This is a genomic window from Alistipes timonensis JC136 (genome assembly GCF_900107675.1).
Classification (GTDB): domain Bacteria; phylum Bacteroidota; class Bacteroidia; order Bacteroidales; family Rikenellaceae; genus Alistipes; species Alistipes timonensis.
The window spans coordinates 1-57,671 of record NZ_FNRI01000008.1; the positions used below are offsets into that span (position 1 = coordinate 1).

The 57,671-nt window shown below is 60.3% G+C and carries 49 protein-coding genes and 2 tRNA genes (1 of these 51 running past the window's edge); 15 read left to right on the forward strand and 36 right to left on the reverse strand.

Going from position 1 to position 57,671, the window contains the following annotated elements; all coding sequences use genetic code 11:
* Positions 1-99: 99 nt before the first annotated feature.
* The 3 genes from BLU78_RS10890 to BLU78_RS10900 form a co-directional block, all read right to left on the reverse strand.
* A complete protein-coding gene (locus tag BLU78_RS10890) occupies positions 100-1,317 on the reverse strand; it encodes a site-specific integrase (protein ID WP_010264658.1) in 1,218 nt (405 codons plus the stop codon).
* Between the two features lie 117 nt (positions 1,318-1,434).
* Positions 1,435-1,509, reverse strand: a tRNA-Val gene (locus BLU78_RS10895).
* 121 nt (positions 1,510-1,630) lie between these two features.
* Positions 1,631-1,704, reverse strand: a tRNA-Asn gene (locus BLU78_RS10900).
* A gap of 124 nt (positions 1,705-1,828) precedes the next feature.
* On the opposite strand from BLU78_RS10900, the gene BLU78_RS10905 reads away from it, so the two are divergent.
* From BLU78_RS10905 to BLU78_RS10925, 5 genes are all read left to right on the forward strand, one after another.
* Positions 1,829-2,908, forward strand: coding sequence for a DUF1573 domain-containing protein (locus BLU78_RS10905; RefSeq protein WP_010264661.1), 1,080 nt, complete (start codon positions 1,829-1,831; stop codon positions 2,906-2,908).
* A gap of 24 nt (positions 2,909-2,932) precedes the next feature.
* Positions 2,933-3,817 carry a sulfide/dihydroorotate dehydrogenase-like FAD/NAD-binding protein gene (locus BLU78_RS10910; RefSeq protein ID WP_010264663.1) on the forward strand — a complete coding sequence of 295 codons (885 nt, stop codon included), beginning with the start codon at positions 2,933-2,935 and terminating at the stop codon, positions 3,815-3,817.
* Between the two features lie 3 nt (positions 3,818-3,820).
* Complete coding sequence (gene gltA, locus BLU78_RS10915; RefSeq protein WP_010264665.1) at positions 3,821-5,206, forward strand: NADPH-dependent glutamate synthase; 1,386 nt, start codon at positions 3,821-3,823, stop codon at positions 5,204-5,206.
* Between the two features lie 12 nt (positions 5,207-5,218).
* Positions 5,219-5,788 (forward strand): lipocalin-like domain-containing protein, encoded by a 570-nt coding sequence (locus BLU78_RS10920; RefSeq protein WP_010264667.1) that lies wholly within the window; start codon positions 5,219-5,221, stop codon positions 5,786-5,788.
* Between the two features lie 163 nt (positions 5,789-5,951).
* Positions 5,952-6,794 (forward strand): phosphodiester glycosidase family protein, encoded by an 843-nt coding sequence (locus tag BLU78_RS10925; protein ID WP_010264669.1) that lies wholly within the window; start codon positions 5,952-5,954, stop codon positions 6,792-6,794.
* 78 nt (positions 6,795-6,872) lie between these two features.
* Here BLU78_RS10925 and BLU78_RS10930 read toward each other — a convergent pair whose 3' ends face one another.
* The 10 genes from BLU78_RS10930 to BLU78_RS10975 form a co-directional block, all read right to left on the reverse strand.
* Positions 6,873-7,802 (reverse strand): sugar phosphate isomerase/epimerase family protein, encoded by a 930-nt coding sequence (locus tag BLU78_RS10930; RefSeq protein ID WP_143029393.1) that lies wholly within the window; start codon positions 7,800-7,802, stop codon positions 6,873-6,875.
* Between the two features lie 56 nt (positions 7,803-7,858).
* Positions 7,859-9,622 carry a right-handed parallel beta-helix repeat-containing protein gene (locus BLU78_RS10935; protein WP_010264673.1) on the reverse strand — a complete coding sequence of 588 codons (1,764 nt, stop codon included), beginning with the start codon at positions 9,620-9,622 and terminating at the stop codon, positions 7,859-7,861.
* Between the two features lie 12 nt (positions 9,623-9,634).
* Positions 9,635-10,594, reverse strand: coding sequence for a phosphodiester glycosidase family protein (locus BLU78_RS10940; RefSeq protein WP_010264677.1), 960 nt, complete (start codon positions 10,592-10,594; stop codon positions 9,635-9,637).
* Positions 10,595-10,620: 26 nt separating this feature from the next.
* Positions 10,621-11,904, reverse strand: coding sequence for a RagB/SusD family nutrient uptake outer membrane protein (locus BLU78_RS10945; RefSeq protein ID WP_010264680.1), 1,284 nt, complete (start codon positions 11,902-11,904; stop codon positions 10,621-10,623).
* Between the two features lie 12 nt (positions 11,905-11,916).
* Complete coding sequence (locus BLU78_RS10950) at positions 11,917-15,249, reverse strand: SusC/RagA family TonB-linked outer membrane protein (RefSeq protein WP_010264683.1); 3,333 nt, start codon at positions 15,247-15,249, stop codon at positions 11,917-11,919.
* Positions 15,250-15,324: 75 nt separating this feature from the next.
* The gene (locus BLU78_RS10955) at positions 15,325-16,347 is read right to left on the reverse strand and encodes a FecR family protein (protein ID WP_074712093.1); all 1,023 of its coding nucleotides are present in this window, start codon (positions 16,345-16,347) and stop codon (positions 15,325-15,327) included.
* A 13-nt stretch (positions 16,348-16,360) separates the two neighbouring features.
* Positions 16,361-16,933: an RNA polymerase sigma-70 factor gene (locus tag BLU78_RS10960; RefSeq protein ID WP_010264689.1), complete on the reverse strand. Its 573-nt coding sequence runs from the start codon at positions 16,931-16,933 to the stop codon at positions 16,361-16,363.
* A 5-nt stretch (positions 16,934-16,938) separates the two neighbouring features.
* Complete coding sequence (locus BLU78_RS10965) at positions 16,939-18,600, reverse strand: DUF4886 domain-containing protein (protein ID WP_010264691.1); 1,662 nt, start codon at positions 18,598-18,600, stop codon at positions 16,939-16,941.
* Between the two features lie 213 nt (positions 18,601-18,813).
* Positions 18,814-19,857, reverse strand: coding sequence for a glycosyltransferase family 9 protein (locus BLU78_RS10970; protein ID WP_026020788.1), 1,044 nt, complete (start codon positions 19,855-19,857; stop codon positions 18,814-18,816).
* A complete protein-coding gene (locus tag BLU78_RS10975) occupies positions 19,841-20,446 on the reverse strand; it encodes a DUF4254 domain-containing protein (RefSeq protein WP_010264696.1) in 606 nt (201 codons plus the stop codon). The genes BLU78_RS10970 and BLU78_RS10975 overlap by 17 nt, the downstream gene beginning before the upstream one ends.
* 75 nt (positions 20,447-20,521) lie before the next feature.
* Here BLU78_RS10975 and BLU78_RS10980 point away from each other — a divergent pair, with 75 nt between their 5' ends.
* The 4 genes from BLU78_RS10980 to BLU78_RS10995 all read left to right on the forward strand — a co-directional run bounded on the left by BLU78_RS10980 (position 20,522) and on the right by BLU78_RS10995 (position 24,985).
* A complete protein-coding gene (locus tag BLU78_RS10980) occupies positions 20,522-21,526 on the forward strand; it encodes a glucosaminidase domain-containing protein (RefSeq protein WP_010264699.1) in 1,005 nt (334 codons plus the stop codon).
* 18 nt (positions 21,527-21,544) lie between these two features.
* Entirely contained in the window at positions 21,545-22,231 is a 687-nt protein-coding gene (locus BLU78_RS10985) for a hypothetical protein (RefSeq protein ID WP_010264700.1), read from the forward strand.
* Positions 22,232-22,481: 250 nt separating this feature from the next.
* Entirely contained in the window at positions 22,482-24,518 is a 2,037-nt protein-coding gene (locus BLU78_RS10990) for a S9 family peptidase (protein ID WP_390620282.1), read from the forward strand.
* Positions 24,515-24,985: a methylated-DNA--[protein]-cysteine S-methyltransferase gene (locus tag BLU78_RS10995; RefSeq protein WP_010264706.1), complete on the forward strand. Its 471-nt coding sequence runs from the start codon at positions 24,515-24,517 to the stop codon at positions 24,983-24,985. Before BLU78_RS10990 ends, BLU78_RS10995 begins: the two co-directional genes overlap by 4 nt.
* Here the strand turns inward: BLU78_RS10995 and BLU78_RS11000 are convergent, their stop codons facing one another.
* The 14 genes from BLU78_RS11000 to BLU78_RS11065 all read right to left on the reverse strand — a co-directional run bounded on the left by BLU78_RS11000 (position 24,986) and on the right by BLU78_RS11065 (position 37,962).
* The gene (locus BLU78_RS11000) at positions 24,986-26,533 is read right to left on the reverse strand and encodes a glycosyltransferase family protein (protein ID WP_010264709.1); all 1,548 of its coding nucleotides are present in this window, start codon (positions 26,531-26,533) and stop codon (positions 24,986-24,988) included.
* Between the two features lie 146 nt (positions 26,534-26,679).
* Positions 26,680-28,107, reverse strand: a complete 1,428-nt coding sequence (locus BLU78_RS11005) for an NADH-quinone oxidoreductase subunit N (protein WP_010264712.1) — start codon at positions 28,105-28,107, stop codon at positions 26,680-26,682.
* Between the two features lie 6 nt (positions 28,108-28,113).
* The gene (locus BLU78_RS11010) at positions 28,114-29,598 is read right to left on the reverse strand and encodes a complex I subunit 4 family protein (protein WP_010264714.1); all 1,485 of its coding nucleotides are present in this window, start codon (positions 29,596-29,598) and stop codon (positions 28,114-28,116) included.
* 13 nt (positions 29,599-29,611) lie between these two features.
* The gene (gene nuoL / locus BLU78_RS11015) at positions 29,612-31,504 is read right to left on the reverse strand and encodes an NADH-quinone oxidoreductase subunit L (protein ID WP_010264715.1); all 1,893 of its coding nucleotides are present in this window, start codon (positions 31,502-31,504) and stop codon (positions 29,612-29,614) included.
* Between the two features lie 13 nt (positions 31,505-31,517).
* The gene (gene nuoK / locus BLU78_RS11020; protein ID WP_010264718.1) at positions 31,518-31,826 is read right to left on the reverse strand and encodes an NADH-quinone oxidoreductase subunit NuoK; all 309 of its coding nucleotides are present in this window, start codon (positions 31,824-31,826) and stop codon (positions 31,518-31,520) included.
* Positions 31,827-31,838: 12 nt separating this feature from the next.
* Positions 31,839-32,348, reverse strand: a complete 510-nt coding sequence (locus tag BLU78_RS11025) for an NADH-quinone oxidoreductase subunit J family protein (protein ID WP_010264721.1) — start codon at positions 32,346-32,348, stop codon at positions 31,839-31,841.
* A gap of 3 nt (positions 32,349-32,351) precedes the next feature.
* Positions 32,352-32,792 (reverse strand): 4Fe-4S binding protein, encoded by a 441-nt coding sequence (locus tag BLU78_RS11030; RefSeq protein WP_010264723.1) that lies wholly within the window; start codon positions 32,790-32,792, stop codon positions 32,352-32,354.
* A gap of 2 nt (positions 32,793-32,794) precedes the next feature.
* A complete protein-coding gene (gene nuoH, locus BLU78_RS11035) occupies positions 32,795-33,871 on the reverse strand; it encodes an NADH-quinone oxidoreductase subunit NuoH (protein WP_026020789.1) in 1,077 nt (358 codons plus the stop codon).
* Positions 33,872-33,883: 12 nt separating this feature from the next.
* Entirely contained in the window at positions 33,884-35,431 is a 1,548-nt protein-coding gene (locus tag BLU78_RS11040) for an NADH-quinone oxidoreductase subunit D-related protein (protein WP_026020790.1), read from the reverse strand.
* Between the two features lie 64 nt (positions 35,432-35,495).
* On the reverse strand, positions 35,496-36,152 hold the full coding sequence (locus BLU78_RS11045) for an NADH-quinone oxidoreductase subunit B (protein WP_026020791.1): 657 nt from the start codon (positions 36,150-36,152) through the stop codon (positions 35,496-35,498).
* Complete coding sequence (locus BLU78_RS11050) at positions 36,143-36,493, reverse strand: NADH-quinone oxidoreductase subunit A (protein ID WP_010264732.1); 351 nt, start codon at positions 36,491-36,493, stop codon at positions 36,143-36,145. Before BLU78_RS11050 ends, BLU78_RS11045 begins: the two co-directional genes overlap by 10 nt.
* A 98-nt stretch (positions 36,494-36,591) precedes the next feature.
* The gene (locus BLU78_RS11055; RefSeq protein WP_229096456.1) at positions 36,592-36,951 is read right to left on the reverse strand and encodes a hypothetical protein; all 360 of its coding nucleotides are present in this window, start codon (positions 36,949-36,951) and stop codon (positions 36,592-36,594) included.
* A gap of 181 nt (positions 36,952-37,132) precedes the next feature.
* Entirely contained in the window at positions 37,133-37,744 is a 612-nt protein-coding gene (locus BLU78_RS11060) for a superoxide dismutase (protein ID WP_010264735.1), read from the reverse strand.
* 35 nt (positions 37,745-37,779) lie between these two features.
* On the reverse strand, positions 37,780-37,962 hold the full coding sequence (locus tag BLU78_RS11065) for a rubredoxin (RefSeq protein WP_010264738.1): 183 nt from the start codon (positions 37,960-37,962) through the stop codon (positions 37,780-37,782).
* 125 nt (positions 37,963-38,087) lie between these two features.
* On the opposite strand from BLU78_RS11065, the gene BLU78_RS11070 reads away from it, so the two are divergent.
* Positions 38,088-39,467, forward strand: a complete 1,380-nt coding sequence (locus tag BLU78_RS11070) for a tryptophanase TnaA (protein WP_010264740.1) — start codon at positions 38,088-38,090, stop codon at positions 39,465-39,467.
* A gap of 6 nt (positions 39,468-39,473) precedes the next feature.
* The gene (locus BLU78_RS11075) at positions 39,474-40,901 is read left to right on the forward strand and encodes a sialate O-acetylesterase (protein ID WP_010264742.1); all 1,428 of its coding nucleotides are present in this window, start codon (positions 39,474-39,476) and stop codon (positions 40,899-40,901) included.
* 40 nt (positions 40,902-40,941) lie between these two features.
* Here BLU78_RS11075 and BLU78_RS11080 read toward each other — a convergent pair whose 3' ends face one another.
* The 7 genes from BLU78_RS11080 to BLU78_RS11110 all read right to left on the reverse strand — a co-directional run bounded on the left by BLU78_RS11080 (position 40,942) and on the right by BLU78_RS11110 (position 50,775).
* On the reverse strand, positions 40,942-42,150 hold the full coding sequence (locus BLU78_RS11080) for a site-specific integrase (RefSeq protein ID WP_010264745.1): 1,209 nt from the start codon (positions 42,148-42,150) through the stop codon (positions 40,942-40,944).
* Between the two features lie 121 nt (positions 42,151-42,271).
* Positions 42,272-42,754, reverse strand: coding sequence for a hypothetical protein (locus tag BLU78_RS11085; protein WP_010264747.1), 483 nt, complete (start codon positions 42,752-42,754; stop codon positions 42,272-42,274).
* Between the two features lie 49 nt (positions 42,755-42,803).
* The gene (locus tag BLU78_RS11090; protein WP_026020792.1) at positions 42,804-43,796 is read right to left on the reverse strand and encodes an aspartate-semialdehyde dehydrogenase; all 993 of its coding nucleotides are present in this window, start codon (positions 43,794-43,796) and stop codon (positions 42,804-42,806) included.
* Positions 43,797-43,927: 131 nt separating this feature from the next.
* Complete coding sequence (locus tag BLU78_RS11095; protein ID WP_010264753.1) at positions 43,928-46,330, reverse strand: transglycosylase domain-containing protein; 2,403 nt, start codon at positions 46,328-46,330, stop codon at positions 43,928-43,930.
* Between the two features lie 109 nt (positions 46,331-46,439).
* Positions 46,440-49,370 carry a DUF2268 domain-containing putative Zn-dependent protease gene (locus BLU78_RS11100; protein WP_010264757.1) on the reverse strand — a complete coding sequence of 977 codons (2,931 nt, stop codon included), beginning with the start codon at positions 49,368-49,370 and terminating at the stop codon, positions 46,440-46,442.
* Position 49,371: 1 nt separating this feature from the next.
* A complete protein-coding gene (locus BLU78_RS11105) occupies positions 49,372-49,719 on the reverse strand; it encodes a translation initiation factor (protein WP_010264760.1) in 348 nt (115 codons plus the stop codon).
* A gap of 126 nt (positions 49,720-49,845) precedes the next feature.
* Entirely contained in the window at positions 49,846-50,775 is a 930-nt protein-coding gene (locus BLU78_RS11110) for a hypothetical protein (RefSeq protein ID WP_143029394.1), read from the reverse strand.
* 216 nt (positions 50,776-50,991) lie between these two features.
* Between BLU78_RS11110 and BLU78_RS11115 the strand changes: the two genes are divergently transcribed.
* Complete coding sequence (locus BLU78_RS11115; RefSeq protein ID WP_010264767.1) at positions 50,992-52,089, forward strand: DUF4435 domain-containing protein; 1,098 nt, start codon at positions 50,992-50,994, stop codon at positions 52,087-52,089.
* Between the two features lie 75 nt (positions 52,090-52,164).
* Here the strand turns inward: BLU78_RS11115 and BLU78_RS11120 are convergent, their stop codons facing one another.
* Both BLU78_RS11120 and BLU78_RS11125 read right to left on the reverse strand, forming a co-directional pair.
* Positions 52,165-53,421 (reverse strand): aspartate kinase, encoded by a 1,257-nt coding sequence (locus BLU78_RS11120; protein WP_010264771.1) that lies wholly within the window; start codon positions 53,419-53,421, stop codon positions 52,165-52,167.
* Positions 53,422-53,686: 265 nt separating this feature from the next.
* Positions 53,687-55,822 (reverse strand): prolyl oligopeptidase family serine peptidase, encoded by a 2,136-nt coding sequence (locus BLU78_RS11125; protein ID WP_010264775.1) that lies wholly within the window; start codon positions 55,820-55,822, stop codon positions 53,687-53,689.
* Positions 55,823-55,907: 85 nt separating this feature from the next.
* Here BLU78_RS11125 and BLU78_RS11130 point away from each other — a divergent pair, with 85 nt between their 5' ends.
* From BLU78_RS11130 to gcvH, 3 genes are all read left to right on the forward strand, one after another.
* Positions 55,908-56,735, forward strand: coding sequence for a 2,3,4,5-tetrahydropyridine-2,6-dicarboxylate N-succinyltransferase (locus BLU78_RS11130; protein WP_010264780.1), 828 nt, complete (start codon positions 55,908-55,910; stop codon positions 56,733-56,735).
* Between the two features lie 2 nt (positions 56,736-56,737).
* The gene (locus BLU78_RS11135) at positions 56,738-57,457 is read left to right on the forward strand and encodes a biotin--[acetyl-CoA-carboxylase] ligase (protein ID WP_010264783.1); all 720 of its coding nucleotides are present in this window, start codon (positions 56,738-56,740) and stop codon (positions 57,455-57,457) included.
* An 84-nt stretch (positions 57,458-57,541) separates the two neighbouring features.
* Positions 57,542-57,671, forward strand: the start of a protein-coding gene (gcvH, locus tag BLU78_RS11140; RefSeq protein WP_010264785.1) for a glycine cleavage system protein GcvH. The gene runs 248 nt beyond the window's last position; 130 of the gene's 378 nt are visible here — the first part of the coding sequence; its start codon is at positions 57,542-57,544; the stop codon falls past the right edge of the window.

Sequence of the window (57,671 nt, forward strand, 5' to 3'; positions counted from 1 at the left end):
ATTATGGATATGCTGACACAGTATCTCGGTTAAGAATTACTTTGCACTTATAAGGTTTGTAGAGGTCAGGAGTCAATAGGCTCCCGACCTCTTTTACCTTTACAATAGATGTTGCATTGCCGCGTCTATTTGGCTGTTCTCGAAACTATCCAAATAGATTTGGGTGGTTGATAAATCGGAATGGCCGAGCGATTCGGAAATCAATGCCACGCTAACTCCCGACCTTTTCAACACGGTTGCAAACGTGTGCCTCGCTACATAGGTAGTCAGATGTTCGATGCCAACCCGCTGCCCGATTTTACGCAACCAGCGATTCGTGTTCGTCAGCACCTTATGCGTTCGGTCATATCTCTGCTGCTCCGTTCTATGCACACGACGGTCGAGTATCGGAAAAATATAATCTTCATCCGTCTGTCCTTGTTGCTGGTATTTGGCAATGATATTCCGCATTTCTTCCGTCAGCAAAAAATTGATAGGCTTGCCCGTTTTCTTCCGAACGTATTGCACCCGTCCGTCCCGTACATTTCCGTATTTCAGCAGGGCGATGTCTGCAAAGTTAATCCCTGCTCCGAAATAGCTGAACACGAAAATATCCCGTGCCAATCGTTCGGAGGGATAGCCTTGTGATAAGTCGAGTGCAATAACCTTGCGCACGTCCTCTTTCGTAATGGCCCGTTTCTTCGTCCGCGTATCGAATTTGCTGACTTTATAGGCATCGAACGGGTAATAATCCCGTTTCACCAACTGCAATTCTACCGCCTTGTTGAACACGCTACGCAACGTTCGAAAGAGTTGGCTAATGGTCGTATCACCGCAACCGCTCGTCCGTAACCAATTCTCGTAACGACGCAACCACACGGCGTCAATGTCGCTGAACGGGATTTGCAACCGCTGCCCCGTGAATTTCAGCAACGATGTACGGGAGTATTTGTAAACGCCTGCATTGCCGAGTTTACCACCGCGTTTCATGTCGTCAATCAGTTTATCGTACAATTCGACCACCGTAGCGCAACGGACTTGGTTATGAAAATGGGACACGAGCGTTTCCACCGTGTATTCACGTTGCTGGGAGGTCATTTCGACAATCAAATCGTTGTATTCCGCTGTTTTTGCGGCTATCAGCCGTTCGATTTGCTCCTTATTGGGACAATTTCGTTTGGGCTTGCCTTTCTCGAAATCCCAAAACTTTTCGTGCAGGGAAAGGCCCAGCGAAACGTATTTGCGTTTGCGGTCTTTCGTAACTCGGAGCATTAAAGGAAGCGTTCCGTCTTTGAGAGGTTTGTACTTGTAACAAATGACCTCGATGTTTGCTTTCATGCGTCATTTTGGTTGACACATTGGTTAACACAAACAGGCAAAAAACGTGTAAACCGACCACGGAGGCACATAAAAGAAAAACGACCTACATTGCTGCAAGTCGTTGATTTTCAGTTGTGGGAGCTGAGGGATTCGAACCCCCGACCCTCTGCTTGTAAGGCAGACGCTCTGAACCAACTGAGCTAAGCTCCCCTAAAAATGGCTTGGGACTGCAAAGGCAACCTTCCGATTACCCATTCCGGACCATCCTTTTACGGACAACCCCTTGCAGGCGTTTTCTTGAAAGAACCTTTACGCAACCCTCGCGCATCTGCGCCTGAACAAGGACTTGAACCTAGGACCCCATGATTAACAGTCATGTGCTCTAACCAACTGAGCTATTCAGGCAGTTGAAACGAGTTGTTCCATCGTTTCGGAGTGCAAATATAGGTCAAAAATTCATTCCTGCAAAATTATTGCACGAAATTTTCGCAAAAAAAGTATCTTTGCATGTCCCACAACAACTGAACCGATGTCAGCAAAACGAATCATACTCCTCATTATCGCGGCGTTCGCCGCTTTTTCCGCCTCCGCACAGGCCCGTCTGGTTTTCGAACCCGACACCTGGGATTTCGGCACCATCCGCGAGAGCGACGGCCGCGTCAGCCACACCTTCACGGGCGTCAACCGCGGCGACAAGCCGCTGGTGATCCTCGACGTGGTGACCTCCTGCGGCTGCACGGTGCCCGAATTCTCGCGCCAGCCCGTCACCCCGGGCGGCAAGACGCAGATCACCGTCACGTATGATCCCATGAACCGCCCCGGCACCTTCACCAAGGAGTTGTGGGTCTACTCCAACGAGCGGAAGAAAGTCGCCTCGATCACCGTACAGGGCAATGTCACGCCGCGCGAAAAGAGCCTCGAAGAACTTTACCCGGTCGACGCCGGCGGGGGCCTGCGGCTGTCCACGACCCTCAGCGCCTTCTCCTATATATATCAGGGCCGGCAGGTGCAGGGATCGATCGGCTATGCCAACGCCTCGGACCGCACGGTCCGGCTCTCGCTGCGCCCGCAGGACGAGAGCGGCCTGCTTCAGGTAGACGCTCCGCAGCGGATCGCACCGGGCCAGCGGGGCGAGATCAACCTCTCCTACCTCATCCCGGCCGGCACTCCCCGCTACGGCACCCTGCGCGATGCGCTGGAGGTCGCCGTCGACGGCCGCAGCAACGGCACGACGATCGTAGCGCACGGCATCGGCGTCGACGCGCGGCCTGCCGATGCGACACAAAAGAGCCCGAGGGCCGAATTCTCGGAAAATATCCTTAAATTTGGCCCGGTGAAGCACACGGGCCCGCGGCGGAAGCTGTCGTTCACGCTTTCGAACACGGGCGACGCACCGCTGATCGTCCGGGCCGTGGAGGGTGAAGGACACATCGCCACGACGCTCGCGCCGGGCCGGACGGTAGCCCCGGGGGATTCGTTCCGGGCCGAAGTGCTCCTCGACCCCGCGACGCAGGATTTCGGCGTGCTGACGGAGCACCTCATGGTGGTGACCAACGACCCCGTGCGTCCGATGCGGCGCCTGCGGATCACGGCGATCATCGAAGAGTGACACACAAACACTTAATACGACATAATGTACCCCATTCTTGAAAAACGAAGCCTCGCGGAAGGCATCTGGCTGATGAAGGTCCTCGCACCGCGCGTAGCGCGTTCGGCACAGCCCGGACAATTCGTCATCGTGCGCGTCGACGAACACGGCGAGCGCATTCCGCTCACGATCTCCGATTTCGACGCCGCGGAGGGCAGCGTGACGATCGTCACGCAGGCCATCGGCGCCTCGACGCGCAAGATATGCGCACTCGAACAGGGCGACGCCCTCGCCGACTTCGCAGGGCCGCTGGGCCACCCCTCGGAGTTCGTCAAAATCCCCGTCGAGGAACTTCGCAAACGGCACTACCTCTTCGTAGCGGGCGGAGTGGGCACGGCCCCGGTCTATCCGCAGGTCAAATGGCTCCGGGAACACGGGGTCTGCGCCGACGTCATCATCGGCGCGAAGACGCGCGACATGCTGATCTATACCGACGCCATGCGGGCCGTCGCCGAGAACCTCTACATCGCCACCGACGACGGTTCGGAGGGCTTCAAAGGACTGGTGACGCAAGTCATCGAGGAACTCGTCGAAAAACAGGGCCGGCACTACGACGAATGCGTGGCCATCGGACCGATGATCATGATGAAGTTCGTGGCCCTCACCACGAAGAAATACAGTCTGAAGACCACCGTGTCGCTCAACGCGCTGATGGTCGACGGTACGGGCATGTGCGGCGCCTGCCGCGTGACGGTCGGCGGACGGACGCGCTTCACGTGCGTCGACGGCCCGGAGTTCGACGCCCACGAGGTCGATTTCGACGAGGCGATGCGCCGTCAGGGTATGTACCGCACCCAAGAGCAGCGCGCCGCGGCCATCGAGGCCGAGCGCAAGGCGGGACACGAATGTAGGATCGGATTAGACAAGTAAACCATGGCAAACAAGATACCCCGCGTGCCGGTGCGCGAACAGGACCCGGCCATCCGTGCGACCAACTTCGAGGAGGTCTGCTACGGCTACAACCCCGAAGAGGCCGCGCTCGAAGCCTCGCGCTGCCTGCGCTGCAAGAATCCCCGCTGTGTCGGGGCGTGCCCGGTGGGAATCCGCATTCCCGACTTCATCGCCGCCGTGCACGAAGGACGGCTGCAGGAGGCCGCCGACATCATCTCCGAGGACAGTTCGCTGCCCTCGATCTGCGGCCGCGTCTGCCCGCAGGAGAGCCAGTGCGAAGGGGCGTGCATCCTCGGCATCAAGGGCGAACCGGTGGCCGTGGGCAAGCTCGAACGCTTCGTCGGCGACTGGAAACTCGAACACGGCGCCCCCGTACAGCCCGCCGCCGTGCGCAGCGGCCGCAAAGTCGCCGTCATCGGCAGCGGCCCGGCCGGACTGGCCTGCGCCAGCGACCTGGCGCGCATGGGTTATGACGTGAAGATTTTCGAGGCGCTGCACGAAGCGGGCGGCGTGCTGGTCTACGGCATTCCCGAGTTCCGTCTCCCGAAAGAGCGCATCGTGGCGCGCGAAATCGCCCAGGTCGAGCGGCTGGGCGTGGAGATCGAGACCGACGTGATCGTGGGCCGCACCGTGACGATCGACTCGCTGCTGGACGAGGAGGGTTACGACGCCGTTTTCATCGGCTCGGGAGCCGGACTGCCCCGCTTCATGGGCATCCCGGGCGAGAACCTCAACGGCGTGGTCTCAGCCAACGAATTCCTCACGCGGGCCAACCTGATGCACGCCTACGACAAGGAGTACGACACCCCGATCTACGTCGGACAGCGCGTGGTGGTCGTGGGCGGCGGCAACGTGGCGATGGACGCCGTACGCACGGCCAGGCGGCTGGGCGCGGAGGCGACGATCGTCTACCGCCGTTCGGAAAAGGAGCTCCCGGCGCGCGTTGAGGAGGTCCACCACGCCAAGGAAGAGGGCATCCGCTTCCGCATGCTGACCAACCCCACCGAAGTCCTCGGCGATGAAAAAGGCTGGGTGACGGGCCTGCGGTGCGTGGAGATGGAGCTGGGCGAACCCGACGAGAGCGGCCGCCGGTCACCGGTGGTGAAGGAGGGTTCGGAGTTCGAAATCGACTGCGACGTGGTCATCATGGCGCTGGGCACCTCGCCCAACCCGCTGCTGGCGGCCACGACCGAAGGGCTCGAAACCAACCGCCGGGGCTGCATCACGGCCGACGAGCACGGAGCCACCACCCGCAAGGGCGTCTTCGCCGGGGGCGACGCCGTAACGGGCGCCGCAACGGTAATCCTGGCCATGGGCGCCGGACGCACGGCGGCCCGGGCGATCGACGAATACATCAAAAACCGTTAACAATACAAGCAAATGAAAAGCATCAAACTCCTGACGACTGCCGTGGCCCTCTGCGGGCTGGCAGCCTGCGCCGACAACACCCCGAAGACCTTCGAGGGCATTATCGCCGACGCATCGATGAACACCGTCACCGTCAAAGCGCTGACCGCCGACGAGACCTACACTTTCTCGACGATGGACGCCGACAAGAGCGAGGCCGAGGGGCTGCTGCTGGGCGCCCCGGTCGTCGTGGACTACACGGGCAAACTGGAGGACGGCGCCGCCGCCACGAAGATCGCCGCCGACCCCACCTACGCCGAAGCCGTAGGCCAGTGGACGATGCCCGACCCGATCAACCCCGAAGGTGTGATGGGCGTCGAAATCCTGGTCGAAGGCGCAGCACGGTCGATCAACATGGCCACGCTGGTCTATTCGTCGTGGGAACTCCAGGGCGAGGCCGACAAAATCCTGCTCAAAGGAGAGAGCGTCGGCAACGGCCAGACCATCGATTTCACCGAAACGGGCGTGATCGCCAAGGACGCCGAGGGCAAATACACCCTGACGATCGAAGGCACCGGCACGGTCTACACCAAGGCCGAATAACCGCGGCCGATTGCATAACGAAAGCGCTTCCGAATGTTTTCGGAGGCGCTTTCGTTGCAACAGCAAAACGACAGTCGTTTTTTTGCGAAAATAGCCTGGCGAACACTTGCTAAATCCGTGCCAAATGCGTAAATTTGTGTGTACTAACACGTTTATACGAACTATGACCAAAACTGTACTCGGAGCCCTGCTGCTCCTTTGTTCGCTCGACGCCGCGGCCCAGACACCCCGAGACTCCATCGCATTCGCCACCGCCGAATGGCACACGACCGATCTGGGTGACGGCGCCCAATGCCGTTACGCACAGATCGACCTGTTCGGCTCGCGCCAAAGCATCTCCGTCGCCACCTATCCCGGCCGCAAATTCACAACCGAAATCATCCATCTCGACCGCCGGGCCGACGCCACGAGCAATCTGGGCAAAGCCGCCGGAGCCGACATCGCCGCCAACGGCAGTTATTTCAACGTGAAGACCTTCGAGCCCGTGACATTCGTACTGCTCGACAAAAAAATCGTGGGACGCACCACCCCCGAAGAAACATTCCGCACCAACGGCGTGATAGCTTTCAAGGACCGTAAAGGCCGCCGGATGGAGATTTTCCGCTGCGACACGACCGACTATCCCGATGTGGCGCGGCGTTACCGTTCGGCGCTGGCCGCAGGCCCGGTGCTCATCGAGAAGGGCAAAACGGTCGAATACACCTCCGGCAGCAGCTTCTACGCCCGCCGCCATCCCCGCACGCTGATCGGCAAACGCGCCGACGGAACGGTCGTGATGGCCGTAATCGACGGGCGGTTCAAAGGCCAGGGCGAAGGTACGACCATTGCCGAAACGGCCTATATCGCCCGGCAGCTGGGACTTGTCGAAGCACTGAACCTCGACGGCGGAGGCTCCTCGACGCTCTGGACCGCCCGCGAAGGCGTGCTCAACCATCCCTACGACAACCGCCGTTTCGACCACGAAGGCGAGCGCGGCGTGCCCAACTGCATCGTGGTCCGCAGGTAAACGCCGACGGCCCTGGAATTAAAAAACGCGGTCCGATGAAATTCATCGGACCGCGTTTTCCATAAAACAGCGCGTTTCCTACCGCACCGACCGCACGTACTGTTCGTACATCTTGTCGTAGCAGTCTTTCAGTTCCGAAAACTCCGCCTTCTTCACCTCGTACATGAAGACGCCCCGGTAACGGGCATCTTCGTACAACGCTTTCAGCACCGCGGCCCAGTCGTTGTCGCCCCGGCCCTGCCACGGGAGGTCGTGACACTCGTTGCGTCCGTCGCCGTCGCTGACGTGAATCGTCTTCACCCGGGTCCCCAGCGCACGGATCAGCAGTTCGGGATTGTCGATATGATTGGTATCCACGGCGGCATTCACTTCCCGGGGCAGCAGCGACATGATGTGCAGCACCTCTTCGACGGTCCGGCCCAGCGGACGTTCGTAGTTCTCGTCCCTGACCAGTTCATGCCCCAGCATGTTCTCGACAACCATTTCGGCGCCGATCCTCTTCACGTCCGGAAGCAGCTCCCCGGCCGAACGCACCAGGCAGGCGATCCGCTCGTCGCGCTCTCCGTGCCCGAGATACCAGCTCGGGTGGAACAGCACGATCCGCGGTGAGAGTATACGGCAGAAACGCAACAGGCGCCGGTGCAGTTCGACGCTTTTACGCCGGATCGCCTCGTCGGTCTGCGAAAGGTCGATCTCCTTTCCGAAAGGCATGTGCACCGACCAGATTTCGATACCGGCCCGTTTCAGATCACGCTTCAACTGCCGGCAACGGGCCTCGATCCGGCTCTCGTCGGTCATCTCCTTGTCCAGGAAAAGCTTCGACGCGCTGATTTCCACAGCGTCGATTCCTGCCTTCTTCGCCTCGGCGAACGTTTCGTAGGTCCAGTTCCCGACCGGACCGAAAATCCCCGACGAGGAACCGACCCTCAGCCGCGGCACAGGCTCTCCGGCAAATGCCGAAATCGCACAAAAGACTGCGAACAGCAGTCCGATTCCGTAATGTTTCATCACATAAAGATAAGAAAAAGCGTACCGGTTCGCACCGGTACGCTTCGAAAAATCCACTATTTCACAACGGCTCCCACGACCGTCCTGCCCTCGCGCGAGACGCCGGTCTGATCCACCGAGGAGATCGCCTCGCCGAATGCCGGATCGAGGCTTTCGCCCAGAATCCGAAGCTCCGACTGCGACATTCCGTACTGACGGGCCGGGTTTGCATCGCCCAGCAGCACGCAGCTCTTCGTCGCACCGCCGTTTTCACCCAGCGGACTGAGCATCGTGGCCGCATCGAACGCAGCGCCGGCAACAACGCCTCCCTCGGCATTGTAAACCGTATTGCCGATGATCGAGTTGGCAACCTTGTAGCTTGCGCCCTTGAACCAGGCGACATCGTCGGCCGCACCGTCCGTCGTGTTTCCGGAAATCAGCGTATTGTAGACCTCGACGGCGCCTCCGACAGCCGCCTGCTGCAATCCGGCTCCGCTTCCGGCCGTCACCGTGGCATTCCCGGCAATCGTACAGCTGACGATCACCGCCTTGCTCGGCTTGTCCGCTTTGCCGTAGACCGCGATACCCGCGCCCTTGCCGGCGTTGTTGCCGTAAACCGTCGAGTTGACGATCACCAGGTTGCCGTTCTCGCGGACGTAGATGCCGCCGCCGTTCCGGGTCGCATGCTCGGGGTTGACGCTGTTGCCCGAGATCGTCGAGTTGCTTATCAGCACATTGGTCTTGCCACCCGTATCGCCGAAGATGTAGATACAGGGAGCCACGCCCGATGCCTTGTTGTTGTTGAACGTACAGTTGTTGATCCGCAGCAGCGCGGTTCCGTCGGCCCACAAACCGCCGCAGTTGTACGTGACCGTCGACTTGGTCGCGTTGTCCGCCACCAGACAGTTGTCGAACAGCGCCTCGGCTCCCGCATCGACGCGGATCGCGCCCATTCGGATGTCCGTATTGTCGACGATCTTGCAGTTCAGCACATCCACCCGCGAATTGCCGATGAAAATGCCCGCGCCGTAGCTCTGGTAGAATTTCACGCCGTTGATCGCCGTGCTCGCCACCGTTCCGAACTGCGACGAACCGTTCTTGATCGTGAAACCGTCGAGCGTGGCCTTCATACCGGTTGTCTTAACCGCCGTGACGGCTACGACATGGCATACGGCCTTGTTACCGTCCAGAATCGTCTCGTTCGCTTCGGGATCGGCCACCGCACCCGTGGTCGCATCGGCCGGGTAGCCGCCGATCATCGCAAAGTTGCTGTGGATTTCGAACGTGTTGTCCAGCGCGGTCTTCATACCCGTCAACGGAACCGAAGGCACGTAGGAACCTGCGGCCACGTGGATAACGTCACCGTTCATCGCCAGGTCGATCGCATTGGCCAGCGTCGTGGCAGTCTCCCACGTAAGACCGTCCTTGTCGGCCGCACCGTCGGCCTTGACGTAATAGTTCGTCGCAAGGTCCGAAGCGCTTGCAGCGGCCTGCTTTACGGGCAGCGTGGTGTTCTCGCCCTTGATGACATAGGCCGAAATCGTCGCCGAACGCTCTTCGAGCGTGCGGTTGGCCGACACCGTCACCGTAATCTTGGCGTCGCCCGGTCCGTAGAAAGGATCGAACGAAACCCAGTCCTTATCGCATTCGATGCGCCACGGCAGGTTGGAATTGATCGTAAGTTCGTAATCTTTCGTGCCCTTCTCGGCCGTGATCCCCGATTCTTCGAACGTCAGCACGGGAGTCTGCGGAGTGAAGGCCGTATCGTCGCTGGTATCCTGACAAGCGCCGAAACCCGCGCACACAAGCGTCAGGAGCAGGTATTGGAATATCGTTTTCATCTGTTCCGTCGTTTATTGTTCAACAATCGCCAATCCGGTCGCCACGTCGCGCATGACGCCGCCTTTGTCGGTCGGCCAGTTCAGCAGTTTCAGTTCGCCCGATCCCGCGTCTTTGGCAATGAAGGTCGAAGAGCCTCCGCCGTCGAGGTTGAGGGCATCGCCCGCACCGCAGGCAGACATGAGATTCATCAGGTCGTACAGATCCGCACCGTTCGAATAGTAGAAGTTGCGGCCGTCCACGACCATCAGGTAAACCGTCTTGCCGTCCTGCGACACGCCGATTGCGGTTCGCGGCTCCATCGTCGCGGCAGGCATCGTGCTGGAACTCTGGTCCAGCTGCACGCCGTTCCTAAGCAGCAGCGTACTGCGGCCGCAGACCGCTTCGCGGATCTTCCCGTCAGCTTTGAACTGTGCATACTCTTCGGTCGTGAGACAGAAAGCCTCGTTATCCGTCGAGATGACGAAGACATTGCAGTCCTCACGGCTAAAAGAACTCTTCACGCACACGCCGTCGCGCCAGCAGACACCGTAGGGAATGAAAGTCGTCGTATTGAAAAAATCGGCATTGGTTCCGCCCAGCACCTTCCTGCCGTTTTTCCGCATGGCTTCGAGCTGTTTCATGATCGTCTGACCGGTCCCCACAGCGTCCTTGTCGTCGGCAAGCGTCGTGCGCAGAGTAATCCGGTCGCTCAGTTCGATTTTGAACAGGAACATCTGTATGGCCAGTCCGTCGTCGGCCAAAAAAGCCATCTCCAACACATCCACGCCGTCGGCCAGGGTATAGGCCGAATCGCTCTTCACGTGGCCCACATAACCGTTCGACCCCTCGACGATGCTCTGCCCCCAGGCAGTCTGCGCCTTGGTGCTGTATGCGGCATATTCATCGAAGGCATTCGAGTTGTCGCACGCCGCGAACAGCCATGCGCACAACAGCAGCCCAATCATATACTTATAGTTTTTCATCGTTTTCATGGTTTTAAGCATTTTGGACAAATCCGCTAATAACCCGGGTTATTCGGTTTGAGATTCGGATTGTAAAGCAGCTCCCGGCTCGGAAGCGGCATCAGGCATTGATAGTCCTTCGTGCCGAGCGTCTGTGTAGCCCTTCCGGTGCGCACCAGGTCGTACCAGCGGAAACCTTCGGCCAGAAACTCCAAACGACGCTCGTCGAGCACCGCCGTCAGGAATTCGGCTTCGTTGGCCGGGCTCACCTTTCCGAGGCCGCGCTTCTCACGCAGCTCGTTGAGCCGGTCGAGACCGCCGTTCAACCCCTGCGCCTCGGCGCTTATCAGGTACATCTCGGCCAAACGCGAAATGACCACGGGATCCGATCCGGTCTGCCCGCTGGGGTACTTGTTGATGAAATTCAGGTTGTCGAGCGTGGTGATCGATATCTCCTTGCGCAGGTCGTTGTCGGCGTACATCGTCATCACCTCGCCCGCAGGACGGTAGTTGTAGCTGCCCTTGTTGGGGTGGTTGTAGGAGTAGAACTGGTTGGAAATCTTGATCGACGAACCGTCCTCGGTCAGACACGAAAAAGCGAAGATCACCTCCGTGTTGGCCTTGCCGCGGAATATCTTGTCGAAGCTGTCCAACGCGAAACGCGAATTTCCGATCAGACTTTCGGCAAGCTCCTTCGCCTCCCCTTTCTTGCCCAGATAGAGTTTCACACGGGCTTTGAGCGCCGTGACGGCCTGCGGAGAAACATAATAATAGCTGTCGGCGGTCAGTCCGTTCAGGTAGCCGGCGGCCGCATCGAGGTCCTCCTCGACCAACGCCCAGGCGTCCGCGGCCGGATCGCGCGAAACCTTGGCCTGCGTATTCTGACGCAGCACGGGCACATCGCCGAAACGGGTTACCAGGCACAGATAGATGTAAGCCCGGAAATAGCGGCACTCGCCCAGCACGCGGTTTTTCAAAGGGCTGTCGGCCAGTCCTTCGGCAATCGACATGACGTTGTTCACTTGCAGGAGCGCCTTGTAATAACCGTTCCACTGGCTGCTGACGAACGTGTGCAGCGCGTTGGAGAGCGAGTTTATCAGATCGATCGGCCGGCCGGTGCTGGTCATCAGCTCGCCGCCGAAAAGGTCGAAAGCGATATAGGAATAGTAGGTGGGACCCTCCTGCACCTTGTTGTACATACCCATGCGCAGCGCATCGATATCGTCGGGGCCGACCACTGTCGGAGATACCGCCGAATGCGGTTCAATGTCGAGCATACTGCCGCAGGCTCCCGTCAGGAGCAACAGGGCGAGCATGATTGTTTTATGCAGCGATTTCATGTTTCCGGAGATTTAAAAAGTGATGTTAACACCCAGTTTGAAGATGCGCGGCTGAGGCACGCCGTCGTTGTCCTCGCCGTAAAAACGCGGATCGAGGTTCACACTCGTCTCGGGGTCCCAGCCGGGATAACGCGAGCAGAGAAAGAGGTTGTCGCCCTGCAAATAGAGCCGAAGCCCTTTCAGGTGAATCTTCGAAATCATCCGCTGCGGGAACGTGTAGCCCAGCGTCATCGAGCGCAGGCGGATGAACGAACCGTCTTTGAGCAGCCCCGTCGAGTTTTTGGCATTCCATCCGCTGTACGAATAGACGGCACGCGGATACTCGTTCGTCGTCCCGGGACCCGTCCAGCGATTGTCGGCGAACTCTTTCAGCAGCGCCCGGGTGTAACCCGGCTTGCTGGCGTGCCCCATCCACGACGCGAAAACGTCGTTGCCATAGCTGTACGTAAAGAACACGCTCAGCTCCAGCCCCTTGTACTTGAAGGAGTTGTTCCAGCCGCCCGAGAACTTGGGATTGGGATTGCCCGTCACGATACGGTCGTCGTCGGTGATGTTTCCGTCGCCGTTGCGGTCCCAGTATTTGACGTCGCCGGCGCGCACGCCCTTGTCGTAGATCGTCTGCGGAACCTCGCCGTCATACTGATAAATGCCGTCCTTGCGGAAAATGTACCACGATCCGACCGTCCGGCCGATCTTCAGCGCACGGTTCGCACCGATGGACAGCATGTCGTCCTCGAGCAGCGCGGTCAGCTTGTTGACATTACGCGCGATGTTGAGTGACGAGTTCCACTGCACCTTGCCCAGGTTGAAGTGGGTGTTGATCGTGAACTCGATACCCTTGTTGCGCATCGAACCGATGTTGCTCAGGATCGAGGTCTCGCCGGTGGTGGCATGCACGGGTTTCGAATAGAGCAGGTTGTTCGTGTTTTTCAGGTAAACGTCGGCGATCATGTTGATCTTGCCGCCCAGGAAACTCAGGTCAAATCCGGCGTTATACTGGTCGGCGGTCTCCCACGTCAGGCGGTCGTTGCCGCTCGACGAGATGGCGATACCGCTCTGACCGCCGTAATTGGCGCCGCCGCTAATGAGGGCCTGCCAGCCGTAGTTGCTGATTCCGTCCTGATTACCCGTGCGTCCATAGCTGGCACGGATCTTCAGGTCGGTCTTCTCGGCATTCCAGAACGACTCGTTCGAAACGTTCCAGCCCACCGAAACCGACGGGAACCATCCCCAGCGGCAATCGGGGGCGAAGCGCGACGAGCCGTCGGTACGGATCGTCGCATTGAGTACATAGCGGTCCTTGTAGGCGAAGCTCACACGGGCGAAATAGGACTCGATGGCATACTCCGACAATCCGGCGCTCGCACCGACGATGTTCGCGGCGACGCTCGCCACATCGAACGCCGGCGAGGGATAGTTCTGCGCGTCGATGTACGACGTGCGGGACTTGGTTTTCAGAAACGAGTGGCCCACCATGGCGCCCAGCTCGAAATCCTCGCCGATCTTCCGGTCGTAGTTGGCGTAAAGGTCCGCCGTGTTGGTCATCACGAACCGGTTGCGGTCCAGAATACGGCCGTTGTCGGCGGCGTAGGGATGGTTCTGGTTGTAATAGACATAGTCGTAGGTATAGGCCGAATCGTTGTTGTACGAAGCCCTGATCTTCAACCCCTTGACAATTTGCGCCTCGGCCCAGAACGAACCGATGAAACGGTAGTTGTCCGTATAGGAAACCTCCTCCGAGAGAATCTGCACGGCATTGTGCAGCAGCAGTTCGTCGGTTCCGCCCGTGTAATAGTCGCCGTTGGGTTTGTAGGGACGGTCGAAGGGACGCTGCTGCACGGCGCGGCCGATGATCGTCGAACCGAGGTCTGCGCCCGGAATACGGTTGTTGTGCAGGTAGTTGCCGCTGACGTTGGCACCCACTTTCAGCCATTTGAACATTTCATGGCTGATATTCGATTTGAGGTTGACCTTCGAAATGTCGTTGGTCTTGATGACGCCTTCCTGATAATTGTAGCTGCCCGAGAGATAGTATTTGGTCTTCGCGTTGCCGCCCGAGAACGACACGTCGAAATAATGCGACTGGCCGAGGCGGGTGATCAGGTCGAGCCAATCGGTATCGGGCAGATTCCCGTAGGGATTCTGTATATGCCTGACATACCCCGAACTGTTGACCGTGAACCCGTTCTGGAAATTGTAGTTGTCGATGCCCTCGTTGAACACCTCGACGTACTGCTTCGAACCGACATACTCGCGGCGTCCCGGATTGGCGAACTGCGTGATGCTGAATCCGTAGTTGACCTTGACCTCCGACTTGCCCTCGCGGCCCTGCTTGGTGGTGATCAGCACGACGCCGTTGGTGGCGCGCGAACCGTAGATGGCGGCCGACGCGGCATCCTTCAACACCTCGATCGACTCGATGTCGGTCAGGTTGAGCATCGCCAGCGAACTCATGCTCTCGCCGAACGAATAGAGCGAAGCGGAGTTGTTGGACAGCGGAATGCCGTCGATCACATAGAGCGGTTCGTTGCTCGCGCTGAGCGACGAGGAACCGCGGATGCTCATCTTCTCGGCCGAACCGAGGTTACCCGAACTCGTCGAAATCGACACGCCGGCGATGCGGCCTTGGAGCAGTTCCGAGGGCGACATCACGCTGCGCATATTCTCCTCGTTGGGTTTGAACTGACTGATCGCGTTGGTGACCAGGCTGCGGCGCTGCGTACCGTAACCGACGACGACCACCTCGTCGAGAGCCATGTCGTCGTTTTCGAGGCGGATTTCATAGAAGCGGGCCGGATCGTCCACCTGCACTTCGCGGGTTTTCAGACCGAGGTAAGAAACGATCAGACGGACATTCGTGCGCGCCCCGATCCGAACGGAGAACGAACCGTCGAGATCGGTCGTGGTTCCGATCGTCGTACCGTCGACGATCACCGTCGCACCGGTGATCGCAGCCCCGGCGTTGTCGCGGACCACACCCTTCACGACCGCATTGGCCGAAGCGCGGGCCGCAGGGTCCTCTTTCGCGGGAGCGGACATGATGGCGATCATCTTGCCCTCGACGCTGCTGGCGACACGCTGTCCGACGAACATTTTCTCGACCACGGCGCCGATCTCCTCGTCCTTGACGTTCAGGGTGATCGTCTTGTTCAAATCGGCATTTTTCGTCTTGATGACGAACGAGTAGCCGTAATCCTTTTGCAGGCGTTCAATCGCCGCTTTGATCGTCGCATTGCGGACCGACAGGCTCACTTTCTGAGCCTGGGCCGCCTGAGCCTGAAACATGAAGCACAGGACTGCGGCAAGCGTGATTAAACTTTTGACGGAAGGTAAAAGTTTATTCATTACACAAAGATTTGAAGTTTAGAAAAAGATTCATTAAAGGTTTCTCCATTGGTTTTTATACACTACATGATATGGTTATTTTAGGGGTGGCGACAGATAATAGACCTCGGCTTCGCGGCGCACCGAGAACAGACGGTCCTTGTTAAGCGCTTCGAAGATTTCGTCCAGCGATTCGTTATTCACGAACGAGGCGTAATAGGTTTCCCCGCGCAGAGCCTTGTCGGTGATGATGATGTCGACGGCGAAATGGCGGCGCAGATCGGCCACGATGTCGCCGAGGGTCTGCTCCACGAAGAAGAAATTGTCGTTGTCGATCCAGTTCGCATAGGAATCGGGATCGAAATTCAGGAAATCGATGTGATTGTCGGTCTTGTTGAAACGGAGAATATCTCCGGCCGTGAGGATGAGTTTCCCGTTCATCTTCGACGCCTTGATGTCCACCGACACCTTTCCGCGAACGAGACTCACCTCCGACTTGACATCCTCCTGGTAAGATTTGAGGTTGAACTGCGTGCCGAGAACTTTCACCTCCAACCGGTCGGCCGAAACGATGAACGGACGGTCCTCATCATGCTTCACGTCGGCGAACATCTCGCCCGAAAGATAGACCTGACGGATCGCCCGGTTGAATTCTTTGGGATAGATCAGTTTCGTACCGGCATTGAGCCACACATGCGTGCTGTCGGGCAGCACGATCTCGCGCCGTTCGCCCATTCCGGCGTAAACCTCCACCCACTGCCGCGGAGTGTTGGCCTCATGCCTGTAATGAAAGGCCAGGGCGACGGCCGCGATGACGGCCGCATATTCGACTATTCGGAGCGGCCACCTCCGCCACCGGGCCCTATTTTTGCGGGGGGGGGAATTCAGAGCGGGACAGACGGATATGATCGAATCCAGCCTGCGGCGTATGCGCTCCTTCCCTTCCGGATCGTATTCGATCTCAACGGCATCCAGCAGATCGCTGAACAACTGGTCCAGCGCCGGATCGTTCAGTCTTTCCCGCAACCACATGCGTATCTGCTGTGCCTGTTCCGCGGTACACGCGTCCTGCATGTAGGCGAGCAGTTGTTCGCGCGATAAGTTTTTCTTGGTATCCATCGGTATCGGGTTTTCAGGAGAACATCACAAAAAAGAGCAACACTACGGAAATCGTCTTCCGGATTTGTTTAATCGCCAGGTCTATATGCTTTTCGACCGTCCGGACCGACAGATTCAGGGCATGGGCGATCTCGGCGTTGGTCATGTTGCGGTCGTAACGCATGGCGAATATTTCGCGCCGTTTGTCCGGCATCGAGCGCATCGCCGAGTCGATGAATCCGACCCTTTCGCGGACATCGACGTAGTCGTAGATGTCGGTATCGCTGTCGGCGACATTGAGCAGCGCATCGTTGATGTCGCTGCGCAGCAGATTGTAGCGCAGACGCATGTAATCGAACAGCTCGTTGCGCACAGCCACCAGCAGGTAGTTGCGCACCGAGAGTTTCGAGTTGATCCGCTCCTTGCGCATCCACATTTTGACGAAGACGTTCTGGATGATATCCTCCGCCACGCAGGAGTCTTTGACGATATGCTTGGCGAACGTATGCAGCAAGTCGTAGTAGCGGTCGAAAAGCACCCCGAACGCCGCCTTGTCGCCGTTCTGCATCATCACGACGAGTTCCGAATCCCGTAAACAATGCTGCATCTCCGTCAGAATTTGCTCATGTCGGTAACCGCATACGGCTCCCGGCAGGCTTCCAACGCCGCCCGGATCGCCACCGGCGCGTTGGCGTCGGTAACCGGCGTCGAATAACCGGTCGTCGAAGTGCTGGAATTCGAGTAACGGTAACCGTTCCCTTCGACGCTGATTCCTGTGCAAGGCGTCAGGAGCGTCCGGAACACGGTCGCAGCGGCGGCATAGCGGCTGATTCCGTAATCCATATGGTAGAGGTCGCGCGTAAGGTCCATGCCGTTGTCCTTGTTCAGCGACGAAGTCCGCAAGTTCTGCAACGAGGTTCCCGAGGGAATCACGACATCAATGCACGTCTGCGCGGTGATTTTCTGCACCTGCCCAACGATCGCCCCGAACATCGCCTGCTGATCGGGGAAATACCTCGGATAATGGTCGTGGGCACTCCCGTACGCCTGGGCCATGATATAACCGATCGTAGGACGGTTGAGAGGCTGCGCCTGCTGGATGTAATCGCAGAGTCCGCTGATCGCGCCCCGCTCGGTCTCGTCCCATTCCCACGCACAGTACGTACCCGTATGCTCCTGCAACGTTACGATGTCCCACGTATCCGACTCGACGATACTTTTGAGCGAACGGTTCAGCGTGCCGTCGTTCGACCATTTCGTCGCGCCCGGCTCGCAATAATAATAGGTGCAGATATCCGGAGCCCCGTAATTCTCGAAAAATTCGGGCAGCTTGTAACCGCCGTGGTAGGCCCGCACCATGCGTACATGGGTAATCCCGGCACTGGCGAGCATTCCCGGCAGGTGCTCCGTGGCATCGACCGTAAAGCTATTTCCGATAAAGAGTATTTTCAGGGGATTCTTTCCGGCGGGAAGCGGCGGATTGAACGTTCCGTCCAGCTCGCTGCCGATCCGGATGACTTCGCCGTCCGCGAAAAAGAAACAAAGGTATTTTCCCGTGTGAAGCACGCAGCGCAGCGCAACTGCGCCTCCCGCGGGAACAGCGACGCCCGTATCGGCTCCGTCCAGGGCGATCTTCCCTCCGGCATCCGTAACCGCCGGCGACGATCCGCCGCGCAGGGCATCCTCGTCGGCCTTGACCGGCGTCGCAGCGCCGTCCGCCGTCCAGTAACCGCCATTGCCGACAGCAAAGACCGGAATCGAACCCTTCACCACACCGCGCGTCGCAGCGTCTTTGAACCCGAATTTCAGCATGCCCCCGTCGGTCGTCGTCACCGACTCCGCGTAATTACAAGCGGCGACACGCGCTTTCAGGTAACTTTTCATCTCCTCGGTCGAATCAAACAGATCGGTCCGGTCTTCCTCGCTCACCTTCTGCGAAACGGGAATCACGGCCGGCTCCGCACCGCCGTAAGCGATCGTCAGCGACGACGTGCGCCGCCCGGCCTGCGAATTCGCCTGCGCGGTGATCCCGACCTTCGCCGACCCCGTTCCCTCCGACGGAACAGCGCTCAGCCACTCCGCATCACACGTGATTTTCCAATGCGTTCCGGTCGTGACGGAGAGCTGCAATACGGACTTCCCCGCATCGAAATTGAGCGAGGAGGGAGCTGCGTAAAATCGGATGTCAGGATTTTCGCCGCCCTCATCGGACGAGCAGCCCGCCACCGCCGCAAATACAGCAAGAATCAGGATACGAAAGAGAAATTTCTTCATGAGTTCATTAGGTTAGTTATAGTAAGTACGAACGACCCGACCGCTCTACGTAATCCGAACGCTCGATTTCCCAAAAATGAAATACGCAATCCGAGGAGCGAAGAAAATAAAGTTCAAAACAGGAACCGGGACTGAAAAGCAGTCCCGGTTCCTGTTTGTCGCTCTCCGGAGAATCATCTCCGGACACTCTTTTCAATTCAGCTCACTTATCCGTCACCGGGACAGATCCGATCCGCCGGTTAGCATTTTTTCCACCCGACGGACGATCATCGCGGGGGTCACGGCTTTCAGGCAGCGGTAGTCGCCGTAACGGCAGGGCTTGCTGCCGAAGACCGAACAGGGGCGGCACGCCATGTCGGCCTGCAGAATCCCCTGCGGATCGCACCCGTAACCCAGGAATCCCAGTCCGGGGTGCGTCGCTCCCCACACCGACACCACGGGCGTCGCCATGAGCGCCGCGAGGTGCATGACCAGCGAATCCATCGACACCACGCAGTCGAGGTTGGCGATCAGGTCCATCTCCCCGTCGAGGCGGACTTTGCCGAAGAGCGCCGTGACGTTGGGATACATGCGCTCCATCTCCTCGGCGAACTGCTGCTCGCCGCCTCCGCCTCCGTGAATGAAGACCCGGTCGTAACGCTCCGCCAGCAGCCGCACCGTCTCGCGGCTCTGCTCCCCGGGATAGGTCTTGCCCTGCTGTGCCGAGAAAGGCGCGAATCCCACCCAGACGCCCTCCTTGGGGCCGAACGGATTGGGACGCTCCTGCCGGCGGGCCGGTTCCGGATCGTCGAACACGAACCCCAGCCGGCGAAACGTGTCGCAGTAGCGCAGCACGGTATGGCGCAGCGGCTCCATGCCGCGGCTCCCGCAGCGGATGAACTGCCGCTTCTCCGCGCGGCCCTTGTGAATGAATGTCACGGGAATGCCGTGGAGACTCATCGAGAGACGGAAGGCCCGGGAGCGCAGCACGTCGTGCACGTCGGCCACGGCATCCACGCCCAGCCGCCGGGCTTCGGCGGCCAGCCGCCACATGCCCCGCAGGGAGTGGTGAGCGCCTTTGAGGTCGACATCGAGAAAATCCACGCCCAGCCCCTCGAAGAACGGTTTGAACATCGGCCGCGTCGCCACCGTGACCCGCAGGCCGGGATAGGCGGACATCAGCGCACGGAGCGCATGCGGCAGCATCGCCACATCGCCCATCGCAGAAGTCCGCAACACCAACAGATGACGCGGGAGTTCCTTATTTTTTCTGCCCATAGAGCACCGGATTCAACGCCGGGTCGTTGTACATCTTCATCTGCTTGTAAGTCTTCATGTACTTGCGGCCCGCTTCGATGTCCTCGATCAGCTCCTCGATAGCCCGCGAGAGGTCTACCTGCTGCGAGAGCAGCACGTCGAGCTTTTTCCGGCAAGCCGCCCGGTGTTCGTCGTCGACGTCCGTGCGCTCCGCCTCGCGCGCCATGTGGTAGATTTTCAGGGCGAGGATCGACAGCCGGTCGATGGCCCACGCCGGGGTTTCGGTGTTCAGCCGGGCGTCGGGAGCCGGCACGATCTCCTTATATTTATCCAGCAGGTAGGAATCCACATACTCCACCATATCCGTGCGGTCCTGATTCGACTTGTCGATGCGGCGCTTGATGCAAAGCGCCTCCGCCGGGTCGATCGCCGGGTCGCGGATGATGTCCTCCAGATGCCACTGCACGGTGTCGATCCAGTTCTTATGATAAAGCAGGTGGTCGATCGTTCCCGGGGTGTAGGGATTGTCGATCGGATGGTCGACATCGTCCCAGCGGTGATATTCTTCGATAGACCGGTTGAAAATACGATTCGCGTTTTCGGTAAACATAGCTTGCGGTTTATTCGATTATTGTTATTTTCATCGGAAAATTATACCTTTGTCGGTAACTGTTAAACAAAGATAATGACTTTTTCCAAAAAAGCAATATCCCTCGCGGGAATCCTCCTCTGCTGCGCGGTGCAGCTCGGGGCGCAGGTGCGCCAGACACGCGAAGAATATGTCAACCGCTATATGTCGATCGCCGTGGCCCACATGGAGCGCTACGGCATCCCGGCGAGCATCACCATGGCGCAGGGCATCCTCGAATCCGACTGCGGCAACAGCCTGCTGTCGATGCGGTCGAACAACCATTTCGGCATCAAATGCAAGCGCAACTGGACCGGCGAGAAAGTCTACCACGACGACGACGCCAAGGGCGAATGCTTCCGCTCGTACCCCTCGGTCGAAGCCTCCTATGAGGATCACGCCGAGTTTCTCGACTCGCAGCCGCGCTACGACTCGCTCTTCGCCTATCCGTCCGACGACTACAAGAGCTGGGCACGGGGTTTGAAGGCCGCGGGATACGCCACGGCTCCCGATTACGCGCAGCGTCTCGTGCGGATCATCGAGGAGAACCAGCTCTTCCTGCTGGACCGTCCCGACGGCATGCACCTCTACGCCACGCGCTACGGACTTCCGCGCGACCCCGAGGAGTGGTTCGCAGAGCAGAGCAGCGTGGAACGCACGGCCGAAGCCGGAACGGCCATCGACCCGGACAACTACCGCGTGACGATCAACGCCCATGCAGGCTACAACGTCTATGCCACCAACGGCGTGCACTACGTCACGGCCAAGGAGAACGACACGTTCGAGAACATCGGCGAAAAATTCCGCATCTCGGCACGCAACCTGCGGAAATTCAACGACCTGAAAGACAAGAAGGCGCAGCCCGTGCCGGGCGAGGTGGTCTACATCGAGCGCAAGAAGAAGCGCTGGACGGGCAACTCCCGGCACCACATCTCACGCCAGGGCGAAACGGCCTACTCCGTCGGCCAGTCCTACGCCATCCGCACGCGGTCGATCGAAAAACTCAACAAGCTCAGGCCCGGCGAGGAGCTGGAGCAGGGACGCCAGATACGGATCAAATAAAAACCGACATACAGACCTATGGAAACAACCCCGCTGAGAGCCAAGATACTCGACACGATCATCCGCAAGTCGACCCTCAAACAGAAGGTTTTCGACAACTCGTTCGCGGCGTTCAACACCCTGAAGGAGACTCTGCTGGAGATGGCCTCGGAGATGGACGACGAACTGGACGGCAAACTCGACCGCCGCGTGCGGCTCGAATACCGCGACCGCGGCAAGTTCGAAGCCCAGCTGCAGGTGGCCAACGACATCCTGATCTTCCAGATGCACACCGACGTCTTCGAATTCGAAGACGGACACCCCATCTGGCAGAATCCCTACGTCGCGGCCGACCGCGAGAACTCCTACTGCGGGCTGGTCAACATCTACAACTTCCTTTCCGACTCGTTCAAATTCAACCGCAACGCCGACGAGGGGTACCTGATCGGCCGCATCTTCATCAACCGCGAACGACGCTATTTCGTCGAAGGCAAGCAGCAGACCTCGATGCGGGCCGCTGATTTCGGCTGCGGGGAACTCGACCGCGACGCGTTGATTCCGATTCTCGAGTCGGCGATCGATTTCGCGCTGAACTTCGACCTGCTGATGCCTCCCTACGAGGAGAACAAGCGCGTGACGGTCGACCAGTTCAATACCAAGATGGACAATTCGAAATTCGTGACCGGCAAACGCCTGGGCTACGATTTCGACATAGAGGATATTTAAGCAACCGGGACTGAAACAAAATCCGGTCTCGCACCGAATTTGCGTATCCGCCGGTCGCAGTCGCCGCCACAGACGGCGTTTACAAATCTGACCCACCCCTAAATCCCCTCCTCGGAGGGGACTTACGCTGCAACGCAAAAAAGACAGAACAACCGTGATAAACAAATTAATTATTCTTTCCGGACTGCTGTTGGCAACCGGGACAGCATACGCCCAGAACGAATACGCCGAAATCGCCCGCCTGCGCGGCATGAACGAAACAGTGCGCGGCATCCGCCCGATGGCCGACGGCGAACACTACACCACGCTCGAAAACAACGACATCCTGCGTTACAGCTATGCCACGGACGCTCCCGGCGAAAGCCTGCTCCCGTCGCCCGCGCCCAATCTGGTCATCAGCGACTACGCCTTTTCGCCCGACGAGCGGACGATCCTCGTCGCCTCGGGCCGCAAGCCCATCTACCGCCACTCCTACACCACCGCCTACTCGCTCATCCGCGACAACCGCGTGCAGCCCGTGCTGCGGCAGGCCGAAGCGCCGCGCGACGCCTCGTTCTCGCCCGACGGACGGCAGATCGCCTACTCCGACGGCAACGACCTCTACGTCTACGACATCGCCGCGCAGACCACGCGCCGCATCACCGACGACGGTGCGTGGAACCAGGTCATCAACGGCACGACCGACTGGGTCTACGAGGAGGAGTTCGGCATCACGCAGGCCTATGCCTTTTCGCCCGACAGCCGCCGCATCGCCTACCTGCGCTTCGACGAGAGCGAGGTTCCGCTGATGGAGATGATGCGCTTCGACGGCAAGCTCTACAACCACGCCTATTCGTTCAAATACCCCAAGGCCGGGGAGCGCAATTCAGTGGTCCAGCTCTGGGTGGCGGACCTCCAGACCGGAGCCAAAGAGCGCATCGACACGGGCCCGGAGACCGACCAGTACATCCCCCGCATCGGATGGACGCCCGACGGACGGCCCTGGTTCTACCGCCTCAACCGGCGTCAGAACACCTTCGAAATGATCGTCTGCGAACCCCACGGGGCCCAGCGCACGGTCTACGAGGAGCGCGCCCGGCAATATGTCGAACGGGTCGACGACAAGACCGTCACGTTCGTCGACAAGGACCGCTTCCTCGTGCGGCAGGAGAGTCACACGGGCTTCATGCACCTCTATCTGTACAGCCTGCGCCGCGGCATTCTCGAACAGGTGACCAAAGGCGACTGGGAGGTGACCGAAGTCGTGGGATGCGACGGCAAGCGCGTCTGGTACCTCTCGACCGAGACCTCGCCGCTGCGCCGCAACCTTTACAGCATACGTCTCGACGGCAAGGACAAGCGCCGCCTCACCGCAGGCGAGGGCTACTACACCGTCGCCCCCGCCCCCGGGATGAGATACTTCATCACCGCCTTCTCCAACGCCTCGACGCCCAACCTCACGGAGGTCTGCGACGCCGAAGGCCGGGTCGTCCGCACGCTGGCCGACAGCCGCAAGCTGCGTGACGAACTGGCGGCCTCGAAGCGTCCCGCCAAGGAGTTCTTCACGTTCACGACCGAGCGCGGCGACACGCTCAACGCCTACATCGTCAAACCGCGCGGCTTCGACCCCTCGCAGCGCTACCCCGTGCTGCTGACGCAGTATTCGGGTCCCGGGTCTCAGTCGGTCCGCGACCGCTGGTCGCTCGACTGGGAGGATGCGCTGGCCGACAAGGGGTACATCGTGGTCTGCGCCGACGGCCGCGGCACGGGATTCCGGGGCGAGAAATTTAAGAAACTCACTTACGGACGGCTCGGAGCGCTGGAGGTCGAAGACCAGATTTCGACGGCCCGCCACATGGCCGCACAGCCTTACGTAGACCCCGCGCGCATCGGCATCTACGGCTGGTCCTACGGCGGGTTCATGGCCCTGAGCTGCGCCATGAAGGGACACGGGCTGTTCCGGATGGCGATCGCCGTGGCGCCCGTCACCTCGTGGCGCTATTACGACACGATCTACACCGAGATCTACAACAACCTCCCGCAGTACAACGCCGCGGGTTACGACGACAATTCGCCGATCAATTTCGCGCGGATGCTCGACGACAAGCGGACGCGCCTGCTGATTATCCACGGCACGGCCGACGACAACGTCCATTTCCAGAACACCGTGGAGATGACCCGGGCGCTGAACCGCGCCGGCAAGCAGTACGACATGATGGTGTATCCCGATCAGAATCACTCGATGTTGCCCGACGCAACGGCACACATAAGACAGAAAATGATTGATTACACCCTGAAGAATTTATGACGTATTCCATGCAACTCGAAACGCCGATCGGCCCGCTGACGGTCACGGCGACGAAGAAGGCCGTGACGGCCATTCGTTTCGGCACACAGGTCCCGGAGGGCTCCGCACGCTGCACCGCGGCGGAAGCCACGCCCCTGCTGCGCAAAGCCGCCGAAGAGATCGGGGACTATTTCGCAGGTTCGCGGCGCAGGTTCACGCTGCCCCTCGCCCCCGAAGGGACGCCTTTCCAGCAGAAGGTCTGGGAGGCGCTGCGAAACATCCCCTACGGCGAAACCCGCACTTACAAACAGATCGCCATCCAGATCGGCCACAACCAGTCGTTCCGGGCCGTCGGCATGGCCAACAACCGCAATCCGATCGTGATTGTCGTCCCCTGCCATCGCGTTATCGGCTACGACGGCAAACTCACGGGATATGCCGGCGGACTCGACATCAAAGAGCAGCTGCTCGAATTGGAAAGACGGTAGTCAGACGGCATCCGGAGCGGCAACGCCTGCCGGTTCCACCTCGTAAACACCCATGTAACGGCCCCCGAAGCGGGTCCAGTCGTTGAAATTGAACCAGCGCACCAGCCAGTCGGGATAGGGGCGCCAGGGAACTTTTTTCAACGGCAGGGACAACTCTGTGTCCAGCCACCAGCAGTGCGAAAGCACCATCAACTGCCGGTCAGGAGCCTGCAACGCGGGAACCGCCGCCTCGAGTTCCGCCTGCGTGTCGAAATAGAGCGGCCGCAGGTTCCCGGGCATGTAGAACCGGGTCTCCACAATGCGGCCGGGTTCCAGAATATCCTCGATGAATCCGTAGCCTACCCCCGTGGGAACCAGCCCGAGGGCCACGACCTCCTTTTTGCCGCGGCAGTACTCCTGCATCATTTTGTAGAAATAGATTTCCGGACGGGGCTGCACCAGGCAGTAGCCCATGATACCCGCATTGACCGCGACGAGCGCACCCAGCACGTAACGCCAGGCCCGGGCCTCGAACCACCTGCGAGGCAGCTCGCGGAACATCAGCACGATGAACCACGGGGCGAAGAAAAGCGCCGGAAAGAAGAACCGCAGCTCCTTGTGCCCCATGAAGAAATGCACCAGCAGGAACGGCACGAGCATCCACGTCACGACGCTCCGGGGACGGCGCCAAAAGAACCATACCGCAGCGACCAGCGCCAACGGTCCGTAAACATATCCGCCCTCGGTGAACGGCTCGGTGAAATAGTACCACCACGGCGAGGTCCCGAACTTGAGCATATTCTCGTTGAGGATGTTCTCGCACAGGTAGTTCACCGGCGTAAGGGTCCACTCCCCGTAGAGCCAGCGGTCGGCCAGCAACCCGAGCGCCAGCATGGCCAGTACGCCCGGAACCATCCCGGCATAGAGTTTCCAGCGGCGGAGAAACACCAACAGCCAGATGCCGTAGCCCAACAGCGCGAATCCCATCTGAAACCGCACTGCGAAAGTCAGCCCCGCGGTCATTCCCAACAACACGCCCCAGCCGAACTCCCGCCGGCCCGCAGCCTTGTGGCAGCGCATCGTGAGCGCCGCCAGCAGCAGAAGCAGATTGCCCGAGATCATCTCGGCGTTGAAATGGACGTGAAGATAGGCCAGAAACCAGAGGAAGAATCCCAGCAGCAGGAACCAGCAGCGGGTCTTCTCGTCCTCCAGTTCGTCACGCACCGTGCGGTAGAAGAACAACAGCACCGCGACCGAAAGGGCGCCGCTCAGCAATTGGAGCACGAACACCACGGCGAAGGGCGAGTAGAGCCCCGCGGCCAGCAATCCCTTTCCGACGGCCCACGCCACGAACGGCTGGATGCCGGGGCGCATCTGCAGCAGGTACTCCCACGGCAGGTGTTCCGGTGTCGGGGTCCCGAAGAGCTTCATGTGGGCGTATTCGAGAATCTGGAAATGCTCGTCGGGATGGTAGGTTCCCAGACTGAAAGCGGCGTATAACAGCGTAACCAGACACCCGGCCCAGATCAGCCGGGGGGGGGTAATTTTGAGGCGTTCGAAAGAGATCATCAATACTATTCAGCGTTGTTACGGTTGCAAAAATACATCAAATCCCGCGGATTCCGCACTCCCGGGCGAAATATGCCCCGCCGGGGGGGGGCTGCCGAAAGCACGGGGCGCGGAAAACCGCGCTCCGCATGCCGTCCGGTCCGGAATCAGAGCCCGAACGAAAAAAGGTTGATCCCGTCGTAAACCGCGCTCACGACGCCCAGCAACAGCACCCCGGCCATGCAGATCGCAAGGCTGATGCGCGTGCAGCGGTCGGCGCGGAACGCGGCGACCGGCGTATCGTTGGGGGTGATATACATTGCTTTGACGATCAGCAGGTAGTAATAGAGCGAGATCACCGTATTGACCAGCGCGATGAACACCAGCCCGTGGAAACCGCCCTCGAAAGCCGCCGCGAAGACGAAGAATTTCGAGAAGAAGCCCGCGAAAGGCGGAATTCCGGCCAGCGAGAAAAGCGCCAGGGTCATCCCCAGCGCCAGCCGGGGATTGGTCTTGCCGAAACCGTTGTAGTCCTCCAATCCCACCTTGCCGCCGGTGTGCTGCTCGACGACCGACAGCACCCCGAAGACCGCGAGGTTCGCGGCCATGTAGACCAGCACGTAGAAGACCAGCGAGGTCATGCCGAGAGCGCTGCCGCCGATGACGGCCAGCATGATATACCCGGCCTGCGAGATGGACGAGAAGGCCATGAAACGTTTGAGGTCCCGCTGCCGGATGGCGAAGAGATTGGCGACGGTAATGCTCAGCACCGTGACGATCCAGAGCAACGTCTGCCACTCCCGGACCATCGGGGCGAAGACCTTCACGAGCACCGTCAGCAGGACGAACGCCGCGGCGCCCTTCGACACCACCGAGAGGTAGGAGGTCACCGCCGTGGGCGCTCCCTGATAGGAGTCGGCGGTCCAGAGGTGGAACGGCACGAGCGAAATCTTGAACCCGAGGCCCGAGAAGAAGAAGACCAGCGCCATCACCTGCAGCGGCGAACCGTCGAGGAGGGCCGCCATGTCGCCGAAATAGAGCGTTCCGGTGGTTCCGTAGAGGAACGAGATGCCGTAGAGCATCAGGCCGCTCGAAAACAGCGCGCAGAGGATGTATTTGGCCCCGGCCTCGGCCGAGTAACGTTTGTACTTGTCGAAGGCCACCAGGCAGGCCGTCGGCACCGAGGCCAGTTCCAACCCGATGAAGAAGAGCAGGAAATTGCCGGCGCCGATCATAAAATACATGCCCAGCAGCGTCGAGAGGATCAGGATGTAGAACTCACCCTGCTTGTGGCGCGTATCTTCGCGCCGCAGCCACGTGTCCGCCTGCAGGCAGACGACGAGCGCCCCCACGGCGAGGACGCCTTTGACGATGCCGTGCATCGGATGGTACTGAAACATCCCGCCGAAAAGCTCGCCCTCACCGCCCGGGAGGAGGCTGGCCGCAACCTGCACGACGAGCAGGCCGCAGACCACGGCCGAGAACCGCCGGCGGCCGCGCTCCCCGGCCACGAGGTCGTAGAGGAATACGAGGACGAGGATTGCCGTGAGGGTCACTTCGGCCCGCATCAGCGTAAATATCGAGGTGTAATCCATAGTCGCTTAACTCAAAATATGTGCAATGATTTCCGAAACGCTGCCGCGGATCATGTCGCTCACCCACAGCGGCGCGAGTCCCATGCCGGCGATGGCCGCGACGAGGCAGATGACCGAAAGCCGCTCGTCCCACGTGGCGTCCGAAAGCTTCAGGTGTTCGGGATTGTCACACGTGCCGTAGAGAATCTTCCCGACGACGCGCAGGATGTAGACCGCCGTGATGACGATCGACGTGCAGGCGATGACCGTGACCACACGGTGGAACGTGTCGGGGTGCATGAACGCGCCGTTGAAGATGGTCATCTCGGCCACGAATCCGCTCAGGCCCGGAAGCCCGAGGTTGGCGAGGCCCGCAATCACATAGCCCACCGCGAGGAAGGGCATCACTTTCATCAGCCCGCCCAGCTGGCGGATGTCGCGCGTGTGGGTGCGGCCGTAGATCATGCCGATCAGGGCGAAAAAGAGGGCCGTCATCAGGCCGTGGCTCAGCATTTGGAGCACGGCGCCCGTGCCGGCCGCGGTGTTCATCATCAGCACGGCGAAGAGCACCAGTCCGCAGTGCGACACCGAGGAGTAGGCATTGATGTATTTCAGGTCGGTCTGCACGCAGGCCGCGAAAGCGCCGTAGACCACGGAAACCGTCGTCAGGACGATGAATATCCAACTCAACTCCTGCGCGGCGTCGGGCAGGAGGTACATGGCTATCCGGAAACAGCCGTATCCGCCCAGCTTCATCAGCACCCCGGCGTGGAGCATCGACACGGCCGTCGGAGCCGAGGCGTGGCCGTCGGGGCTCCACGTGTGGAAGGGGAACAGGGCCCCCAGCACGCCGAAGCCCACGAACACCAGCGGAAACCAGATGCGCTGCAACGACAGCGGAATGTTGTGCAGGGCGGCGATCTCCTGAATGTTCATCGTCGTGGCGCCCGCGCCGAAATAGATGCCCAGAATGCCGATCAGCAGCAGCGCCGAACCGCCCATGAGCATCAGCGTCAGCTTCATGGCCGCATATTCCTTGCGGCCGCTGCCCCAGACGCCGATCAGCAGGTACATCGGGATCAGCGCCACTTCGTAGAACATGAACATCGTGAAGAGGTCCACCGAGACGAAGAACCCGAAGACGCCCACGCTCAGCAGACAGAACCAGAGGAAATAGGCTTTGATGTCGGTCGTCATCTGCCACGAGGCGAACGTGCCCGTGAAGACGATGACGGCCGACAGCAGGAGCATCGCCACCGAAATGCCGTCGACACCCACGGCGTAGTGAATGTTGAGCGGCGCGTACCAGACATGGCTCGCGGTGAAGAGCATCGGCGCCGTTTCGCCCGCGCCGCGCAGCCCGAGGTACTGCACCACGAGCACGACGGCCAGCGCCACGAGCAGCGAGGAGCCCGCGACCATCACGGCGTGGATCTGCCGGGTCGATTTCGAGAGCCATAAACCCAGCATCATCACGAGCGGGACGGCCGGGAACAGGGATAGTATATTCATAACGACTTTCCGATTAGCAGATTAAAAGGATCAGGATCGTGAGGCCCAGCGCACCGCCGAGGAACCAGATGCAGTAACGCTGCACGCTGCCGCTCTGCATGTCGCGGATAAGGTAAGCGGCGCCGTTGGCGCCCCGGGCGAGGAGGTCCATGAACCCGTCGACCACATGGCGGTCGAACCACGCAAGGGGCGTCGAGATGCAGGCGAAAATCACGCGGTGGGTGATGAACTGATAGACCTCGTCGATGTAGAAGCGGTGGTAAGCAGCGCGGTGCAGGCCGCTGAACCTCGCGGCGAGTTTGTCGGCAACGGGCTGCCGGTCGCGGGCGTACATCCACGTCGCCAGCGCGATGGCCGCGGCAGCCACGCAAAGGCTGACGGCGGCGACACCCGTGTCGATATGGATGGCATAGGCCGCGCCGTCGGCGGAGACGAACTTCCCGAAGGGGATGAACCCGGCCACGCAGGTCACCGCGGCCAGAAACACGAGCGGCAGGGTCATCGTCAGCGGAGCCTCGTGCGGCGTGTGCGCGGCATGGAGTTCACGGTTCTCCGCGCCCCAGAAAATGCCGTAGTAGAGGCGGAACATGTAGAACGCCGTGAGTCCTGCGATAGCGGTCATCACCCACCCCATTACGGGCGAAAAGGCGAAGCAGGCGGTCAGTATCTCGTCCTTGGAGAAGAATCCGCTCAGGGGCCAGATGCCCGCGATGGCGAGGCACGCCACGAGGAACGTCGCATGGGTCAGCGGCATGTAACGCCGCAGGCCGCCCATCGCCGACATCTCGTTGGAGTGCACCGCATGGATGATACACCCCGCGCCGAGAAACAGCAGGGCTTTGAACATCGCATGCGTAAAGAGGTGGAACATCGAGGCCATGTAGCCCAGCCCGCCGGCATGCGGATCGGCCGAGGTGCAGACGCCCAGCGCCACGATCATAAAGCCGATCTGCGAAATGGTGCTGAACGCCAGCACACGTTTGATATCGCTCTGGACGCAGGCCACGACGGCGGCGTACAGCGCCGTGAAAGCCCCGACATAGGCCGTCCAATGCAATACTTCAGGAGCGTAGCCGATGAAGAGCGGAAACATCCGCGCCACGAGGTAGACGCCCGCCACGACCATCGTGGCGGCATGGATCAGCGCCGACACGGGCGTGGGGCCCTCCATGGCGTCGGGCAGCCAGATGTGCAGCGGGAACATGGCGCTCTTGCCCGCACCGCCGACGAACATCAGCCCCAGGGCCAGCGGGATCATCGCCCCAGCGGCCGCGAGCGTCTGTGCCGCAGGCGTGAAGGAGAAGGTCCCGGCGTAATAGCCGTAGACGAGGATGCCGATGAGGAAACCCAGGTCGGCGAAGCGCGTCACGATGAAAGCCTTCTTCGACGCGGCCACGGCCTCCCGCTTCGTGTAGTAGAAGCCGATCAGCAGGTAGGAGCTCACGCCCACCAGCTCCCAGAAGAGGTACATCTGGAAAATGTTGGTGGCGACCACCAGCCCCATCATGCTCATCGTGAAGAGCGAGAGGAACGCATAGTAACGCTGGAAACCCCGCTCTCCCTTCATGTAGCCCAGCGAGTAGATGTGAACCATCAGCGAGACCGTGGAGATCACCACGAGCATCATCACCGAAATCGGGTCGAGCAGGATGCCCAGGTCGATGTGCAGTTCCCCGCCGATGGGCAGCCACACGGTGTTCCAGGGAATCAGCGTCGGAAACGCGCCCGCGGCGTCACGTCCGGCCGAGAAGTATTCGAAAGCCGTGTAATAGCTCAGCAGCGCCACCGCGGCCAGCACGGCCGTGCCGAAAAGGCCCGCCGCGACGGGACGCATCTTCATCCCCGCGAGCCCCAGCACGAGGAAGCTCACGAAAGGCAGTAAAAGTATCAGGATCGTATATTCCATAACGGGTCGTTTGTTACCACTTCATCTCCCGCAGGCTCTTGGCGTCGATGTTGCGGATGTTGCGGTAGATGTTGATGATGATGGCGATGGCCACGGCGGTCTCCGCCGCGCTGATGCCGATGGCGAAGAGCGTGAAGAAAAACCCCTCGAGCTGCCCGGGAAAGAGGAAGCGGTTGAAGACCACGAAGTTGATGTCCACCGAGTTGAGGATCAGCTCCACGGAGATCAGCATCGCCAGCAGGTTGCGCCGCGTGACGAACCCGTAGATGCCCACGAACATCAGGATCGTGGAGACGACGAGGTAATATTCCATTTTTATCATAACCGTACCTTTTTAACGTTTGCGTGCGATGAGGATGCCCCCGACGATGCAGGCCAGCAGCAGGATGCTGATGACCTCGAAGGGCAGGATGTAACCGTATTTTTCCGGACTCATCAGCGCATGGCCGATGGTCTGCACGTGCAGTTCACCGTGCTCGAAGTGCGAGGGATTGAAGTCGTGCCGGAGCATCACCCAGAGGCAGATGCCGAGGCTCGCGAGCGTAGCGGCCAGTCCCGCGAAGAGCTTGTAGCCTTTGAGGTCCTCGGCCTTGTCGCCCTGGCTCGAGGTGAGCAGGATCGAGAAGACGTAAAGCACCGTGATACCGCCGGCATAGATCAACAGCTGCACGGCCCCGAGGAACGAGTAGTTGAGCTGGAAATAGATGCCCGCCGTGCCGAACAGCACGAACAGCAGGTAGGTCGCGGCGCGCAGGATGCGCCTGGTCGTCACGGCGAGTATCGCGCTGACGCCGATAAACAGCGCCAGGACCGTGAATACGATGAGTTCGAGTGTGATTTCCATGGCTTACTGTCGGTTGAGTTGTTTGACGAGTTTTTCGCGCGTGTAGACCGCGTGCTCGAAATCGGTCGAGAAGCGGATGGCGCCGGTCGGGCAGGCGTTGACGCAGAGGTGGCAAAACATGCACGATCCCAAGTCGTACTCGTAGAGCGCCAGCCGTTTTTTGGTCTTGCCCGTTTCGGGATCGGCGACCGTCTCGGTCGTGAGGCGGATGGTGCCGTTGGGGCAGGCCGACTGACACAAGCCGCAGGCGATGCACTTGTTGCGGCCTTCGGCGTCGTGGGGCATGGTCAGCTCGCCGCAGAAACGGTCGTACATCTTCAACGTCGCCCGGTTCTCGGGATATTGCTCCGTGACCTTCGGGGTGAAGAACTCTTTCATCGTGACCTTCATGCCGGTCATCAGGGTTCCCACCCCGTGAAAAAGACCTTTGATATAGTTGCTCATGGCTAAAAATGCAGTTTAAAGACGACGACAATGACCATCAGCAGCAGGTTGGCCAGCCCGATGGGCACCAGGTATTTCCATTCGAGGGTTAGAATCTGGTCGATCCGCAGGCGCGGGAAGGTCCATTTGATCCACATCAGCAGCCACACCACGAAGAAGGCTTTGCCGAAGAACCAGACGAAGCCCGGGATGCAGTCCATCACCGCATTGAAGCCCTCCCAGCCCGCGACGTGCAGCGGCATCCACCCCCCGAGGAAGATGGTGGCGGCGACGCCCGCGACGATGAACAGGTTGACGAACTCGGCGACATAGAACAGGCCGAAGTGCATGCCCGAATACTCGGTGTGATAACCCGCCGTCAATTCCGACTCGGCTTCCGGAAGGTCGAACGGCCCGCGGTTGACCTCGGCGTTGCCGGCGATGAGATAGATCACGAAGGCGACCAGCGCCGGGATGTGCCCTTTGAAAAGAAACCACCCGTCGGCCTGCCGGGCCACGATCTCGGAGAACTGCATGGTGTCGGTCAGCACGATGATCGTAAGGATCGAGAGGCCGATCGAAAGTTCATAGGAGATCATCTGGGCGCCGCTTCGCATGGCCCCGATGAGCGAATACTTGTTGTTGGAGCTCCACCCGGCCAGCAGGATGCCGACCACGCCGATCGACGAGGCGGCCATCAGGAAGAAGACGCCCACGTTGAAGTCCAGCACCTCCAGCCCCTTGCTCACGGGCAGGCAGGCGAAAGCCAGCACCGAGGCCAGGATGACGATGTAGGGCGCAAGGTTGTAGAGGAACTTGTCCGAGCGGCGGATGGTGATGATCTCCTTGGTGAGCATCTTCAGCACGTCGGCAGGGACCTGCAACAGCCCCCAGAAGCCCACGCGCACCGGACCCAGGCGACATTGGAAAGCCGCGCAGACCTTGCGCTCCATGAAGATCATCACGACGGCGATCACCGCATACATCAGCAGCAGGCAGACGCCGACCATGACGCACTCGATGAATACGGCCAGTCCGAGGGGCATCACCGACGTCAGCATCCCGTGGACCCAGCTTGTTATTATTGAAAAGTCGAACATAGTGTCTCTTTTTTATCTGTCAATATCGGGAACCACGTAATCCAGCGTACCGCCGATGGCGATCAGGTCGGCGATCTTCGTCCCCCGGGCGATGGTCTCCAGGCATGAAACGAGCGGCAGGCCCGTCGAACGGAACTTCATGCGGTAGGGGAACTTGTCGCCCCGGCTCTCGATAAAGACCCCGAACTCGCCGCGGCTCCCCTCGACGGCGGCGTAGTAGCTGCCCTCGGGAATGCGGATCACGGGCTTCATCTTCAACTGGTATTCGCCTTCGGGAATGTTGTCGATCAACTGTTCGATGATGTTCATGCTCTGCTCGATCTCGCGCATGCGGACCATGTAGCGGGCGAAGCAGTCGCCCTCGGAGAAGAGCACCTCCTCGAAGTCCACCTTGTCGTAAACGGCGTAGGGATGGCGCTTGCGCACGTCGCAGGCCCATCCCGAAGCGCGGCCCGTGCCGCCCGTGGCGCCGAACGAGACGGCATCCGCGCGCGTCAGCACGCCGGTGCCTTTCAGACGCTCCTGCGCGATGACGTTGCCCGTAAATACCTCGTGGTATTCGCGCAGTCTGGGACGCATGTAGGCGATGAATTCCCTGGTCTTGCGCACGAAATCGGGATGAATGTCTGCCTGCACGCCGCCGATGGTGTTGTAGGTCTGGATCAGGCGGCCGCCGGTGGTCTGCTCGAGGATGTCGAGCACCTTCTCGCGGTCGCGGAAGCCGTAGAAGAAAGCCGTCAGGGCCCCCATGTCCATGCAGAGGCAGGCGAAGAACAGCAGGTGCGAGTCGATGCGCTGCAACTCGTCCATGATCGTCCGGATGTACTGCACGCGTTCGGAGACCTCGACGCCCAGTCCCTTCTCGATGCACATGCACAGCGCATGGCGGTTCTGCGCCGCCCCGAGGTAATCGAGGCGGTCCGTCAGGGCCAACGTCTGGGGATAGGTCAGCTCCTCGCACATCTTCTCGATGCCGCGGTGGATATAGCCGCAGTGCACGTCGAGTTTTTTGATGATCTCGCCTTCGAGCGACACGCGGAACCGCAGCACGCCGTGCGTCGCCGGGTGCTGGGGACCGACGTTGATGACATACTCGTCCTCCTCGAAGAGCACGTTGCGCTTGCGGATATAGCTGCCGTCAGGTTGCAGCTCGTAGGTCGGCGAACTGTCCTTCGACACCTCGTTACTCATGCGCAGGGGATTCTGCTCCGGATCGTACTCCTTGCGCAGGGGATATCCCACCCAGTCGTCGCGCAGGAACAGACGCCGCATGTCGGGGTGGTTCAGGAACCGGATGCCGAAATAATCGAACACTTCGCGTTCGTTCAGCTCGGCGGCCTTCCACAAGTCGCACACCGAGGGCAGCACCGGATGCCCGCGCTCCTCCGTCAGCGTCCTCAGCACGACATTCTCGCCCGTCGCGGTCGCTTCGAGGTGGTAGACCACGCCGAAACCTGCCTCGCCCCAGTCCATACCCGTGAGGCTGCGCAGGAAATCGAACCCGTCGGCCCGCAGGCGTCCGGCCAGGTCGTGAAAGCCGTCCGCCGGAACGGTGAACATCCCGTCGCCGCCTTCGGTCCATACGGCGCGGGGCTCCCAGGCCGTAATCTTGTCTATGAGATTGCTATTCATGCTTTTCTTCTCCTTCCACATTCAGATCGTTCCCTTCTGCCGTCAGGTCGCGCCGGAGCAGCTCTTCATACTCCTCCCGACCCATCTGGCGGTTCACGCCGCCGAAGAACTTCTGCACCTTCACCTTGCGCTGGAGCTGCATCAGTCCGTAGAGCATCGCCTCGGGGCGCGGCGGGCACCCGGGGATGTAGACATCGACGGGCAGGATCTTGTCCACGCCGTCAACCACATGGTACGACCGTTTGAACGGCCCTCCGCTGATGGCGCAGCCGCCCACGGCGATCACGTATTTGGGATCGGCCATCTGGTCGTAGAGACGCTTGAGCACCGGGGCCATCTTGTGCGTGATGGTTCCGGCGACCATGATGAAATCGGCCTGCCGCGGGGAGGCGCGGGCCACTTCGAACCCGAACCGGGCGAAATCGTAACGCGCGGCGCCGACGGCCATGAACTCGATGCCGCAGCAGCTCGTGGCGAACGTCAGGGGCCATAGGCTGTTGCTGCGGCCCCACTCGATCAGCTCGTCCAGACACCCCACCAGGACGTTGGCGCCGCCCTCGCGCAGTTCGGCGGCCATCCGTTCGATGTATTCGTTGTCGTTGAAGTCCTCGTACTTCATCGACCTGATTTTCGGTCTCTTTATTTCCATTCCAAAGCTCCTTTCCGCCATGCGTAGGCAAGGCCCAGAATCAGTACCAACAAGAAAAAGAGGATGCTCACCAGTCCGTAGACACCCAACTCCTGCACGACCACGGCCCACGAGAAGAGGAACACCGTCTCGACGTCGAACATCAGGAAGAGGATGGCGAAAAGGTAGTAACCCACCTTGAACTGCATCCACGAGCGGCCGCGCGTCGGGATGCCGCATTCGTAGGCTTCCCCCTTCTGGGGATTGTACGAGCGCGGCGAGATGGCGCGGGCGATACCCAGCGCGACTGCGACCAATGCAATGGCCGTAAGGATGACGACCACCAACAGCGTAAAATACATAAGCGATTGTTTTACGAATTATATCCGGCGTCCCAAAACGCCGCAGATCCGGGAAGACGGCTCCCGGAAGAAACAGACAAAAAGAGGAAAGAGAGGGGCTAAATCAGGATGCGCTCCAACGAGTAGACGTAATACGCCACGGGATCGGCATGCAGGGCACGGGAATAGGTGCGCATTGCGGTACGGACCCCGAATGCGGCATCGACGGCGGTGCGCACGGCGGCGCGCTGCCGGACGACGGCTTTGTGGTCCGTCTGCACGACGGGCGCCTCGATCGAGGCGCTGCACGAACAGAGCGCGACGGAGAAATAGTTGCGGACAGCCGCCGGGGGACACGCCGTCACCGTCTCGTCGAGCGAAGGCTGTACACCGCCTGCATCCTGAAACGAGGTGTCTCCAAGATTTCCCGCCAAAGCGAAGAGCAGCAGGATCAAAACATATCGAAGTCTCTCCAGCATTCCGTCCGAATCGCAGTTTATGCGGTGCGAAGATACGGTCTTTTATGCAGAAAAAACACCCTGCGGACGAAAAAAGACGCAAAAAGGCGAATTTTGATTACATCTGCACCATTCCGGACAATGAAAAATGCCGCCTCCCCGAAACGGGGAAGCGGCATTCTCACACAGCCTGTCCGGAAGGCTATTCCTTCGCATAGCGGTCCTCGACGACACGCCAGTCGATGACGTCCCACAGCGCCCCCACGGCGTCGGCGCGGCGGTTGCGGTAGTCGATGTAGTAGGCATGTTCCCAGACATCGAGCGCCAGCAGCGGCTTCATGCCCCGGCACATCGGATTGCCGGCGTTCTGTTCGCTGACGATCACCAACTCGCCCGGCTCGTTCTCGGCCAGCCACACCCAGCCCGAACCGAACAGCCCGGCGGCGGCCTGCGTCATGCGGGTTTTCAATTCGTCGAACGAGCCGAAATTGCGGTTGATGGCCTCCAAAAGTTCGTTCGAAGGCTCCTTTTGCGGTTTCGGGGAGAGCTCCCCGAAGAAAAATTCGTGATTCCAGGCCTGCGCGGCGTTGTTGAAGACCGCGCCGTCGGCCGAGAGGACGATGTCTTCGAGCGGCTGGCCGGCAAAGGGCGTATCGAGGATCAGCTCGTTGAGCTTGGCGACATAGCCCGCATAGTGCTTGTCGTGGTGGTAGTGCATCGTCTCCTCGGAGATCGCCGGCGCAAGCGCGTCGTAAGCATAGGGCAGCTCTTGCGGGATGAAGCGCGGTTCGGCTGCGGTATCGGTCGTTGCCATAATCAAAGGTATTATGAATAAGGTGATAAATTGAGTCATATACAATTGTTTTCGGATTCTTCATCGGCTTCGAAAGCCCATTTGCCCTTGCCGCAGACGGGGCACACCCAATCGTCGGGCAGCGCATCGAACGGCGTGTTCCGACCCACGTCGTGCTCCGGATCGCCCAGCGCGGGATCGTAAATGTATTTGCAGTAAGTGCAGCGGTATTTTCGCATCGTTTCCCGGAATTAAAATTCTCCGACATCCCCAACAAATAGGATGCCTGTTTGAGAATTTCCGAATATTTTTTGTATTTTTGAGCAACCCAACCTACAAACCGAAACCTAAAACCCTCCCTACGATGCCACTTCCTTATGCAGAGCCCTACAAGATCAAAATGACCGAGGCCATCCGCACCTCCACGCGCGAGGAGCGCGAAGCCTGGCTCCGGAAAGCCCGTTACAACCTCTTCAAACTGCGCTCGGACCAGGTCACGATCGACCTGCTGACCGACTCGGGCACAGGCTCGATGTCCGACCGCCAGTGGGCCGCGATGATGACCGGCGACGAAAGCTATGCCGGAGCGTCGTCCTATTTCCGGCTCCGCGAGACCGTCACGCGCCTCTTCGGCATGCCGTGGTTCCTGCCCACGCACCAGGGGCGTGCCGCCGAGAACGTGATCTTCTCCGCACTGCTCAAACCGGGCGACATCGTCCCCGGCAACTCGCATTTCGACACCACGAAGGGGCATATCGAGTTTCGCCACTGCCACGCCGTGGACTGCACGATCGACGCCGCGGCCGACACCCAGCTGGAACTGCCGTTCAAAGGCGAGATGGACCTCGGCAAACTCGAAAAGGCGCTCCGCGAAAACCCGCGCGAGAAAGTGCCGTGCGTGGTGCTGACCGTCACCAACAACACGGCCGGAGGCCAGCCCGTGTCGATGCGCAACATCCGCGAAACGGCCGAACTGTGCCGCCGCTACGGAGTGCCCCTGCTGATGGATTCGGCGCGCTTCGCCGAAAACGCCTACTTCATCAAAACCCGCGAGGAGGGTTACGCCTCGAAGACGATCAAAGAGATCGTGCACGAGATGTTCACCTATGCCGACATCATGACCATCTCGGCCAAGAAGGACGGTGTCGTGAACATGGGCGGCTTCGTGGCGATGCGCTCCGAGGAGCTTTTCAAACAGGCCATATCGTTCAGCATCCTATTCGAAGGCTACGTCACCTACGGCGGCATGTCGGGACGCGACATGGATGCGCTGGCCGTGGGGCTGGACGAGAATACGGAGTTCGGACAGCTCGACGCCCGCATCCGGCAGGTGAAACTGCTGGGCGGCCTGCTGGATGAATACGGCGTCCCCTACCAGCGGCCGGCCGGCGGACATGCGATCTTCGTCGACGCCAAAAAAGTGCTTCCGAATCTCCCCAAGGAACAGTTCATCGCCCAGACGCTCGCCGTGGAGCTCTATCTCGAAGCGGGCATCCGCGGCGTGGAGATCGGCTCGATCCTCGCCGACCGCGACCCCGACACCCACGAGAACCGCTACCCCGCACTCGAACTGCTGCGGCTGGCCATCCCCCGCCGGGTCTACACCGACAACCACATCCGCGTGATCGCCGCCGCCTGCCGCAACATCTACGAGCGCCGCGCAGAGATCACCACGGGTTACCGCATCACCTTCGAGGCGCCGATCCTGCGCCACTTCACCGTCGAACTCGATAAAATCCGATAACGAACCATGAAACGAATCCTTCTCACACTGGCCGCGCTCGGCACGGCCCTCACGATGCAGGCGAAAGTCGTCCTGCCCGGCATCTTCGGCGACAACATGGTGCTCCAGCAGCAGTCCGAAGCGCAGTTCTGGGGCAAGGCCGCTCCCGGAAAGAAAGTCACCATCCGCCCCTCGTGGAGCGCCAAACCCGTAACGGCCACCGCCGGCCGCGACGGCCGCTGGCAGGCCGCCGTGCCCACTCCGGAGGCCGGAGGCCCCTATACCGTCGAACTGAGCGACGGCGAGCCGCTGACGCTCCGCGACGTACTGATCGGCGAAGTGTGGCTCTGCTCCGGGCAGTCGAACATGGAGATGCCCATGCGCGGCTTCCTCAACCAGCCCGTCGAAGGCTCGGCGGACGCAATCATCCGGGTCAAGGCCGCAACGCCGATCCGCCTCTGCACCGTGAAACGCGCCACGGCACGCACCCCGCAGGAGGAGTGCACGGCGCAATGGCAGCAGAACACCCCCGAAGCCGTCGCCGCGACGAGCGCCACGGCCTACTATTTCGCACGTTATCTCCAGGAGGTGCTGGAAGTTCCCGTAGGCATCATCGTCACCTGCTGGGGCGGCACGCCCGTCGAAACGTGGATGGACCGCGAAACGATGAGCGGCTTCAAGGAGTTCGACCTCTCGTTCCTCGACGGCGAAGCCAGGATCGAGAAACCGGAAATGAAGCCCTGCGGACTCTACAACGCCATGATCGCACCGCTCGTGCCCTATACCGTCAAAGGATTTCTCTGGTACCAGGGCGAATCGAACCGGCTGCGGCCCGCCCAGTACCGGGCGCTGATGCCGGCCTTCGTGAAGATGCTCCGCGAACGCTGGGCGCAGGGCGAACTGCCGTTCTACTACGTGCAGATCGCGCCCTACCGCTATGAAAATTCCAACGAAGCGGCGGGCTCGGTCCTGCTGCGCGAGGCCCAGCTGCACAACCTCGGGGACATTCCCTCGAGCGGCATGGCCGTGACGATGGACATCGGCAACGAAAACTGCATCCACCCGGCCCGGAAAGAGGAGGTCGGCACACGCCTGGCATGGCTGGCGCTGACGAAAACCTACGGCATGAAGGGGATTGACGCCGACACGCCGGTTTATGAAAAGATGGAGGTTGCCGACGGCAAAGCCTATTTGACCTTCCGCACGGGCCGCGAGGGCCTCGCCCCGCTGGGCGACACGCTCACGGGCTTCGAGATCGCCGGCGCCGACCGCGTGTTCCACCCCGCCACGGCCCGGATCGAAAAGGGCAAAGGCCGCCTGATCGTCACGAGCGACGCCGTTGCGGAGCCCGTGGCCGTGCGCTACGCCTTCCGCAACTATGCCGAAGCGACCCTGTTCAACAGTTCGGGCATCCCCGCCTCCTCGTTCCGCACCGACGACTGGGAGGTGAAATAACAACCAGCGGGCCGGATTCAGTCGAATCCGGCCCGTTGCGTCATATCCGGTTCAGCGCCGACAGGATCTTCCGGTTGGCGCAGTCGATCACCGAACTTTCCAGCGACGAGAGATAAATCCGGGTCGTGTGCTCGGAGGTGTGTCCCATGCCCGCGCTGATGACCGTAATGGGTATCCGGTGGTTGCGCGCCGCCGTCGCCCAGCTGTGGCGCGACGTGTAGGACGAGAGACTGCCCTCGAACCCGAGACGCTGCGAAAGCCGTTTCAGCTGGCGGTTGTAATAGTTCAGCGCCACCTGATACTGCGCATAGGCCCTGCCGGGCTCCTCGGCGGTCAGCAGCGGAAAAACATAGGGCGTGCTCCGGGTGCGCCATTCGTACCGCCGGATGATCTCCCGCATGCACGTCTCCAGACGCACGGTCATCAGCTGTCCCGTCTTGCGCCGCACGTAATGAATCTCACCGCCCGAAAGGTCGCGCTTTCGCAGGAAAGCCATGTCGACAAACGCCATTCCGCGGGTGCAATAACTGAAAATAAAGAGGTCGCGGGCCAGCGCCAGGGCGGCCGAAGCGCTCAGGTCGAGGTTCCGGAGACGGCCGATAAGCCGCTCGTCGACGGCCCGTTTCCGGGTGTGGTCGATGCCCGTATAGACGCCGCTGAACGGAAAACACTGCTCTGTAAGATGCTGCCGCACCGCTTTGTTGTAGACGGCGCGGAGGTTGCGCATGTAGAACGACACGGTGTTACGCACGACACCCCGCTGCATGAGGTAGGCGCTGTACTCCTCGACCAGCGGCTCGGTGAAGGCTGCGAAAGGAAGGTCCGCACCGCCGAGAAAGTCCGAGAAACTATTGAGCGTACGTGCATAATTGCGCGCCGTCCCTAACCGCCCCTCGGAGGTCATCCGGGTTATCTGGCTACGCAGGAATGCCAATACGGCAATGTCCCGGCGCGGCATACGGAAGCGGGCGACGATCTCGTCCGCCGTGTAGGGATGGCCCCCGAGCATCAGGTCGCGGACGATACGCTGCAGCAGGGCCACGTCGCCGTCGATGCGGAGCCGAAGCACGGACGCCTCGCCCGGAAGCGGCCGGACATGCCCGGCATCAGCGTCCCACCACTCGGGGAAGATGCGGATGCGGGTGGCGACACGGCGGACCTGACGGTCGTGCGTCACCTGATAATAGATACTCCCGGCTTTGCCCGGGACACGCGAAGTGCGGAATTTCACCTTTACGGAAGTTGTCATAATTTAAAGAATTTTGTTCCGAAAGGTCGCAATTATCATACATTTCGCATAAGTGCCCGACAGCCGACCGACACAAAAACCCCGGAGTTCGCACTCCGGGGTTTGTTTTATAACAAGCCTCTTACATGCAGACCAGCATCAGGGCGATCATCGGCACCACAGGCCACCACGTACGCCGACGCTCCTCCACAGGAAACAGCCGGGCGATGTCCTCCGAACGTTCGAAGTAACGCAACACTCCGAACCACAAGGCGCACATCACCCCGTTGACCAGCACCGAACTCACCATATCCGGAGTTTCCGGAAAACGCCCGAAAACCAAACGGAACAGGGCTATGAAATGCGCCGCACCTTTCAGTCCCGCATACAGGCTGACCAACTGCACGGCATAAGCACTCCGCTTCAGCAGCAACCCCAGCAGCGACACCGGCAGCAGGGCTGCAAGGAGTGTGCCGAGGTCAAGGGCGGCAGTCGTCCACGTCGTCGGCAGGGAGCCGGAAACAATCCGTGCGAGCAGCCACGACCACATCCGGAAAACACCGTAAGCGCCGAACAGCCATACGGGTCCGGGCATCGCATAAAGGGCGGAAAGCAATTTTTTCATAGCTTCGGGTCGTTATCAGGTCCGGCGGCGGGACTCCGCCGCCGGAGGGTCAGATCAGCGTTTCGAGGATCTGCACGGCATTGAGCGCCGCGCCTTTTTTGATCTGGTCGCTCACGCACCAGAACGTCAGTCCGTTGTCGCAGGTCAGATCCTTGCGGATACGGCCCACGTAGACGGGGTCCTTGCCGGCGATGAAGAGCGGCATCGGGTAGACCTTCTCCGCCGGCTCGTCCATCAGCACCACGCCGGGCTCCTTGGCGAACGCCGCGCGGACCTCCTCCACCGACACAGGACGTTCGGTTTCGAGCCACACGCTCTCCGAATGGGCGCGCATCACCGGAACGCGCACGCAGGTCGCCGACACGCGGATGTCCGAGTGCATGATCTTGCGCGTCTCGTGGAACATCTTCATCTCCTCCTTCGTGTAGTCGTTGTCGGTGAAGACGTCGATATGCGGAATCACGTTATAGGCCAGCTGGAAGGCGAATTTCGCCACCGTGGGCTCCTTGCCCGCGCCGAGCTCGGCATACTGCGCCTCGAGCTCCGCCATGCCGGCGGCTCCGGCGCCGCTGGCCGACTGATAGGTCGAGACATGTACGCGGGTGATGTGCGAGAGCTTCTCGACGGCGTTCAGCGCCACGACCATCTGGATCGTCGTGCAGTTGGGGTTGGCAATGATGCGGCGGGGCGCATTCTTCGCATCTTCGGGGTTGACCTCCGGCACCACGAGGGGCACGTCGGCATCCATGCGGAAAGCGCTCGAGTTGTCGATCATGACCGTACCGTGTTTGGTGATCGTATCGGCGAACTCACGCGAGGTTCCCGCCCCGGCCGAAGTCAGGGCGAAGTCGATTCCTTTGAAATCGTCGTTGTGTTGCAGCAGTTTGACCTCGATCTCCTTTCCGCGGAAGTTGTATTTTCGTCCTGCACTGCGCTGAGAACCGAACAGCACGAGTTCGTCCACCGGAAGCGTACGCTCCTCCAAAATCCGCAGAAATTCCTGGCCCACAGCACCGCTGACGCCCACAATAGCAATTTTCATCCTGATAAAGTTAATAAAGTGATCATCGTTCCCGCTCGGACGGACCGTACACGGAAGCTCCGGGGCAAATATAACGAAATCAGTACGAAATGCAAAAAAAAATCGACCGGCACAATGGCCGGCCGTAATCATTAATTAAAGAAGTCGTCCTCGTCGGAGTTATCCGGACCCGCGGAATCGGCCTCTTCGTCGCAATCGTAGCGGGGCATCATCGCCGGACGCAGGAATTGATCCCCGCGGCCGATGCCCAGGCGTCCGTCGTCGTAGACCTTCTTCATGAAGTCGCCGACGATCGGCAGGGCCATCACACTGCCCTCGCCGCCGCGGATAAAGTGCACCGACTGGTCCTCGCCGCCGACCCAGGCCCCCGCGACGAGCTTCGGGGCCACGCACATAAACCACGCGTCGCGGTTCTTGTTCGACGTTCCGGTCTTGCCGCCGATCTCCACGTCGTTGAACCCGAACTGCCATTTCAGGCGCCCGGCCGTTCCCGAGTTGACCACACCTTGCAGCATCGTGAGCATCGTGTAAGCCGTGCGCTCGCTGATGGCGTCCTGCGACTGGGGGATGAACGAGGCGATCAGGTTGCCCTGCCGGTCCTCGATGCGGGTCACGAAGATCGCATCGGTGTGCACGCCCTGGTTGGCAAAGGTCGAGAAAGCGCTCACCAGCTCGTAGACGTTCGACTCCGAGGAGCCGAGGGCCAGCGCCGGCACGGGATCGATGTAACTGCGGATGCCCATGTTGTGAATGAAGTCGGCCACGGCCGCAGGCTGCTTGGCCTGCTTCATGATCCACGCCGAATAGTTGTTGCGGCTGCGCGCGAGGCCCCAGCTCAGGGGATGCAGCACGCCGTCGTACTCGACGTTGCCGGCCTCCTTGGGAGACCACGCCGTGCCGTTGGCCGTCTCGATGGTCGTCGGCAGGTTCGGAACCATCGTGCAGGGGGTCATCCCCAGGTGGTCGATGGCGAAAGTATAGACGAAAGGTTTGATCGTCGAACCGATCTGCCGCTTGCCCTGACGGGCCATGTCGTATTTGAAGTAACGGAAATTGGGTCCTCCGACATAAGCCTTCACGAATCCCGTGCGGGGGTCGAGCGCCACCATCGCGGCGCGCATGATCCGTTTGTGGTGGAGGATCGAGTCGCGCGGAGTCATCAGCGTATCGCGCTCGCCCTTGTAGGTGAAGACCTTCATGTCGCAGGGCTTGTCGAATGCGGCCTGGATCTGCTTCTCGCTCGCGCCGGCGTTCTTCATCTCGCGGTAGCGGTCCGAATAGCGGACGGCGCGGCGCATGATGCGTTCGCGCTCCTCACGGTCGGCTCCGATGAAAAGCGTCTTCGTATTGCGGTACTGCGCGTCCATCTTGGGCTGAATCTCCTTCTCCATCTGCCGCTGCACGGCCTGCTCGGCATAAGCCTGCATCACGGAGTTGATCGTGGTATAGATTTTCAGTCCGTCGCGGTAGATGTTGTAGGGCGTTCCGTCGGCCTTGCGGTTTTTAAGGCACCAGCCGTAGAGCGGATTCTCGTCGTACTCCTTCACCGCCTGGTCGTAATCCCATTCGTTGTAGAACTGGCTGCGCTTGGGCCGCTCGGCGTTCATCACCAGACGCAGCATCTCGCGGAAATAGGTCGCCGAGCCCTCGTTATGCGATACGGGCCGGTAGTTCAGCACGATGGGCAGCGCCGCGATCGAGTCGCGCTGCCGGCGCGTCAGCGCCCCGGCCTCCTCCATGCGCGAGAGCACCAGATTGCGGCGCGCAAGGGCGTTGTCCGGATTGCGCACGGGAGAATAGCGCGTCGGAGCGTTCACCACCCCTACCAGCACGGCCGCCTCCTGCACGTTCAGTTCGTCGGGCTCCTTGTTGAAGAACGTATGAGCCGCCGATTTGATGCCGTAGGCGTTCGAGCCGAACTCCACCGTATTGAGGTACATCGCGGCGATCTCCTCCTTGGTATAATTGTATTCGAGTTTGAGGGCCGTGATCCACTCCTTCAGCTTCGCCGTCACGAGCTTGGCCTTGCGAACGACGGCGCCGCGGTTGCGCGCCGTATCGCGCGGAAAGAGGTTCTTGGCCAACTGCTGGGTGATAGTCGAGCCGCCGCCCTGCGAGGTGTTCTGCAGCAGCAGCGTTTTCACCGCCACACGCGCCAGCGAAGGGATGTCGATGCCCGAGTGACCGCGGAAGCGGATATCCTCGGTCGAGATGAGCGCCGCGACGATCGGCGGCACCTCGTACCCGCCCAGGCGGATGTGAAGCGTCGAGTCCGAGGGAAAGAGATCGGCATACTGCACGTAGGAGCGGTTCTGCACGAAAAAGGTGCCGATGACCTTGCCGTCCTCGGAATAGATCTCCGTGGCGAGGTTGCTGCGGGGATTCTCCAGCTCCTCGAACGAGGGCATGCGCCCGAACACGCCCAGCGCCGTCAGCAACAGCATCACGGCCAGGAGCGCGAAAGGCGCAAGCGCCACACACCAGATCCATTTTATCGTTTTCGGGCTTACGCCCGTCTTTTTACGTTGTGTCATACGACCGAATTTTGCGGTAAAGATACGAATAAGCGAGGGCAATGTCAAATTTATTTGAACATTGCCGAGCGGGAGTATCTAAGGCGCAGCCAAAGATACAAATTATTCCTTAAAACGGCAGCCCTACCGACGCCGCAAACCACATGCTGCCCTTCGAGGGCTTGTAGCATGACAGTTTGAAGGTCGAAGTGGCCGATGCCGGCTGGCGGAAGGCGTTGAAATCGACGACGAGGTCGCCGCCCACGGACCAGATGCGCCGCCAGACGTCATGCCCTGCGTCGCGGAACTGCGCATAGTCGCCGCCCGCATTGAGACGGATGCGTTTGATGTAGACCACCGAGCCGATACCGCCCTCGGGACACCACACCGGCAGCTGGTAATCGAGCGACACGGCCGTGTAGTTGTTCGAAAGGATGTCCGCCGAGGTGAATCCGCGGGGAATGAGGCGCGTCGAACGGTAGCTGAGCGGCGAGTAGCCCGAGGGGTATTTGTAACCCCCGAGCGAGGTCTGGTAGGTCGCGGCGACTTTCACCGAATTGTGACGCACGAATCCCGGCAGGTAAGCCTGCCCGTAGAACGAGATCAGGTCGCTGAAATGGGAGTTCGCGGGGTTGAACGTATAGTTCGTGCTGAGGGTGTAGCCCCAGCGGGGTGCGATGTCGCGGTGGGACATGCGCACCTGGTCCGAAAATCCCACGCCGAACGAGAGTTTGTGCAGTCCCCGGCTGAATCCGATGTGCTGGATGTTGGAGATCAGCCCGCCCTGGCCCCATTCGATCTCCCGCATATTGGCGACCATGCCGTTGGAGTAGTTCCAGCCCGTCGAGACGGAGAGCTGGCGCGTATGGTAGCCCTGCTGGAAATAGAGCGGCAGCGTGGCCGACAGCCCTACGGAGTAGTATTTGTCGGGCGCGGGACGCGACTGGTATTCGTATTTCCCGGTCTGCTGGTTATACTGTCCGAGCGAATAGAAGAGCTGGTTGCCGCCGTAGGAGGCGTCGAGGTCGAAGCGCACACCCAGTCCGAAGTAGCGCACCCCGAGATTCACCAACGAACCCTCGTTGCGGTTCCAGCCGTAGGAGGCATAGGCCTCGGTGTTCGACAGGAGGTTCTGCGACAGGAGCGTGAAGCCCAGATTGAGGTCGATGACGTGTTCGTCGACCGCCGCGAAGGGATTGAAAGCCAGCGGCATCCAGCTGTGAACATTGACCAGGTTGGGCACCTTGCGGTAACGCTTCGTGCGGAACGAATCGCGCTGCATCCGGGAATCGGCCGCTTCGAAGCGCACCGTATCGAGATTCACCACGTCCCAGCGCTTGCGGGGCGGATTGACGAGGTTGACCGGCAGGCGCGACGGCGTGACGGGGACCAGCGCGCTGTCCGCGGCCTGCTCCGTGACGCGGTAGCCGCGGCGGTCGTAAGTCGTCAGCAACACACGGCCGTCGGCCGGAGCCGGCGAGAAAGAGCCGTAGGCCGAGGTCGTGATGCGGTATTCGCGGCGGGCCATCAGGTCGTAGCAATGGGCCTCGTCCTTACCCGAAGCGATCGAACCGTAGTAGAGTTTGCCGTCCGCAGCCCGGAGGTTCGAAAGGGTGATATAAGCCCCCTCGGTGATCGGATGAACCCCTTCGCTGTCGATGCGGCCGATCCACATGCCGCTGTCATCGGTGATGAGGACATACCACGCCACCGTCAGGTCGTCCCACGCCAGGCCGTGCACCTCGGCCCGGTCCGGCGTCGACAGACGCCGTTCGGGTTCCGAACCGCGCCGCACGACGACCGTATAGCGGCCGTCGGGATTGTACTCGACCCAGCCCAGTTCGTCCGGCGTCTCGACCGGGAAGAGCGCCCGGCGGCGTCCGGCGACCGAGCGGGGCACGCCGTCGGAGAGGTCCATGTAGCAAAGCTGCGAATTGACACGCTGTTCGAAGAGTTTCGAGCGGCGGTATTCGGTCCACCACACCCGTCCCCCGTTCAGCGAGGGGCGCGTCGAAACCTGCCCCGTGTAGCATACGCGCCGTTCTTCGCCCGTACGGCGGTCGATCCGCACGAAGCGCGACACGCGGTCGAAGTCGGTTTTGAGCGCTAGGACGGCGGTATCGCCCAGCGGCAGGGGCCACTGGTAGGTGGTATAATTCTTTTCGGGCAGTTCGGTCAGGGTCGCGGCGCTGTCCTCCTCCGCGGGCAGCGAATCCCAGTAACGCTCCAGTTCGTCGAACGTCGCGCGGAAGAGTTTCGAGACGTTGGTTTTGTAGAATTTGCCCAGTGCGACGCGCGTCGTGGCCAGCATGTAGGGATTGCGCGAACCGTACCACGCGACCTTGTCCCAGACATTTTCACCGTAACGCTCATAGGCATAGGAACATATCTGGTATCCCAGCTCGTAGTGGTCGGGAATATAGTCGCGGTAGGAGCCGCAGAACCAGCGGTCGATGTTGCGGCGTTCGCGGCCGACGCTGCCCATCGCGCGGTAGGCCATCGAAAACGAGGGCTGCAACCCCCGGCCGAACGACGACATCATCGTCTCGGACATCACGGCATCGCCCTCCATGGCCCAGATCGGCATGCACAGCAGGCCGATGGTCGACCCCTGCTGGCCCAAGACGTAACTCAGTGCGCGGATGACGCCCCGGTTGAGGTTGTTGTACTGCACGGCATGGCGGTATTCGTGAGCCACGAGCTGTTTATACCACGGCATCGAGTACCCCTCGATGGCCGGCGAGGTGAGGAATTCCACGCGCTTCGGGAGGTACATCACCAGTCCGTTCGACTGGAAATTCTCGGGGTGCATGACGAAGGGAATGCGCATCGGGCCGTGACGGAAACCATAGGAGATGTCGGGCTGCACGGTGCGGATGTAGAACAGCGTGCGCCGGGCGACGGCCGACACCGTGTCGGGATAGATCATCCGCACGTCGGGCGTGCGGATCGTCGACCACTTCATCGGAGCGTCCGACCCCCAGGTGTAGTACTGCGCGGCAGCGCGCCCGGCACTGCAGACGGCGCCGAGCACCGCGAACAGAAACAGCAGCCGGCGCACGTCAGCTGCCGGCTTTCTTGCAGCGGTAACCGCTGCGGGTTAGAATATCGACCACGCGGTCGCGGTGATCGCCCTGAATGATGATCTCGCCCTCCTTGGCCGCGCCCCCGACGCCGCACCGGGTCTTCAGCAGGCGCGCCAACTCCTGCAAATCCTCATCACGGCCTACGAAGCCTTTGACGAGGGTCACGACCTTGCCCGCCCGCTGCTTGCGGTCGAGCCACACCCGGAGGTCCTGCCGTGCCGGGGGCAGGGTCTCCGCCTCGGGCTCATCGGCCGTTTCGTATTTGAAGCCGGGATCGGTCGAATAGACCATCCCGAGCCGCGCTTTCCAGTCGTTGTCCGCCATAACTGTTCAAATGGTTGAAATAAAACGCCGGAAAGGGCGAATTATTTTTGCAAAGATAAAAAAAAGAACGGACGGCTCCAAAATAGAATTACATGCAGTTCGGCGGAGGAAAAAAACACGGCAGCGTCACTCCGAATACCTCTTTTCGTGGAGGTCGTAAAACGCCGCGCGCAGCTCTTCGACGGTGCCGATCATCATATATACGTCGTAGGTAAAGGCGAGTCCCTCCGTGACGGCGAAGGTGCGGATCGGCGCGAAATAGGAGCACGCTCCGCTCATGGGACCACCGGGGCCCGATCCGAACCGGTAGGTCGTCGAAAGCTCCGTGCCGGGCGTGTAGACGCCGATGCCCCACCCCGTGTCGTCGACATACGCCGCCCAGTGCTCCGTGCGGCTGCGCTCCTCGTTCCTGCCGGTCAGGTCCAGCCGTCCCGGGACTTCGGATTTGAGTTCACCGCCCGTCCACGGCTTGTCGCCGTCGTAAAAGACATAATTTTTCAGGTCCCAGTCCACGAATACGGCTGGCACCTCCTGATGCGTCGCGGGATGGTCCCTGGCCCCCGTGCCGCGGTTGCTGAACGAGTAGCGGATATGCGCGATGCGGCCTTCGAGCGAGATCGACTCGATCATCCGGCATTCGGTGACGGGAGTGCCCGCGGCCCAATGCACCGGGATCGTCGTGACGCGCAGCGAACTCTGTTCCACCTGCTGCTCGGTGACCTCGGCCTTCTGACCCTGCCAGCCGCCGCCCTGAATCGGATTCCACACCCAAGGCTGGGTGTTCCAAATGCTCCCGTCCGCCTCGCCGTAGTAGGACTGCTGCATAAAGCGACCTTCATCACAGTGGTTCAACAGGTTGCGCTTGGTGCCGACCTCCGAGAAGTGAAACACCGCGCCGCCGCGATTCATGTCCACCCCCAACTGAATCTCACCGTTATTGATATAAGTGGCATCCTCCATCCCGGTCTCGGGCCAGGGTTCGATGGGCGGAGTCTCCTTTTTCTCGTCCGAGCAGGCCGCGGCTCCGAGCAGCAGCAAAAGCAGTAAAGTTCGCATGGGTTTCATTGTTCCGGTTTTCGGCGAAGATAGTAAAAAAAGCGCAAAATCGCTTACTTAATCGTTTAAAAATGAATGTCAGATAAAAATTCACCGGGCAGCATGGCCCGAATGTGACGAAATACGCTATCTTTGGTGTCGGAACGGCACGGAAAGTTCCGCCGGACCGGGCGCAATCCAACGTTGCACCCACCCGGCCTTTTACAATTGTATCGTATGGCAAAAAAGTTCCGCGAAAAACTGCGCCGGCTCAATCCCTTCTCGCAGCCGATGACGCTCGACCAGCTGCCCAAGCCCCTGCCCGCCAATCCGGACCAGCGATTGGTGAAGGTCTACGTCGAAGGTTACGAGGACGTGGCATTCTGGCGCGGCATCTTCGACCATTTCCAGAATCCCTACCTGCGGTTCGAGATTTCGGTGCCCGACCGCGGCGACCTGCCCAAAGGCAAAAAGGTGCTGATGGGGATGATTCCCCGCTCGTCGGAGGAGATGATCCTCTGCGTCGATTCCGATTTCGACTACCTCTTCGCCAACCGCACGCCGCAGTCGAAGGAGGTCAACGGCAGCAAGTTCATGTTCCACACCTACGCCTACGCCACCGAGAACTACCTCTGCTACGCCCCCTCGCTGCACAACGTCTGCGTGAAAGCCACCAAAAACGATACGCGCATCTTCGACTTCGTGAAGTTCATGCACGAATATTCGTGCACGATCTACCCGCTGTTCGTCTGGTATGCCTACTCGGCGCAGCTGGCCTCGGAGAACGTATTTCCGCTGATCGACTTCAAACAGTCGGTGCGCATCGGCTACCTCGACATCGAGAACAACGGGGAAAAGACCCTCGAATGGCTCCGGCGCAACGTCACGAAGCGCGAAGAGCTGCTCCGCCGGCGCAACCCGCGGATGCTCGAACCGATGAAGGAGTTTGAAGGACAGTTGAAGGAGCGCGGGCTGACCCCTGAGAACGCCTACCTGTTCATGCACGGCCACACGCTGATGGACAATGTCGTGATGATCGCCCTGAACACCGTGTGCGAGAAACTGCGGGCCATGTCGATCGCCAAGATCACCGCGTCGAAAAAACAGGGCGTGGCGCTAAAGAACGAGATGTCGAACTACACCAATTCGCTGCGTTCGATCCGCGACGTGCTGCTCGACAACGAGAACTACACCAAATGCGCGCTCTACAAACGGCTGGAGCGCGACATCGAACGCTATATCGCCCGCACGATCTGGAACATGAAGCGCAACGGCGAGATTCGGGAAAAATCGGTTGTCGGCATCATCCACCGGCTCCGGCAGGCCCAGGACTGACCCCGCCCGTCCCGAACGCGAAACGGCGGCCTCCCCGATGGGGAAGCCGCCGTCTGCATCGTATCGCCCGGACTATCAGGCACGTTTGCGGACCACGCGCACGGTGGACTGCGTCGCCTGCCGCACGAAGACCTGCGGACCGCGGGCGTATTTGCGCCACAGCTCGTCGGTATAGCCGCGCACGGTCAGCAGCTCCATGTTCTCGGCTTTCATCACGTCGAAGCCCGCCTCGCGCAGCGCCTCGATCGCCTCGTCGATGTGCCACGAGTTGTCGACACACAGGCTCAGGTTCACGGCCGAGTTGTGGATCAGGTTGGCCTTGATGCGGAAACGCTCCAGCAGCGAGAAGATCGTGGCGAATTTCTCCTCCAGCACGAACGAAAAGTCGCGCGAACGGATCGTCAGCAACACCTGGTCCTTTTTGAGAATCAGGATGGGCACGTCGACCGGAGCCGACATCCCGCGGATGACCGTACCGGGCTTGCGCTTGTCGCCGAAGGGGCGCACGTAGAGCGGAATGTTCTTATTCTGGAGGGGTTTGATCGTTTTCGGGTGGATGATCTGCGCCCCGCTGTAAGCCAGTTCGATGGTGTCGAGGTAGTTCAGCTCGGCGATCTGCACGGCATCGGGGAACGCCTTCGGATCGGCATTCATCACGCCATCCACATCCTTCCACACCGACATCGACTCGGCGTCGAGGATGTTGGCCACCACGGCGGCCGAGTAGTCGGAACCCTCGCGGCCCAGCGTCGTGGTCGTGCCGTCGGGGGCGCCGCCGATGAAGCCCTGCCCGATGAAAATATTCTCGCCGCACTCGCCCAGCGCATTTTTCAACAACGTCGTCGAAGCCTCGATGTCCACCCCGGCGTCCTTATGACGCTGCTCGGTGAGGAAACAGCGGCGCATGTCGATCCAGCGGTTAGGCACTCCGGCGTAATTGAGGTATTCGGAGATGATCGTCGTCGAGACCAGCTCGCCGTAGGCCACGATCGTGTCGTACCACAACTCCGCATCGGCCGGTTTATAGACGGTCTCCACAGCTATTTTTTCCAGTTCGTCGAACAGCGTGTCGACCGCCGGCAGGCGTTTGGGGCCGTGCCACAGATCGTCGATGATCTCCGCATGGTATTTGCGCAGCGCCTCGACGTTGTCCAGCGAAAGCTGCCGATCCCCTTTCTGAACCCCTTCGAACACCTTTTCCAGCGCATTGGTCGTCTTGCCCATCGCCGAGACGATGATGAACAGGTTTTGTTCGTCGTCGATGATTTTGCGCAGGTTTCTCACGCCGTCGGCATTTCGCACCGACGCCCCTCCGAATTTATAGACTTTCATGTTATCTTTCTTATTAACCTAACGTACCTTCTTTACCGCCCAGAGGTAACCGACCGCCGGACTCTCGCGGCGTTCCGCCGCGTTTACAAATCTACCCCACCCCGGCTAAGAGCCGGGTTTCAGGGGCGGTGCCCTGATATCGAGGATCGGAACCCATGCGCCGCGTCCATCTCATAAAAGCCGTTTCTTAAACGGCCCTCGGGAGGGGCTTGTCGCAACGCAACCGGGATTTCAGCCGGAATGCAGGCGGATAGTGCCTGAAATCCTATTTTTTCACCACCTTATACGGCACTCCGATATTCTGGAACAGGAATGCGTACTGATCCGTCGCTTCGTCGATGCGCTTCGAGGTGGGTTTGCCGGCGCCGTGGCCCGCCTTCGATTCGATACGGATCAGGATCGGGGCGTCGCCCGCCTGGGCGTGCTGCATCGCGGCCGCAAATTTGAACGAGTGGGCCGGAACGACGCGGTCGTCATGGTCGGCGGTGGTCACCAGCGTCGCGGGATATTTCACACCCTCCTTTATATTATGCAACGGAGAGTACTTGTAAATATAGGAGAACTGCTCCTCGTTGTCCGACGAGCCGTACTCCACGGCCCAGCCCCAGCCGATGGTGAACTTGTGGTAGCGCAGCATGTCCATCACGCCGACAGCCGGGAAGCAGACGGCATAGAGGTCCGGACGCTGCACCTCGCAGGCTCCGACCAACAGTCCGCCGTTCGAACCGCCGCGGATGGCCAGCTTATCCGACGAGGTGTATTTTTCGGCCACGAGATACTCGGCCGCCGCGATGAAGTCGTCGAAGACGTTCTGCTTGTTTTCGAGCATGCCGGCCTTGTGCCACGCCTCGCCGTACTCCGAACCGCCGCGCAGGTTGGCCTCGCAATAGATGCCGCCCTGCTCGACGAAGAGGATCGTCGTCGGGGTGAACCCGGGGGTGAGGTTGATCTGGAAACCGCCGTAGGCATAGAGCAGGCAGGGATTCTTGCCGTCACGCTTCAGCCCCTTGCGATAAGTAATGAACATCGGGACTTCGGTGCCGTCCTTCGAGGTGAAGAACACCTGCTCGGTCGTGAACTGCGCGGGGTCGAACTTCACCTCCGGAGCCTTGTAGAGCGTCGATGCGCCCGAGGCGATGTCGTATTTGTAGACGGTCGCGGGCGAGGTGTAGTTGGTCAGCGTATAGTAAAGCTCCGCATCCTCCTTCTCGCCGTCGAAACCGCCGACCGTCCCGATGGCGGGCAGTTCGACCGTACGCATCAGCCGGCCGTCGTAGTCGTACTGGCGAATCCGGCTCTGCGCATCCTCGAGGTAGGAGGCGAACAGGTAGCCGCCGGCCGTGCCGACCCCGTCGAGCAGACTCTTCCCATCCTCGGGAATCACCGTTTCAATCCGGGACGGACGGTTCAGGTCGATCTTCATCAGGGCGTAGTTCGAGGCATCTTCGTTGGTCACGTAGTAGAGCTGGTCGTCCTTGCAGTCGACAGGCATGTAGTCCGCTTTGAAGCCCGGGAGCAAGGTGCGGAATTTCGGTTCCGAGACTTTCTTATAAAGGATCTCGGAGCCCGACGTACCCTCCGAGCCCACGATGAAGAGCCACTTGCCGTCCTCGGAAGGCACGGCCGAGAAATAGCGCAGCGGGTGCGCCTTGTCCTCGTAGACGAGTTTGTCGGCCGACTGGGGCGTACCCAGTTCGTGATAGTAAACTTTCTGGAACTCGTTCTTGGACGAATAGGCGCTCTTTTTCGGAGCGTCGTAGGCGCTGTAATAGAATCCCTTGGAATCGGGAGCCCACCGTGCGCCCGAGAACTTCACCCAGTTGATCCGATCGGCAGTCAGCGACTTGTCGGCGGTGTCCATCACACGGATTTCCACCCAGTCGGAACCCGACGCCGCGGCCGAATAGGCGAACCAGCGTCCGTCCTTCGAGAACGACATGGCGGCCAGCGCCACCGTTCCGTCGTCGGAGAGCGTATTGGGATCGAGGAACACCTCGCCCGGGGCGCCCGGCTCCTTCGTGCGCCAGATCACCGACTGGTTCTGCAAGCCGTCGTTACAGCTATAATACCACCAGTCGCCGTGCTTCGCGGGAGCCCCCTCCTTGGGATAGTTCCACAACTCGGTCAGCCGCTCGCGGATCGCCCCGCGGAACGGGATTTGCGAGAGATAGTCCTGGGTCACGGCGTTCTCGGCGGCGACCCAGGCGGCCGTCGCCTCGGAGTTATCGTCCTCGAGCCAGCGGTAGGGATCGGGGACTTCGGTACCGAAATAGTTGTCCACCACGTCGCCGCGCTCGGTCTCGGGGTAAGGCAGGAGTTTGATCTGTTTCATGTTGCTGCAACTTGCCGCCACCGCCGCTGCAGCGAGCAGGACGGCGACTTTGTAGGAAAAATACTTCATAATTGAACCGTTTGGGTAATGATCGGGACAAAGTTAGGAAAAATTCGATATTTTCAGTAATTTTGCCTATCGAAAACAACGGACTATGTACAACGAACTCAAAACGATAATCGAGCAGGCATGGGAAGACCGCGCACTGCTTCAGGACCCCGCCACGCAGCAGGCCGTGCGGCAGGTCGTGGAACTGGTGGACAAGGGACAGCTGCGCACGGCGGAACCCGTCGACCCGGCCAAAAGCGAATGGAAAGTCAACGAATGGGTCAAAAAGGCCGTGATCCTCTACTTCCCGATCCAGCCCATGCGCAAGATGGAGGCCGGCGAGCTGGAGTGGTACGACAAGATGGAGCTCAAACACGGCTACGAGGAGCTGGGCGTGCGCGTCGTGCCCCACGCCGTGGCCCGTTACGGCGCCTACATCGCCCCGGGAGCCATCCTGATGCCCTCGTATGTGAACATCGGCGCCTATGTCGACACCGGCACGATGGTCGACACGTGGGCCACGGTCGGCTCGTGCGCCCAGATCGGACGCCACGTCCACCTCTCGGGCGGCGTGGGCATCGGCGGCGTGCTGGAACCCGTGCAGGCCGCACCGGTCATCATCGAGGACAACTGCTTCATCGGCTCGCGCTGCATCGTGGTCGAGGGAGCGCATGTCTGCCGCGAAGCGGTGCTGGGCTCGAACACCGTCATCACCGGCTCGACGCACATCATCGACGTCACGGGACCCGAGCCCGTCACCTACAAAGGCTACGTGCCGCCCCGCTCGGTGGTCGTTCCGGGCAGCTACCGCAAGCAGTTCCCGGCAGGCGAATACAGCGTCACCTGCGCGCTGATCATTGGCCGGCGCAAAGAGTCCACCGATAAGAAAACGTCGCTCAACAACGCCCTGCGCGACTTCGGAGTCTCGGTATAGGCATGATCTACCGCATCGAGGAGACGACCTCCACGAACGACGACGCCCGCGACGCGAAATACCGCCACGGCGACATCGTCTGGGCCGAACGGCAGACCGCCGGGCGCGGCCAGCGGGGACACTCGTGGACAAGCCCCGAGGGGCAGAACCTCACCTTCTCACTGGTACTCGAACCCCGGTTCCTGCCCGTCGGGAAGCAATTCCTGCTGTCGGAAGCCGTGGCGCTGGCGCTCACGGACACCTTCGCGCAGGCAGGCATCGAAACCCGCATCAAATGGACCAACGACATCTATGCCGGAAACCGGAAACTCGTCGGCATCCTGATCGAACACAGTTACTCGGGACCGACGCTCGCCCGCACGGTCGTCGGAATCGGCATCAACGTCAACCAAAAGGAGTTCGACCCGGCGCTTCCGAATCCCGTGTCGATGGCTGTCGCCGCAGGCCGCACGTTCGACCGCAGCGAGGTGCTCGAAACCTTCCGCAAACGGCTCGAAACCCGCTACGCACAGCTCGAAAGGGGCGATGCCGAAGCCTTGCAGCGCGACTACCGCGAACGCATGTACGGGCTGGGCGAACAGCGCACGTTCCGCCACCCCGACGGCACGCCTTTCGAAGCAGTCATCGAGGGCGTGCGGCCTTCGGGAGAACTGCTGCTGCGCCATGTCGGCGGCCCGCTCCGGGAATACCTGTTCAAAGAGGTGGAATTCGTTGTAAAATAAGCCTGAAAAATCTTGCTGTTACAGAAATAACAGTTATATTTGCATCGTAAAACAGTCTATTTCAAATCAAATATTAAGAATAATATGAACGTACCTGCAAATCTGAAATACTCGAACGACCACGAGTGGTGCCGCATCGAGGGTGACACAGCCGTTATCGGCATTACCGATTTCGCACAGAGCCAACTGGGAGACATCGTATTCGTCGATGTCC

Coding starts and splice junctions, on each gene's coding strand:
- BLU78_RS10890 (WP_010264658.1), bottom strand. CDS start 1,317: ATGAAAGCAAACATCGAGGTCATTTGTTACAAGTACAAACCTCTCAAA.
- BLU78_RS10905 (WP_010264661.1), top strand. CDS start 1,829: ATGTCAGCAAAACGAATCATACTCCTCATTATCGCGGCGTTCGCCGCT.
- BLU78_RS10910 (WP_010264663.1), top strand. CDS start 2,933: ATGTACCCCATTCTTGAAAAACGAAGCCTCGCGGAAGGCATCTGGCTG.
- gltA (WP_010264665.1), top strand. CDS start 3,821: ATGGCAAACAAGATACCCCGCGTGCCGGTGCGCGAACAGGACCCGGCC.
- BLU78_RS10920 (WP_010264667.1), top strand. CDS start 5,219: ATGAAAAGCATCAAACTCCTGACGACTGCCGTGGCCCTCTGCGGGCTG.
- BLU78_RS10925 (WP_010264669.1), top strand. CDS start 5,952: ATGACCAAAACTGTACTCGGAGCCCTGCTGCTCCTTTGTTCGCTCGAC.
- BLU78_RS10930 (WP_143029393.1), bottom strand. CDS start 7,802: ATGAAACATTACGGAATCGGACTGCTGTTCGCAGTCTTTTGTGCGATT.
- BLU78_RS10935 (WP_010264673.1), bottom strand. CDS start 9,622: ATGAAAACGATATTCCAATACCTGCTCCTGACGCTTGTGTGCGCGGGT.
- BLU78_RS10940 (WP_010264677.1), bottom strand. CDS start 10,594: ATGAAAACGATGAAAAACTATAAGTATATGATTGGGCTGCTGTTGTGC.
- BLU78_RS10945 (WP_010264680.1), bottom strand. CDS start 11,904: ATGAAATCGCTGCATAAAACAATCATGCTCGCCCTGTTGCTCCTGACG.
- BLU78_RS10950 (WP_010264683.1), bottom strand. CDS start 15,249: ATGAATAAACTTTTACCTTCCGTCAAAAGTTTAATCACGCTTGCCGCA.
- BLU78_RS10955 (WP_074712093.1), bottom strand. CDS start 16,347: ATGGATACCAAGAAAAACTTATCGCGCGAACAACTGCTCGCCTACATG.
- BLU78_RS10960 (WP_010264689.1), bottom strand. CDS start 16,933: ATGCAGCATTGTTTACGGGATTCGGAACTCGTCGTGATGATGCAGAAC.
- BLU78_RS10965 (WP_010264691.1), bottom strand. CDS start 18,600: ATGAAGAAATTTCTCTTTCGTATCCTGATTCTTGCTGTATTTGCGGCG.
- BLU78_RS10970 (WP_026020788.1), bottom strand. CDS start 19,857: ATGGGCAGAAAAAATAAGGAACTCCCGCGTCATCTGTTGGTGTTGCGG.
- BLU78_RS10975 (WP_010264696.1), bottom strand. CDS start 20,446: ATGTTTACCGAAAACGCGAATCGTATTTTCAACCGGTCTATCGAAGAA.
- BLU78_RS10980 (WP_010264699.1), top strand. CDS start 20,522: ATGACTTTTTCCAAAAAAGCAATATCCCTCGCGGGAATCCTCCTCTGC.
- BLU78_RS10985 (WP_010264700.1), top strand. CDS start 21,545: ATGGAAACAACCCCGCTGAGAGCCAAGATACTCGACACGATCATCCGC.
- BLU78_RS10990 (WP_390620282.1), top strand. CDS start 22,482: ATGAACGAAACAGTGCGCGGCATCCGCCCGATGGCCGACGGCGAACAC.
- BLU78_RS10995 (WP_010264706.1), top strand. CDS start 24,515: ATGACGTATTCCATGCAACTCGAAACGCCGATCGGCCCGCTGACGGTC.
- BLU78_RS11000 (WP_010264709.1), bottom strand. CDS start 26,533: ATGATCTCTTTCGAACGCCTCAAAATTACCCCCCCCCGGCTGATCTGG.
- BLU78_RS11005 (WP_010264712.1), bottom strand. CDS start 28,107: ATGGATTACACCTCGATATTTACGCTGATGCGGGCCGAAGTGACCCTC.
- BLU78_RS11010 (WP_010264714.1), bottom strand. CDS start 29,598: ATGAATATACTATCCCTGTTCCCGGCCGTCCCGCTCGTGATGATGCTG.
- nuoL (WP_010264715.1), bottom strand. CDS start 31,504: ATGGAATATACGATCCTGATACTTTTACTGCCTTTCGTGAGCTTCCTC.
- nuoK (WP_010264718.1), bottom strand. CDS start 31,826: ATGATAAAAATGGAATATTACCTCGTCGTCTCCACGATCCTGATGTTC.
- BLU78_RS11025 (WP_010264721.1), bottom strand. CDS start 32,348: ATGGAAATCACACTCGAACTCATCGTATTCACGGTCCTGGCGCTGTTT.
- BLU78_RS11030 (WP_010264723.1), bottom strand. CDS start 32,792: ATGAGCAACTATATCAAAGGTCTTTTTCACGGGGTGGGAACCCTGATG.
- nuoH (WP_026020789.1), bottom strand. CDS start 33,871: ATGTTCGACTTTTCAATAATAACAAGCTGGGTCCACGGGATGCTGACG.
- BLU78_RS11040 (WP_026020790.1), bottom strand. CDS start 35,431: ATGTTCACCGTTCCGGCGGACGGCTTTCACGACCTGGCCGGACGCCTG.
- BLU78_RS11045 (WP_026020791.1), bottom strand. CDS start 36,152: ATGGAAATAAAGAGACCGAAAATCAGGTCGATGAAGTACGAGGACTTC.
- BLU78_RS11050 (WP_010264732.1), bottom strand. CDS start 36,493: ATGTATTTTACGCTGTTGGTGGTCGTCATCCTTACGGCCATTGCATTG.
- BLU78_RS11055 (WP_229096456.1), bottom strand. CDS start 36,951: ATGCTGGAGAGACTTCGATATGTTTTGATCCTGCTGCTCTTCGCTTTG.
- BLU78_RS11060 (WP_010264735.1), bottom strand. CDS start 37,744: ATGGCAACGACCGATACCGCAGCCGAACCGCGCTTCATCCCGCAAGAG.
- BLU78_RS11065 (WP_010264738.1), bottom strand. CDS start 37,962: ATGCGAAAATACCGCTGCACTTACTGCAAATACATTTACGATCCCGCG.
- BLU78_RS11070 (WP_010264740.1), top strand. CDS start 38,088: ATGCCACTTCCTTATGCAGAGCCCTACAAGATCAAAATGACCGAGGCC.
- BLU78_RS11075 (WP_010264742.1), top strand. CDS start 39,474: ATGAAACGAATCCTTCTCACACTGGCCGCGCTCGGCACGGCCCTCACG.
- BLU78_RS11080 (WP_010264745.1), bottom strand. CDS start 42,150: ATGACAACTTCCGTAAAGGTGAAATTCCGCACTTCGCGTGTCCCGGGC.
- BLU78_RS11085 (WP_010264747.1), bottom strand. CDS start 42,754: ATGAAAAAATTGCTTTCCGCCCTTTATGCGATGCCCGGACCCGTATGG.
- BLU78_RS11090 (WP_026020792.1), bottom strand. CDS start 43,796: ATGAAAATTGCTATTGTGGGCGTCAGCGGTGCTGTGGGCCAGGAATTT.
- BLU78_RS11095 (WP_010264753.1), bottom strand. CDS start 46,330: ATGACACAACGTAAAAAGACGGGCGTAAGCCCGAAAACGATAAAATGG.
- BLU78_RS11105 (WP_010264760.1), bottom strand. CDS start 49,719: ATGGCGGACAACGACTGGAAAGCGCGGCTCGGGATGGTCTATTCGACC.
- BLU78_RS11110 (WP_143029394.1), bottom strand. CDS start 50,775: ATGCGAACTTTACTGCTTTTGCTGCTGCTCGGAGCCGCGGCCTGCTCG.
- BLU78_RS11115 (WP_010264767.1), top strand. CDS start 50,992: ATGGCAAAAAAGTTCCGCGAAAAACTGCGCCGGCTCAATCCCTTCTCG.
- BLU78_RS11120 (WP_010264771.1), bottom strand. CDS start 53,421: ATGAAAGTCTATAAATTCGGAGGGGCGTCGGTGCGAAATGCCGACGGC.
- BLU78_RS11125 (WP_010264775.1), bottom strand. CDS start 55,822: ATGAAGTATTTTTCCTACAAAGTCGCCGTCCTGCTCGCTGCAGCGGCG.
- BLU78_RS11130 (WP_010264780.1), top strand. CDS start 55,908: ATGTACAACGAACTCAAAACGATAATCGAGCAGGCATGGGAAGACCGC.
- BLU78_RS11135 (WP_010264783.1), top strand. CDS start 56,738: ATGATCTACCGCATCGAGGAGACGACCTCCACGAACGACGACGCCCGC.